The 44227-nt window shown below is 71.1% G+C and carries 39 protein-coding genes, 1 rRNA gene, 1 pseudogene and 1 riboswitch; of the genes and pseudogenes, 27 read left to right on the forward strand and 14 right to left on the reverse strand.

The window, feature by feature from the left end; translation table 11 throughout:
- The first annotated feature begins 160 nt into the window (after positions 1 to 160).
- From rrf to ACFV2J_RS28680, 11 genes are all read left to right on the forward strand, one after another.
- Positions 161 to 277, forward strand: a 5S ribosomal RNA gene (gene rrf, locus ACFV2J_RS28630).
- A 194-nt stretch (positions 278 to 471) separates the two neighbouring features.
- Positions 472 to 1080, forward strand: coding sequence for a CDP-alcohol phosphatidyltransferase family protein (locus ACFV2J_RS28635; RefSeq protein ID WP_385097834.1), 609 nt, complete (start codon positions 472 to 474; stop codon positions 1078 to 1080).
- A gap of 114 nt (positions 1081 to 1194) precedes the next feature.
- On the forward strand, positions 1195 to 3690 hold the full coding sequence (locus ACFV2J_RS28640; protein ID WP_385441329.1) for a sugar phosphate nucleotidyltransferase: 2496 nt from the start codon (positions 1195 to 1197) through the stop codon (positions 3688 to 3690).
- A 90-nt stretch (positions 3691 to 3780) separates the two neighbouring features.
- Entirely contained in the window at positions 3781 to 4686 is a 906-nt protein-coding gene (locus ACFV2J_RS28645; protein ID WP_385441331.1) for a DUF881 domain-containing protein, read from the forward strand.
- Complete coding sequence (locus ACFV2J_RS28650; RefSeq protein ID WP_148007916.1) at positions 4683 to 5015, forward strand: small basic family protein; 333 nt, start codon at positions 4683 to 4685, stop codon at positions 5013 to 5015. The genes ACFV2J_RS28645 and ACFV2J_RS28650 overlap by 4 nt, the downstream gene beginning before the upstream one ends.
- Before the next feature lie 5 nt (positions 5016 to 5020).
- Entirely contained in the window at positions 5021 to 5881 is an 861-nt protein-coding gene (locus ACFV2J_RS28655; RefSeq protein ID WP_385082813.1) for a DUF881 domain-containing protein, read from the forward strand.
- Between the two features lie 61 nt (positions 5882 to 5942).
- Positions 5943 to 6884 carry an FHA domain-containing protein gene (locus tag ACFV2J_RS28660; protein ID WP_385082815.1) on the forward strand — a complete coding sequence of 314 codons (942 nt, stop codon included), beginning with the start codon at positions 5943 to 5945 and terminating at the stop codon, positions 6882 to 6884.
- A gap of 42 nt (positions 6885 to 6926) precedes the next feature.
- On the forward strand, positions 6927 to 7667 hold the full coding sequence (locus tag ACFV2J_RS28665) for a MerR family transcriptional regulator (RefSeq protein WP_385082816.1): 741 nt from the start codon (positions 6927 to 6929) through the stop codon (positions 7665 to 7667).
- Positions 7668 to 7753: 86 nt separating this feature from the next.
- Positions 7754 to 8227 carry a bifunctional nuclease family protein gene (locus ACFV2J_RS28670; RefSeq protein ID WP_006123076.1) on the forward strand — a complete coding sequence of 158 codons (474 nt, stop codon included), beginning with the start codon at positions 7754 to 7756 and terminating at the stop codon, positions 8225 to 8227.
- Between the two features lie 270 nt (positions 8228 to 8497).
- Positions 8498 to 9172 carry a MerR family transcriptional regulator gene (locus tag ACFV2J_RS28675; RefSeq protein WP_385082817.1) on the forward strand — a complete coding sequence of 225 codons (675 nt, stop codon included), beginning with the start codon at positions 8498 to 8500 and terminating at the stop codon, positions 9170 to 9172.
- Between the two features lie 140 nt (positions 9173 to 9312).
- The gene (locus tag ACFV2J_RS28680) at positions 9313 to 10722 is read left to right on the forward strand and encodes a DNA polymerase IV (RefSeq protein WP_385082819.1); all 1410 of its coding nucleotides are present in this window, start codon (positions 9313 to 9315) and stop codon (positions 10720 to 10722) included.
- Between the two features lie 119 nt (positions 10723 to 10841).
- On the opposite strand, the gene ACFV2J_RS28685 is transcribed toward ACFV2J_RS28680, so the two are convergent.
- Complete coding sequence (locus ACFV2J_RS28685; RefSeq protein WP_385082820.1) at positions 10842 to 11213, reverse strand: PRC-barrel domain-containing protein; 372 nt, start codon at positions 11211 to 11213, stop codon at positions 10842 to 10844.
- 114 nt (positions 11214 to 11327) lie between these two features.
- Positions 11328 to 11423, forward strand: a riboswitch (glycine riboswitch).
- A 178-nt stretch (positions 11424 to 11601) separates the two neighbouring features.
- Here ACFV2J_RS28685 and gcvP point away from each other — a divergent pair.
- Complete coding sequence (gene gcvP / locus ACFV2J_RS28690) at positions 11602 to 14487, forward strand: aminomethyl-transferring glycine dehydrogenase (RefSeq protein WP_385082822.1); 2886 nt, start codon at positions 11602 to 11604, stop codon at positions 14485 to 14487.
- Between the two features lie 152 nt (positions 14488 to 14639).
- Here gcvP and ACFV2J_RS28695 read toward each other — a convergent pair whose 3' ends face one another.
- The 3 genes from ACFV2J_RS28695 to ACFV2J_RS28705 form a co-directional block, all read right to left on the reverse strand.
- The gene (locus ACFV2J_RS28695) at positions 14640 to 15929 is read right to left on the reverse strand and encodes a M23 family metallopeptidase (protein ID WP_385082823.1); all 1290 of its coding nucleotides are present in this window, start codon (positions 15927 to 15929) and stop codon (positions 14640 to 14642) included.
- A 346-nt stretch (positions 15930 to 16275) separates the two neighbouring features.
- On the reverse strand, positions 16276 to 16482 hold the full coding sequence (locus ACFV2J_RS28700; RefSeq protein ID WP_385082824.1) for a DUF5999 family protein: 207 nt from the start codon (positions 16480 to 16482) through the stop codon (positions 16276 to 16278).
- A gap of 409 nt (positions 16483 to 16891) precedes the next feature.
- The gene (locus ACFV2J_RS28705; RefSeq protein WP_385082825.1) at positions 16892 to 17476 is read right to left on the reverse strand and encodes a hypothetical protein; all 585 of its coding nucleotides are present in this window, start codon (positions 17474 to 17476) and stop codon (positions 16892 to 16894) included.
- A gap of 538 nt (positions 17477 to 18014) precedes the next feature.
- On the opposite strand from ACFV2J_RS28705, the gene ACFV2J_RS28710 reads away from it, so the two are divergent.
- On the forward strand, positions 18015 to 19532 hold the full coding sequence (locus ACFV2J_RS28710; RefSeq protein ID WP_385082826.1) for a glutamate--cysteine ligase: 1518 nt from the start codon (positions 18015 to 18017) through the stop codon (positions 19530 to 19532).
- A gap of 528 nt (positions 19533 to 20060) precedes the next feature.
- On the opposite strand, the gene ACFV2J_RS28715 is transcribed toward ACFV2J_RS28710, so the two are convergent.
- Positions 20061 to 21830, reverse strand: a complete 1770-nt coding sequence (locus ACFV2J_RS28715; RefSeq protein WP_385082828.1) for a substrate-binding and VWA domain-containing protein — start codon at positions 21828 to 21830, stop codon at positions 20061 to 20063.
- 195 nt (positions 21831 to 22025) lie between these two features.
- Here ACFV2J_RS28715 and ACFV2J_RS28720 point away from each other — a divergent pair, with 195 nt between their 5' ends.
- Positions 22026 to 22826, forward strand: a complete 801-nt coding sequence (locus ACFV2J_RS28720; protein WP_385082829.1) for a CPBP family intramembrane glutamic endopeptidase — start codon at positions 22026 to 22028, stop codon at positions 22824 to 22826.
- A 142-nt stretch (positions 22827 to 22968) separates the two neighbouring features.
- On the opposite strand, the gene ACFV2J_RS28725 is transcribed toward ACFV2J_RS28720, so the two are convergent.
- On the reverse strand, positions 22969 to 23784 hold the full coding sequence (locus tag ACFV2J_RS28725) for a PhzF family phenazine biosynthesis protein (protein WP_385082830.1): 816 nt from the start codon (positions 23782 to 23784) through the stop codon (positions 22969 to 22971).
- 209 nt (positions 23785 to 23993) lie between these two features.
- Between ACFV2J_RS28725 and ACFV2J_RS28730 the strand changes: the two genes are divergently transcribed.
- Complete coding sequence (locus ACFV2J_RS28730; RefSeq protein ID WP_385082832.1) at positions 23994 to 24632, forward strand: PadR family transcriptional regulator; 639 nt, start codon at positions 23994 to 23996, stop codon at positions 24630 to 24632.
- 101 nt (positions 24633 to 24733) lie between these two features.
- Here the strand turns inward: ACFV2J_RS28730 and ACFV2J_RS28735 are convergent, their stop codons facing one another.
- Entirely contained in the window at positions 24734 to 25162 is a 429-nt protein-coding gene (locus ACFV2J_RS28735) for an SRPBCC family protein (protein WP_385082833.1), read from the reverse strand.
- Between the two features lie 275 nt (positions 25163 to 25437).
- On the opposite strand from ACFV2J_RS28735, the pseudogene ACFV2J_RS28740 reads away from it, so the two are divergent.
- Both ACFV2J_RS28740 and ACFV2J_RS28745 read left to right on the forward strand, forming a co-directional pair.
- A pseudogene (locus ACFV2J_RS28740) lies at positions 25438 to 25977 on the forward strand (Clp protease N-terminal domain-containing protein); the annotation flags it as partial.
- A gap of 235 nt (positions 25978 to 26212) precedes the next feature.
- Positions 26213 to 27250: a DMT family transporter gene (locus ACFV2J_RS28745; RefSeq protein ID WP_385082835.1), complete on the forward strand. Its 1038-nt coding sequence runs from the start codon at positions 26213 to 26215 to the stop codon at positions 27248 to 27250.
- Between the two features lie 40 nt (positions 27251 to 27290).
- On the opposite strand, the gene ACFV2J_RS28750 is transcribed toward ACFV2J_RS28745, so the two are convergent.
- Positions 27291 to 27980 (reverse strand): pyridoxamine 5'-phosphate oxidase family protein, encoded by a 690-nt coding sequence (locus tag ACFV2J_RS28750; RefSeq protein ID WP_385082836.1) that lies wholly within the window; start codon positions 27978 to 27980, stop codon positions 27291 to 27293.
- A 35-nt stretch (positions 27981 to 28015) separates the two neighbouring features.
- Here ACFV2J_RS28750 and ACFV2J_RS28755 point away from each other — a divergent pair, with 35 nt between their 5' ends.
- Positions 28016 to 29347, forward strand: coding sequence for an aminotransferase class I/II-fold pyridoxal phosphate-dependent enzyme (locus ACFV2J_RS28755; RefSeq protein WP_385082837.1), 1332 nt, complete (start codon positions 28016 to 28018; stop codon positions 29345 to 29347).
- Between the two features lies 1 nt (position 29348).
- Here ACFV2J_RS28755 and ACFV2J_RS28760 read toward each other — a convergent pair whose 3' ends face one another.
- Complete coding sequence (locus tag ACFV2J_RS28760; protein WP_385082838.1) at positions 29349 to 30416, reverse strand: DMT family transporter; 1068 nt, start codon at positions 30414 to 30416, stop codon at positions 29349 to 29351.
- Between the two features lie 75 nt (positions 30417 to 30491).
- Here ACFV2J_RS28760 and ACFV2J_RS28765 point away from each other — a divergent pair, with 75 nt between their 5' ends.
- Positions 30492 to 31394, forward strand: a complete 903-nt coding sequence (locus ACFV2J_RS28765; protein ID WP_385082840.1) for a LysR family transcriptional regulator — start codon at positions 30492 to 30494, stop codon at positions 31392 to 31394.
- An 85-nt stretch (positions 31395 to 31479) separates the two neighbouring features.
- Here ACFV2J_RS28765 and ACFV2J_RS28770 read toward each other — a convergent pair whose 3' ends face one another.
- Complete coding sequence (locus ACFV2J_RS28770; protein WP_385082841.1) at positions 31480 to 31947, reverse strand: pyridoxamine 5'-phosphate oxidase family protein; 468 nt, start codon at positions 31945 to 31947, stop codon at positions 31480 to 31482.
- A 141-nt stretch (positions 31948 to 32088) separates the two neighbouring features.
- On the opposite strand from ACFV2J_RS28770, the gene ACFV2J_RS28775 reads away from it, so the two are divergent.
- Positions 32089 to 32727, forward strand: a complete 639-nt coding sequence (locus ACFV2J_RS28775; RefSeq protein WP_385082842.1) for an isochorismatase family protein — start codon at positions 32089 to 32091, stop codon at positions 32725 to 32727.
- 12 nt (positions 32728 to 32739) lie between these two features.
- Here ACFV2J_RS28775 and ACFV2J_RS28780 read toward each other — a convergent pair whose 3' ends face one another.
- Positions 32740 to 33216, reverse strand: a complete 477-nt coding sequence (locus ACFV2J_RS28780; RefSeq protein WP_385082844.1) for a Rieske (2Fe-2S) protein — start codon at positions 33214 to 33216, stop codon at positions 32740 to 32742.
- Positions 33217 to 33825: 609 nt separating this feature from the next.
- Between ACFV2J_RS28780 and ACFV2J_RS28785 the strand changes: the two genes are divergently transcribed.
- The 7 genes from ACFV2J_RS28785 to ACFV2J_RS28815 all read left to right on the forward strand — a co-directional run bounded on the left by ACFV2J_RS28785 (position 33826) and on the right by ACFV2J_RS28815 (position 41042).
- Complete coding sequence (locus ACFV2J_RS28785; protein ID WP_385082845.1) at positions 33826 to 34662, forward strand: alpha/beta fold hydrolase; 837 nt, start codon at positions 33826 to 33828, stop codon at positions 34660 to 34662.
- Positions 34663 to 34738: 76 nt separating this feature from the next.
- Positions 34739 to 35536, forward strand: a complete 798-nt coding sequence (locus ACFV2J_RS28790; RefSeq protein WP_385082846.1) for a maleylpyruvate isomerase family mycothiol-dependent enzyme — start codon at positions 34739 to 34741, stop codon at positions 35534 to 35536.
- Between the two features lie 205 nt (positions 35537 to 35741).
- Positions 35742 to 37943, forward strand: a complete 2202-nt coding sequence (locus ACFV2J_RS28795) for an FUSC family protein (RefSeq protein WP_385441349.1) — start codon at positions 35742 to 35744, stop codon at positions 37941 to 37943.
- Positions 37944 to 38189: 246 nt separating this feature from the next.
- Positions 38190 to 38963 (forward strand): HipA family kinase, encoded by a 774-nt coding sequence (locus ACFV2J_RS28800; protein WP_385082849.1) that lies wholly within the window; start codon positions 38190 to 38192, stop codon positions 38961 to 38963.
- Entirely contained in the window at positions 38960 to 39343 is a 384-nt protein-coding gene (locus ACFV2J_RS28805) for a DUF3037 domain-containing protein (RefSeq protein WP_329525816.1), read from the forward strand. The genes ACFV2J_RS28800 and ACFV2J_RS28805 overlap by 4 nt, the downstream gene beginning before the upstream one ends.
- Positions 39344 to 39502: 159 nt before the next feature.
- On the forward strand, positions 39503 to 40264 hold the full coding sequence (fabG, locus tag ACFV2J_RS28810) for a 3-oxoacyl-ACP reductase FabG (RefSeq protein WP_385082851.1): 762 nt from the start codon (positions 39503 to 39505) through the stop codon (positions 40262 to 40264).
- Positions 40265 to 40280: 16 nt separating this feature from the next.
- Complete coding sequence (locus tag ACFV2J_RS28815; protein ID WP_385082852.1) at positions 40281 to 41042, forward strand: SDR family oxidoreductase; 762 nt, start codon at positions 40281 to 40283, stop codon at positions 41040 to 41042.
- 206 nt (positions 41043 to 41248) lie between these two features.
- Here the strand turns inward: ACFV2J_RS28815 and ACFV2J_RS28820 are convergent, their stop codons facing one another.
- The 3 genes from ACFV2J_RS28820 to ACFV2J_RS28830 all read right to left on the reverse strand — a co-directional run bounded on the left by ACFV2J_RS28820 (position 41249) and on the right by ACFV2J_RS28830 (position 44091).
- A complete protein-coding gene (locus ACFV2J_RS28820) occupies positions 41249 to 42046 on the reverse strand; it encodes a crotonase/enoyl-CoA hydratase family protein (RefSeq protein ID WP_385085192.1) in 798 nt (265 codons plus the stop codon).
- A 121-nt stretch (positions 42047 to 42167) separates the two neighbouring features.
- Positions 42168 to 43073 (reverse strand): 3-hydroxyacyl-CoA dehydrogenase, encoded by a 906-nt coding sequence (locus tag ACFV2J_RS28825; RefSeq protein WP_385085194.1) that lies wholly within the window; start codon positions 43071 to 43073, stop codon positions 42168 to 42170.
- Positions 43074 to 43125: 52 nt separating this feature from the next.
- Positions 43126 to 44091 carry a 3-hydroxyacyl-CoA dehydrogenase NAD-binding domain-containing protein gene (locus tag ACFV2J_RS28830; protein ID WP_385085196.1) on the reverse strand — a complete coding sequence of 322 codons (966 nt, stop codon included), beginning with the start codon at positions 44089 to 44091 and terminating at the stop codon, positions 43126 to 43128.
- Between the last annotated feature and the right edge of the window lie 136 nt (positions 44092 to 44227).

Below are 44227 nucleotides of genomic sequence, written 5' to 3' on the forward strand. Positions count from 1 at the left end.
GGTTGATAGGCCGGATCTGGAAGGCGGGTAACCGCTGGAGGTGACCGGTACTAATAGGCCGAGGGCTTGTCCTCAGTTGCTCGCGTCCACTGTGTTGGTTCTGAAACCACGAACAACCGTCGTAGCTTTGCCACGGCTCCGGTTGACAGTTTCATAGTGTTTCGGTGGTCATAGCGTGAGGGAAACGCCCGGTTACATTCCGAACCCGGAAGCTAAGCCTTACAGCGCCGATGGTACTGCAGGGGGGACCCTGTGGGAGAGTAGGACGCCGCCGAACAAATTTTGGAGCTCCGGCTCTCGGGTATATCGCCCGAGGGCCGGAGCTTTTTTGTTTTCCAGGGGGTTTTCCGTGCTTTCCGCGCCGGCCGGCACGGTGTTTTCGACGGGGCGCGGACCCGCCGCGTCGCGATGTCAGGGCTGCGGGTAAGGTCAGGGGGCATCGTCGGCACATTTCCCACAGGAGGCCCCCGGGTGGAGGTCCAGGAGACCCGCGTTCAGACGGACCGGGTCCTCACCATCCCGAACATCCTCAGCATGGCGCGCCTGGTCGGCGTACCCATCTTCCTGTGGCTGATCCTCAGGCCGGAGTTCGGAGGCCCCAAGAGCGACGGCTGGGCGCTGCTCGTGCTGATGCTGAGCGGCATCAGCGACTATCTCGACGGGAAGCTCGCGCGGCGCTGGAACCAGATCAGCAGCCTCGGCCGGCTACTGGATCCCGCGGCCGACCGCCTCTACATCCTGTCGACTCTCGTAGGCCTCACCTGGCGCGAGATTCTGCCGATCTGGCTGACCGCGGCGCTTGTCGCGCGTGAACTGGTCCTGCTGGTCATGGTGGGCATCCTCCGGCGCCACGGCTATCCGCCGCCGCAGGTGAACTTCCTGGGGAAGGCCGCCACCTTCAACCTGATGTACGCCTTCCCGTTGTTGCTGCTCAGCGACGGACACGGATGGCTCGCGTCCCTCGGTGCGATTTTCGGATGGGCGTTCGCCGGGTGGGGTACAACCCTGTACTGGTGGGCAGGAGTCCTGTACGTGGTGCAGGTCCGCCGGGTTGTCCGAGCGGACACCATGGCCGATTGAGCTCGGCCCGCAGGGGCAGTTGAAGCGCCCCGATGGCCCGCGCTCGAAAACTGCGGGACAATCTGGACGGGTGAAGTCGGCTAGTCCGTCGTCTTAAAGGAGGACGCTTCCGACATGAAGGCCGTAGTGATGGCCGGAGGCGAAGGTACTCGCCTTCGTCCCATGACCTCAAGTATGCCCAAGCCGCTCCTGCCCGTGGTGAACCGCCCGATCATGGAGCACGTGCTCAGGCTGCTCAAAAGGCATGGGCTCAACGAGACCGTCGTGACTGTTCAGTTCTTGGCCTCTCTGGTCAAGAACTACTTCGGTGACGGCGAGGAGCTCGGCATGGAGCTCACCTATGCCAATGAGGAGAAGCCACTCGGTACTGCCGGTAGCGTCAAGAACGCCGAGGAGGCGTTGAAGGACGACACCTTCCTGGTGATCTCCGGCGATGCCCTGACCGACTTCGATCTCACCGACCTCATCAATTTCCACAAGGAAAAGGGTGCGCTGGTCACCGTCTGTCTGACGCGTGTCCCGAACCCCCTCGAATTCGGCATCACCATCGTGGACGAAGAGGGCAAGGTCGAGCGCTTTCTGGAGAAGCCGACCTGGGGTCAGGTCTTCTCCGACACGGTCAACACGGGTATCTACGTCATGGAGCCCGAAGTCTTCGACTATGTCGAGGCCGATGCCTCCGTCGACTGGTCGGGCGACGTCTTCCCCCAGCTGATGAAGGAAGGGAAGCCGGTCTTCGGATACATCGCCGAGGGCTACTGGGAGGACGTGGGCACCCACGAGAGCTATGTGAAGGCGCAGGCCGACGTCCTGGAGGGCAAGGTCGACGTCGAGATCGACGGCTTCGAGATCTCCCCGGGCGTATGGGTCGCCGAGGGTGCCGAAGTGCACCCCGACGCCGTGCTGCGCGGCCCGCTCTACATCGGGGACTACGCGAAGGTCGAAGCGGACGCCGAAATCCGCGAACACTCGGTCATCGGCTCCAACGTCGTCGTCAAGAGCGGCGCCTTCCTGCACAGAGCCGTGGTGCACGACAACGTGTACGTCGGCCAGCACAGCAATCTGCGCGGCTGTGTCATCGGCAAGAACACCGACATCATGCGGGCCGCCCGCATCGAGGACGGCGCCGTCATCGGCGACGAATGCCTCGTCGGTGAAGAATCGATCATTCAGGGAAACGTACGCGTCTATCCGTTCAAGACCATCGAGGCCGGCGCCTTCGTCAACACCTCGGTGATCTGGGAGTCGCGCGGCCAGGCACATCTCTTCGGCGCGCGCGGTGTGTCCGGCATCCTGAACGTGGAGATCACTCCGGAGCTGGCGGTACGTCTCGCGGGGGCATACGCGACGACGCTCAAGAAGGGCTCCACGGTCACCACGGCCCGTGACCACTCCCGAGGCGCGCGGGCGCTGAAAAGGGCGGTCATCTCCGCGCTGCAGGCCAGCGCCATCGACGTACGCGACCTGGAGAACGTACCGCTGCCGGTGGCCAGGCAGCAGACGGCGCGGGGCAGTGCCGGCGGCATCATGATCCGCACGACGCCCGGAGTGCCCGACTCCGTCGACATCATGTTCTTCGACGGCGAGGGCGCCGACCTGTCGCAGGGCGGACAGCGGAAGCTCGACCGGGTGTTCGCGCGCCAGGAGTACCGGCGCGCGTTCCCGGGAGAGATCGGGGATCTGTACTTCCCGGCCAGCGTCTTCGACTCGTACACGGGTTCCTTGCTGAGGAACGTGGACACGACGGGTATCGCCGAGTCCGGGCTGAAGGTGGTCGTGGACGCCTCGAACGGCAGCGCCGGTCTGGTGCTTCCCAGCCTGCTGGGCAAGCTCGGTGTCGACTCCCTGACCATCAACCCCGGCCTGGACGAGTCCAGGCCGACGGAGACCGCCGACACCCGGCGGGCCGGACTGGTGCGGCTCGGCGAGATCGTCGCGTCCGCGCGTGCCGCGTTCGGTGTGCGCTTCGACCCGGTGGGCGAGCGGCTCTCGCTGGTCGACGAGAAGGGGCGGATCGTCGAGGACGACCGGGCCCTCCTCGTGATGCTCGACCTGGTGGCCGCGGAGCGGCGCAGCGGGCGGGTGGCGCTGCCGGTGACCACCACGCGGATCGCCGAGCAGGTGGCGGCGTACCACGGGACCCAGGTGGAGTGGACGACCACGTCTCCCGACGACCTGACCAGGGTCGGACGTGACGAGTCGACGATCTTCGGTGGTGACGGCCGCGGTGGCTTCATCATTCCGGAGTTCAGCAGCGTGTTCGACGGCGCGGCCGCCTTCGTACGGCTCATCGGGCTGGTGGCGCGGACACAGCTCACGCTCAGCCAGATCGACGCGCGGATTCCGCGGGCGCACGTCCTCAAGCGGGACCTCGCGACTCCCTGGGCGGTCAAGGGGCTCGTGATGCGCCGGGTCGTGGAGGAAGCCGGGGACCGGTTCGTGGACACCACCGACGGAGTCCGGGTCGTGGAGACCGACGGACGCTGGGTGATGGTGCTGCCCGACCCGGCCGAGGCCGTGACACATCTGTGGGCCGAGGGCCCCGACGTCGCGTCGGCGGAGGCCCTGCTCGACGAGTGGGCGGCCGTCGTGGACAGCGCCGGGCGCTAGTCACACGTGCGTGCCGGACAAGTGTCCCCAAGGGGGCCTGTCCGGCACGCGGGTGGGGCCATTCGGAGGTAGCACCCACGACGTGCGACGATGTGCGGCATGCCGCAGCAGCCCCCCGTTCGGAGCACACCTCCGCGCCCCTCGCGCCCGGACGCCTCCATGTCGCTGCTCACCAACGTCATGGACCACAGTCTCGACGACGGATACGCCGAGGCGGCCGCGCGGAAGAAGGACAAGGGCGCCGGCGGCATGCCGAAGACGGTACGGGCGAAGCTCTCCCTCGCCGCCGGTCTCGTGCTCGCCGCCCTGGTCGTGACCGTGGGAGCGGCCAACGCGCGGATCTCGGCGCCGGTCGTGGCCAAGGAGCGCCAGGAGCTCATCGACCGCATCCAGCGCGAGACCTCGTCCGCGGACAAGCTCGAGAGCAGTGTCGACACCCTGCGCGACGACGTGAGCGCCCGGCAGCGCGAGGCGCTGAGGAAGCAGGGGGGCGGCGACCAGGCCGACCTGGTCGGCATCCTGTCGGGTGCCGTCGCGGTGCACGGCCCCGGCGTGAAGCTGGTCGTGAACGACGCCAAGGAAGCCACCCAGGGGGGTGACGGTGATCCGCGTGAGACCAACGGGTTCTCGGACACCGGCCGGGTCCGTGACCGTGACATGCAGCGGGTCGTCAACGGGCTCTGGGAGTCCGGCGCGGAGGCCGTGGCGATCAACGGACAGCGGCTGACGGCACTCTCGGCGATCCGTGCCGCCGGAGACGCGATACTGGTCGACAACAAGCCGCTGGTGCCGCCCTACACGGTGCTCGCGGTGGGGGACGGCGGGCGGCTCAGCACCAGGTTCCAGAACAGTGCCGACGGGCTGTATCTTCACGCCCTTCAGGAGAACTACGGCATCCGGACCAGCATCTCCGTCGACGACGACGTCCGGTTGTCCGCCGCACCAAGTGTGATCGTACGTACAGCACAGCCGAGCACAGAGAAGGGCACATCGTGATCGCCGTACTGGGCCTCGTCGTGGGAGTCGTGGCTGGATTGTTGGTCCGGCCCGAGGTTCCGGTGATCGTGGAACCCTACCTTCCGATCGCCGTCGTGGCGGCGCTCGACGCCGTCTTCGGAGGCTTGCGCGCGATGCTCGACGGCATCTTCGACGACAAGGTCTTCGTGGTCTCGTTCCTGTCGAACGTGGTCGTCGCCGCGCTGATCGTCTTCCTGGGGGACAAGTTGGGCGTCGGTGCGCAGCTCTCCACCGGTGTCGTGGTCGTCCTCGGTATCCGTATCTTCTCCAACGCCGCGGCGATCCGCCGGCACGTGTTCCGGGCGTGAGGCCGATGAGCAACGAGGACGAGAACCCCGACAACCGGCTGCGCAGGGAACTTCCCGAAGAGGTTCCGGCCGCGGCCGCCGAGAGCTCCGCCGCCCAGCAGCACGGAGCGCCCCCGCCGGACGACGCGCAGGCCGCGCCGACGCTGACCGGCCGTCAGCGCCTGGCGAAGGGCCTGTGGCCGCCGCGGGTGTCCCGTGCGCAACTCATCGTCGCGCTGCTGCTGTTCGGCCTCGGCTTCGGTCTGGCCGTCCAGGTGGCGTCCAACAGCGACAGCGGCAGCGCCCTGCGCGGCGCACGCCAAGAAGATCTCGTACGTATCCTCGATGAACTCGACAGCCGTACGCAGCGTCTTGAAGACGAGAAGCAGGGTCTCGAAGATCAGCGCACCGAGCTGGAGAACAGCTCGAACCAGGCTGCCGAGGCGCGCAAGCAGACGGCCGAGAAGGAGAAGCAACTCGGCATTCTGGCGGGCACGGTGGCGGCGCAGGGACCCGGCATCACGCTGACAATCAACGATACGAAGGGGACGGTCAAGGCGGACATGCTGCTTGACGCGATCCAGGAGCTGCGCGCGGCCGGTGCGGAGGCGATTCAGGTGAACGGTGTGCGAGTCGTCGCCAGCACCTATCTGAGCGACTCCGGCAAGGGCGTGAGCGTGGACGGGAACAAGATCACCCAGCCCTATCGTTTCAAGGTCATCGGCAAGCCGCAGGACCTCGAACCGGCGCTCAACATCCCCGGAGGCGTGGTGCAGACTCTCGAGAAGGAGCAGGCCACCGTCACGGTGGAGCGTGCGACGAAGATCGTTGTGGATGCCTTGCGGGCCGCGAAGCTGCCTGACTACGCTCGGTCCTCCTCCCAGTGAGCCGGGGGCGCATGGGGGTGGTGCGGCGAGGGCATGAGGTTGCGGGGGGTCGGCGCACCGAATGGGTGGTGCGTGGTGGAAACTGTCTGGTGGATACGGACGTTGTGAGGATGTCCGGGTCGACCGGTGTGTGCAATCAGGGTTCGTCCTGCCCCACGGGCGGGTCTGTTTCGGTCAAGGGGAATCGCCCGTGAAGTTGTTTGGGAAGTTGTTCGGCAAGAGCGCACGCGAGGGCGGCGACAACGCCCGGCACCGTGCACCACGCCATGGAGACGTGGAGGGCCAGGGTGGCGAGCGCCCGCTGTTCCGGGACCAGGTCGCTGGTCAGGGCGCGCCGTCTGTTGACCCTGCCCAGTCCGGCCGCATAGGTTTCGGGGAACCGTCAGCCTCAAGTACGGGTGGAGGGTTCGCTGCCGACCCGTACGCGTCTCATGTCCCTGGGGGGCAGCCGCGGCAGGAGGATCCCATGTCGGCCCTGGTGTGTACGAGGTGCGGTAACCGCAACGCGGAAAACAGCCGCTTCTGTTCGAACTGCGGCGCGCCGCTGCGGCCCGGCGCGGTCCCGGAGCGCGCGTCCGAGACGACGTCGACGATCTCCATCTCGGGCCTCGAGGCCTACGATGCCGAGGTCACCGGTCAGACGCAGATGCCCACGCTCTCCCCGGAGGCGCAGGCCGCCGTCGACGCACTGCCGCTCGGCTCGGCGCTCCTGGTGGTCCGCCGCGGTCCGAACTCGGGCAGCCGCTTCCTCCTGGACGGTGAGCTGACCACGGCCGGGCGTCATCCGCAGAGCGACATCTTCCTCGACGACGTGACCGTGTCGCGCCGGCACGTGGAGTTCCGCCGCGCCGCGGACGGTTCGTTCACGGTCGCCGACGTGGGCAGCCTGAACGGCACGTACGTCAACCGGGAGCGGATCGACTCGGTGCCGCTGTCGAACGGCGACGAGGTGCAGATCGGTAAGTACCGGCTGGTCTTCTACGCGAGCCAGCGGGGTATCTGACCCTTCCCCAGACTCCGTCCGGGGGGACCCCCAGGAAGGTCCATGCTTCGAACACCGAGCGGCGGTGCCGGCAGCGGTACCGCCGCAGCGGACAGTGGGCTGATGAGTATCGGCGCGGTGCTGAGCGCGCTGCGTGACGAGTTCCCCGAGGTCACCATCTCCAAGATCCGCTTCCTGGAGTCGGAGGGGCTCATCGAGCCGCGACGGACGCCCTCGGGGTATCGCAAGTTCAGCGCGGACGACGTCGAGCGCCTCGGTCACGTACTGAGGATGCAGCGGGACCACTATCTTCCGCTGAAGGTCATCCGTGAGCATCTCGACGCCCTGGAGCGCGGCGAGCCCGTGCGGCTGCCGTCCTTGGGGCGCCAGCGCGACGGGGGCGACGAGGAGCCGCCGGAGCCCGACGCGCCGACGGCGGTCCGGGTAGGCCGTTCGGAGCTGCTGGCCGCCGCCGAGATCGGCGAGCAGGAACTGCAGGAGTGGGAGTCGTACGGGCTCATCGCCCCACTGGCGGAGGGGACGTACGACGCCGAGGCGGTGACGGTCGCCGCGCTCGTCGTCGAGCTGGGGCGGTTCGGTATCGAGCCGCGCCATCTGCGGGCGATGAAGGCGGCGGCCGAACGGGACGCGGGGCTCGTGGACCAGGTGGTGGCACCGCTGAGGCGCCATCGCAATCCGCAGACCAGGGCGCACGCGGAGGCCCGCACGAAGGAGCTGGCGGGGCTCACCGTGCGGCTGCACGCCGCGCTGGTGCAGACCGCGCTGGGCGTAAGGCTGCCCTGACCTCGGAGCCCTCGTGGCCGTCCGGATCGGCCACCCGTTCTGTGCTCGACTACCCAAACGTCCCGGGCACGGCCTAGGGTTGCTGTGTGAACGAGCTCGATGTCGTAGGTGTCCGGGTCGAAATGCCCTCCAACCAACCGATCGTGCTCCTGCGTGAAGTGGGAGGCGATCGCTACCTCCCCATCTGGATCGGACCGGGGGAGGCGACGGCGATCGCCTTCGCCCAGCAGGGCATGGCCCCCGCACGACCGCTGACCCACGACCTGTTCAAGGACGTGCTGGAAGCCGTCGGCCAGGAGCTCACCGAGGTGCGCATCACCGATCTGCGCGAGGGGGTCTTCTACGCGGAGCTGGTGTTCGCCAGCGGGGTCGAGGTCAGTGCCCGCCCGTCCGACGCCATAGCGCTGGCGCTGCGCACCGGAACGCCGATCTACGGCAGTGACGGGGTGCTCGACGACGCGGGAATCGCGATTCCGGACGAGCAGGAGGACGAGGTGGAGAAGTTCCGGGAGTTCCTCGACCAGATCTCTCCCGAGGACTTCGGGACCAACAGCCAGTGAGGGGACCGGGCGCCCCCGGCCGGCGTCCGGACACCCGTTCCCCCGGCTGTGCCGCGTCACGGGATCGGAGTACTCCCGGCGGCAATTGCCCGTGGCGACTGTGGCGCGCTGCGGCTCTCTCCGAGAGCATTCGGCTAGCCTTTCCCCGCGGTGGGACACGGGAAACCACTCCTAGGGTGATTATCACTCGGCGTGCCGAGTGTGGCGATCGTTGACGCACCCCTGGTGACTGCCTACCGTCGAGAAGGCAGGTCAAGGACGGAGGTCGGCGTGAGAAGCAGCGGCGACGGTACGGCTGGGGGTGCCCCCGGACGCGGTCTGGGGGAGAGCGGCCCGTACCCTCCCCCAAGCTCTCGGCTCGGCTCGAGCAGGGGGTACCCGCATCACGACAGCGCGGCCGACCATGTTCCACAGCGGCCGACAGCGGTGCCGGGCGAGGGAGGGACGGCCGCCGAGGAGATCGGCTACCGGGGGCCCACGGCGTGTGCCGCCGCGGGCATCACCTACCGGCAGCTCGACTACTGGGCGAGGACCGGCCTGGTCGAGCCGAGTGTGCGGCCGGCCTACGGTTCGGGGACGCAGCGGCTGTACAGCTTCCGGGACGTGGTGGTCCTGAAGATCGTGAAGCGGTTCCTCGACACGGGAGTGTCGCTGCAGAACATCCGCACCACGGTCCAGCACCTCAGGGAGCGCGGCTTCCGGGACCTGGAGCGGATGACGCTGATGAGCGACGGCGCGACCGTCTACGAGTGCTCCTCGCCCGACGAGGTCCACGCCCTGCTCCAGGGCGGCCAGGGCGTCTTCGGGATCGCCGTGGGCGTGGTGTGGCGGGACGTCGAGAACGCCCTCTCACAGTTGCACGGGGAGCGGGTGGACACGGGTGAGACGCTCGTCGGACACAACCCCGCGGACGAGCTGGCGCGCCGGCGCAACCGCGCGGTCTGAGGACGTCTGAGGGGCGGCGCGGTCCGGCGGTCCGCGCCAGGGACGAGGGTGGTACGGACCGGCGGTGCGGGGCGGCTCGCGGCTCGGCGCCGCGGCGGAGTCCCCGGGCATTGTCAGTGCCGTAGGGCAGCATCGGGGGTGTGAGAAACGCGCCCACGATCCTGCATCTCGACATGGACGCCTTCTTCGCCTCGGCGGAGCAGGCGTCCAAGCCGAGCCTGCGGGGGAAGGCCGTCGTCGTGGGCGGTCTCGGAGTGCGCGGCGTGGTCGCCACCGCCTCCTACGAGGCGCGGGTCTTCGGGGTGCACTCGGCGATGCCCATGGCGCAGGCGCGCAGACTCGCGCCGAACGCCGCGTATCTCGTGCCGCGCTTCGGGCTCTACCGGGAGATCAGCGACCAGGTGATGGGGCTGCTGCGGACGCTCTCCCCCCTGGTGGAGCCGCTGAGCCTGGACGAGGCGTTCGTCGACCTGGAGGCCGGGGGAACCGCCTGGGACGACGCCTCGGCGCGGCTGGCGGGGGTGAGGCTGCGGGCCGACATCAGGGCCGTCACGGGCCTGACGGGATCCGTGGGGCTCGCGGCCTCCAAGATGCTCGCCAAGATCGCCTCCGAGCAGGCCAAGCCCGACGGCCTGGTGGTGATCGAGCCGGGGACGGAGCGCGCGCTGCTCGGGCCGATGCCGGTGCGGACGCTGCCGGGCGTGGGACCCGCCACCGGGGACCATCTGCGCCGGGGCGGGATCAACACGGTCGACGAGATCGCCGAGGCGGGCGAGGACGAGCTCGTACGGCTGCTGGGCAAGGCCCACGGGCACGCGCTGTACGCGATGGCGCTGGCGCGCGACGAGCGGCCGGTGGTGGCCGAGCGGGAGACGAAGTCCGTGTCGGTCGAGGACACCTACGATGTGGACATCCATGACCGGACGCGGGTCGGGCTCGAGGTGCAGCGGCTCGCCGACCGGTGTGTGCAGCGGCTGCGTGGGGCGGGGCTGTCGGGGCGGACCATCGTGCTGAAGGTGCGCAGGTACGACTTCTCGACGCTGACCCGGTCCGAGACGCTCCGGGGGCCCACGGACGACCCCGCGGTCGTGCGGGAGGCGGCCGGGCGGCTGCTGGAGGCGGTGGACACGACAGGGGGCGTGCGCCTGCTGGGCGTCGGCGTCTCGGGGCTCGCCGACTACACGCAGGAGGACCTCTTCGCCCAGGCCCAGGCGCAGGCACGGGCCGCCGAGGAGGAGACGGCGGCCCAGGAGCACCCCGACGACGTGGCGGCGGCGGAGGAGCCGGCCGCCGAGCAGGTCACGGCGGCCGAGCGGCGCTGGCCGGCGGGTCACGACGTGCACCATGCCGAGTACGGGCACGGATGGGTGCAGGGCAGCGGGCTGGGAAGGGTGACCGTGCGATTCGAGACTCCCGACTCTGAGCCGGGGAGGGTGCGGACGTTCCGTACGGACGACGCGGCCCTGGAGCCGGCGGACCCGCTGCCGCTGGTGCCACGAAGACCCGAGGACTCGTCCGGTGTCTCCGCCGGTGCGCCCGGGAGGGCTTGAGTCCGGCCGCCTGCGCGGGCCGGGTCGAGTCGGGCGTCGCCGGGCTTTCGGCGGCCGGACGGTCTCCTGGCTCGCCGCACCTCGGACACGCGGTCCCACCCGCCTCCGGAAGGGGTCTCTCAGGTCTCGTCCGTGCCCGCCAGACGGCCGAAGTCGTGGTCCGGCGGGAGGGCCGGGGGCGTCACGTCGAGACCGTAGTGGTGGTAGAGCTGGAGCTCCTGCTCCGGAGAGAGGTGACGGCCCACGCCGAAATCGGGGGCGTCCCTGATCAGGGCGCGTTCGAAGGGGACGCGCAGACTGCCCTCGACGAGTTCGCTGGGCTCCAGGGGCACGAAGGCGTCCCTGCTGAACAGACCCGTACGTATGGCGGCCCACTCCGGTATGCCGGTCGCGTCGTCCAGATAGACCTCGTCGACCGTGCCGATCTTGGCGCCATTGCGGTCGAGCGCCTTGCGGCCGATCAGATTGCGCGGATCGATGTCGGTCTGCACGGGCCCTCCACTCGATTGCGACTCTTCCGTAGGCACTACGAAAGAGCACATTCGTGACGGTGGCCACTCGAAAGCCCGTGCGTTGTTCACGCTGGTACCCTGGCAAACGGCTGCTGACCCCGTGCGGGAGAGTCCTCCAGACACCATCGGAGGCGCCGAAGGAGCAACTCCTCCCCGGAATCTCTCAGGCTCACGTACCGCACGGACGAGGTCACTCTGGAAAGCAGGGCGGGGCCGACGGCCTCCGCTCTCACCGACGGTGAAAGCCGGGTCGCAGCGAGCGGGCGGGCCGGTGAAGCTCTCAGGTCAGATGACAGAGGGGGAGGCCGGACGGGCACCCATGCCGTGGTGCCCCTCGAAGGTCGTGTGTGACCAGGAGGCCTCCGTAATGACCGCCCATCGCATTCCGCTCTCCGAGCTCGAGCAGGGAATCCCCTTCGAGCAGCGCCACATCGGGCCCGCCCCGGAAGCACGGGCCAAGATGCTCGCGCAGGTCGGGTACGGCTCGCTGGATGAGCTGACGGCCGCCGCCGTGCCGGACGTGATCAAGAACGCCGAGGCGCTCGAACTCCCGGGCGCCCGCACGGAGGCCGAGGTCCTGGCCGAGCTGCGCTCCCTCGCGGACCGCAACCAGGTCCTCGACTCGATGATCGGCCTCGGTTACTACGGCACCTTCACGCCGCCGGTGATCCTGCGCAACGTCATGGAGAACCCGGCCTGGTACACCGCGTACACGCCCTACCAGCCGGAGATCTCGCAGGGCCGCCTGGAGGCGCTGCTCAACTTCCAGACCGTGGTCGCCGAGCTGACCGGACTGCCCACCTCCGGCGCCTCGCTGCTGGACGAGGGCACCGCGGCCGCCGAGGCGATGGCGCTGTCCCGGCGCATGGGCAAGAACAAGAAGGGCCTCTTCCTGATCGACGCGGACGCCCTGCCGCAGACCGTCGCCGTCATCGAGACGCGCGCCGAGCCCACCGGTGTCGAGGTCGTCGTCGCCGACCTGAGCGAGGGCATCCCGGTCGCGATCGCCGGGCGTGAGATCAACGGTGTGCTCATCCAGTACCCCGGCGCCTCCGGTGCGGTCCGCGACCTCAAGCCCGTCATCGAGCAGGCGCACGAGCTCGGCGCGGTCGTCACCGTGGCCGCCGACCTGCTCGCCCTGACCCTCCTCACCTCGCCCGGCGAGCTCGGCGCCGACATCGCGGTCGGCACGACCCAGCGGTTCGGCGTCCCGATGGGCTTCGGCGGTCCGCACGCCGGATACATGGCGGTGCGCGAGAAGTTCGCGCGCAGCCTGCCCGGCCGGCTGGTCGGCGTCTCCGTCGACGCGGACGGACACAAGGCGTACCGGCTCGCCCTGCAGACCCGCGAGCAGCACATCCGCCGTGAGAAGGCGACCAGCAACATCTGCACCGCGCAGGTGCTGCTCGCCGTGATGGCGGGCATGTACGCCGTCTACCACGGGCCCGACGGACTGAGGACGATCGCTCGTCGCACCCACCGCTACGCCACGCTCCTCGCCGAGGGGCTGAAGGCCGGCGGCGTCGAGGTCGTGCACGGCGCGTACTTCGACACACTGACCGTCCGTGTCCCGGGCCGGGCCGCCGACATCGTGACGGGCGCGCGGGAACAGGGTGTCAACCTCCACCTCGTGGACGCCGACCATGTGTCGATCGCCTGTGACGAGACCACCGCCCGCAGGCAACTGGGCGCCGTGTGGGCCGCGTTCGGCATCGAGGGCGACATCGAGGCGCTGGACGCGAGTGTCGAGGACACGCTTCCCGCGGCGCTGCTGCGCACCGACGACTACCTCACCCACCCGGTGTTCCACCAGTACCGCTCCGAGACCGCGATGCTGCGCTACCTGCGCAGGCTCTCCGACCGCGACTACGCGCTGGACCGCGGCATGATCCCGCTGGGCTCCTGCACCATGAAGCTCAACGCGACCACCGAGATGGAGCCGGTCACCTGGCCCGAGTTCGGCCAGCTGCACCCCTTCGTCCCCGCCGAGCAGGCGCAGGGCTACCTCACGCTCATCGAGGAGCTGGAGACGCGGCTCGCCGAGGTCACCGGATACGACAAGGTGTCGCTCCAGCCCAACGCCGGTTCGCAGGGCGAGCTGGCCGGTCTGCTCGCCGTCCGCGGCTACCACCGGGCCAACGGCGACGAGCAGCGCACCGTGTGCCTGATCCCGTCCTCGGCGCACGGCACGAACGCCGCGAGCGCCGTGATGGCCGGCATGAAGGTCGTCGTCGTGAAGACCGCCGAGGACGGCGAGATCGACATCGCGGACCTGCGTGCCAAGATCGAGCAGCACCGCGACGAGCTGGCCGTGCTGATGATCACGTACCCCTCGACGCACGGTGTGTTCGAGGAGCACGTCGCCGACATCTGCGCGCAGGTGCACGAGGCGGGCGGCCAGGTGTACGTCGACGGCGCCAACCTCAACGCGCTGGTGGGCCTCGCGAAGCCGGGCCACTTCGGCGGTGACGTCTCGCACCTCAACCTGCACAAGACGTTCTGCATCCCGCACGGCGGCGGCGGTCCGGGTGTCGGCCCGGTCGGCGTGCGCGCGCACCTGGCGCCGTACCTGCCGAACCACCCGCTGCAGCCCGCCGCCGGTCCGGAGACCGGTGTCGGCCCGATCTCGGCCGCGCCCTGGGGCTCCGCGGGCATCCTGCCCATCTCGTGGTCCTACGTCCGGCTGATGGGCGGCGAGGGCCTCAAGCGGGCCACGCAGGTCGCCGTGCTGTCGGCGAACTACATCGCCAAGCGTCTGGAGCCGCACTTCCCGGTGCTGTACACGGGCCCCGGCGGGCTCGTCGCCCACGAGTGCATCATCGACCTGCGTCCGCTGACGAAGGCGACCGGCGTGAGCGTCGACGACGTCGCCAAGCGGCTCATCGACTACGGCTTCCACGCGCCCACCATGTCCTTCCCGGTCGCGGGCACGCTGATGATCGAGCCGACCGAGTCCGAGGACCTGATCGAGCTCGACCGGTTCTGCGACGCGATGATCGCCATTCGGGCGGAGATCGAGAAGGTCGGTGCGGGCGACTGGACGGTGGACGACAACCCGCTGCGCAACGCGCCGCACACCGCCGCCGCGCTCGGCGGGGAGTGGAAGCACGCGTACACGCGTGAGGAGGCCGTCTTCCCGGCCGGTGTCGCGGCCGCGGACAAGTACTGGCCGCCGGTGCGCCGGATCGACCAGGCGTACGGCGACCGCAACCTGGTCTGCTCCTGCCCGCCGCTGGACGCCTACGAGGACTGAGACGCGGTGGCCGGCCCGGTGACGTGAGGGCCGGCCTTCCATTGGGGCGTGCTCCCGCTATTGGGGGACGTGCTTCCGGCTCGTGCCGGGGGCACGTCCCTTTTTTTGCGCGTCGCTCGCGTGTCCGTGCCGCGCCCCGTGCCCCCTCGCCGTCAGTGGGCGACGGTGAGCCACGGCATCGGGTCGGTGTACGCGCCGTCGACGAGCACCTCGAAGTGCAGGTGCGGGCCGGTGGACAGGCCCGTGGAGCCGACGAACCCGACCGCGGTTCCGGTCCCGACGCTCTGACCGGCCGTGACCAGCAGGGACGACATATGGCTGTACGTGGTCTCCAGCCGTCGGCCGCCGATCGTGCCGTGATCGATCACGACGCGGTTGCCGTACGCCTTGGTCATGCCCGCGAACACGACCCGGCCCGGCCGTGCGGCGGACACCGGCGCGTTCCGCGGGGCGGCGAAGTCCACGCCCGTGTGCAGCTTGGTGACACCCGTGAGGGGGTGTTTGCGCGATCCGAAGGGCGAGCTGATCACCAGGGTGGTCACCGGTGGGGCCAGTACGCCGCTCGCCTTGCCGCTGCCGGGGTTCGCGTCCTCCTCGCGGTCGAAGGTCCGGTACCGCGCGGACAGTGCCTTGACCTCGGTGAGATACGTCCTTGCCGGTGCCGGCACGCGTCCGGCCCGCGTCACGGAGTCCGTGCCCACGGTGTAGGCGGCCAGGGTGAGGTCGAGAAGGTCCCCCGACACGGTGCCACGGGTTCTGAGTCGGGTGACGTCCCCGGCGAGAGCGCAGTCCTGCCGGGCGAGCGCCATGATGGCGTCCACCGGGTCGCGCGGTGAGGACCTCCCGTTGCCGTCGGCGTCCTTGCCCCAGGTCCGCCACTGGCTCTCGGTGAACCCGGCGATCCCCACGGTGCCCGAGAGCGCGGCCGAGTCGGTGTTCCAGCCGGAACTCCGGTCGATCTGAGCGGCGAGGACGGACGGTTTCAGCAGGGCGCAGGTCCTGGCCGCCTCGCGCAGCCACGGGACGTACGACGCGTCGACACGGTCCGTCGCCGCGCTGCCCGCGGAGTTCGTGTGAGCGTCCGAGTCCTCCGACCAGGCCGAGGGCAGGCGGCCCGTCGCGGCCAGAAAGCCCGCGAAGCCGAGGACGACGGTGAGCCCGGGCAGGGCCAGCAGGGTGAAGGGGCCGGGGCGGCGACGGCGGCGCGTGCGCTCGGGCCGGTCGTCCGACGGCGTCCCGTCCACCGGTTGCCCGTCGCTCGGTTCCACGTCGACCGGTTCCACGTCGACCGGTCGCGCGCCCACCGGCTCCGCGTCCGTCCGGGGCGCGACCGGCCTCGCGTCGCTGCCCGGATCCTCGCGCGCCGCGGGATCGTCCTGGGCCGTGCGGTCACCGGGCGTCGGGTGGTGCTGCCCGCGATCGGGGGAGTGCAGGAGTCCCATGACCGCCTTGCTCGCTTCGGGGGAGGTCCGTAGACGTGAACCGGATGCCGTCGGGGCCGGGTCCGGCGACGGTTCCCCGGACGCCCGGAGGCTCACGAAGGGACGCTAGCGTCTCGTCCTCGGGACTTCAGGAGGTGGAGAGGCAGAGGGGAATGTCCGTTCGGGCAGACCGTAGTAGGCGGGCAGGCACGGGGGAGGCGCGTCGGGTGGCACCCGGCCGGACCGGAGGGTTCCCGCGGGGTCACGCGGAGTGATCGCGTCCGGACATGCGTCGGGGCCGGTGCGGAGAGTGCGTCCCCGGCCGGCCCCTCGTTCTGTCAGGGCTGTCGCCCTTGGTGTGTGCGGCTCAGGCGGCCGTCATCACGTACTCGCTGCCCAGCGGGCGGTGCGGAGCGATGATCTGGCCGTCAGGCAGGAGCTCACCGGTGTCCTCGAAGAGCAGAACGCCGTTGCACAGCAGGCTCCATCCCTGCTCCGGGTGGTGCGCCACGAGACGCGCGGACTCCCGGTCGGCTGATTCGGCTGACGGACAGGGTGGCTGGTGCTGGCACATGGATGGGATCTTTCGCTGGGTTGAGAGGTGTGTGCTGGTCGTGGTGTCTGTTGCGCGGCTCGAACTGCTCATGGCCGCCCCCCGTGGTGTGTGTTTGGAACCCAGTGTTGCCCTACGGGCGTCAATCCGCAGGGATTTGGCAGCAGCGCTCCTCACAGGTTGGAGACGCGTCACCCGCGCGGACGGTTCATCGCGACCGCACGGTCCCTTCGGGGGGTTCGCGGTGGTCGGATGGGGCTAGTCCGGCACGGTCAAGTGGGTGTTTCCCCTCGTACGAGCGGGGAGGGACGCGAACGAGCGCGACGGTCCGGACCCGGTGCGCGCGGGTCCCGTCGGGCCGCGGCGCGGCGCGACGACGTGCCCCGCGGCCGGCGGAACGGCTGCGGGGCACGTGGACGGGCGCGATCGGCTATGCGGGGGAACTGAGCAGTGGGGCGGCGGTCAGCCGATGGGTGAGGACCGGCAGGAACTCGGCGACGCGGTGCGGGCGGTGGGCGGCGATACCGGGCGGTGCGGGCGCCAGTGGCACCAGGAGGTCGGAGGGGGCGGGGTGGCCGGTGGCGCCGTCGGCGGCGCAGTCCCCGTGCAGCCAGAGGGTGAGCATGTACAGCTCGGGCACGGACAGCAGGCGGGCCTGGAAGGACTGCTTCATGTTCTCGGCCTGGCGCAGGGCGCGCTCGGTGGCGGTGATGTAGGGGCCTTCGAAGAAGTGCGAGAAGGCCCAGCCGTCGGGGGTGAGCATGGTGTCGGCGGCGGCCACCGAGCGCTCTCCGCAGCGGATCAGGAAGCGCCAGGCGACGAGTCGGGTGGCGGACGCTCCCGCCGGATCGCTCCGGTCCAGGACGTGTACGGGCAGAGGGAGCTCCGGGGTGACCGGCCCCTCGGCGGTCCGCAGGGTCGGGGTGCGGGCCTCGCGGACTGCGGTGGGGGAACCGAGTGCCGTGAGAACGGTGCGCAGGGCGGGCGCGGGAGCCGGGGGTACGTGCAGCGGCATGGTGGGTCGCCTCTCATTCGACAGGCACAGTGGCGCGAGGGGGCGGGGGCGGACGGCGCTGTCAGCTCTCGGGTCGGAGGGGCGGGGGGTCTGGATCTGCCGACGGGGGTGTCGCCTGCCGCGTGTCACCTCGACGGCAGGACCTGGGACCGCGAGCGCCAACTCTCTGCCTCGTTTGCGGAGTTTATACGACGGGTGTTCAGACGATGTTTCGTCTAGTCGGTCCGAATATGAAGAGCAAGGCGGTATTCGGTCGGCGAAAGGAGAGGTTCATCCCGGTTCCACGGCGATCTGCGGCGATGACCTCGGAATACATCGCGTGAGCGGTCGGCCGATTCTCGTCGGCGTTTTTCACGAGATCGTGTCAGGCTGAAAACAGGCAGTGGTCCATGCCTCGTGAATGTGCCGCTGGACACCCGCCATCAGCGTAGCGGGCGACTGCGCCCTCCAGGGCGTTATCGATCGGCTCGCCTGGGCAGTATCCACCGGGACGGCGGGGGCCCGAGGATCGGCCCGCCCCTCTAGGAGGGACACTTCGATGGGAGAGAAGGTCGTGGCAGGGTCGTTCGACCTGTCCGATCGCCAGCGCTACCGCGGCAAGCTCCGGCAGTGTCTGGCGGGGCTGGCGCGACTGCTGGAGGAGAAGCGGTTCGATCGCCCGAAGAATCTCATGGGTCTGGAGATCGAGCTGAATCTCGCCGGACCCGACGGCATGCCCAGGATGATGAATGCGCAAGTACTCGAAAGGATTGCGAGCCGCGACTTCCAAACAGAACTTGCCATGTTCAATCTGGAAGTCAACATAGCTCCACACCGATTGGGTGGCCGGGTATTCGACCAACTCGCCGAGGAGCTGGGTACTTCACTGGCATATGCGCACCGGAAAGCCGCGGAGGTCGACGCCGGAATCGTGATGATCGGGATTCTGCCGACGATCGACCGTGACGACCTGGTGTCGTCGAACCTCTCGGACGGCGATCGCTACACCTTGCTCAACGACCAGATCGTGGCCGCCCGCGGTGAGGACTTCGCGCTCGACATCGACGGTGTGGAGCACCTGGTGTGCACGTCGAGGTCCATCGCGCCCGAAGCCGCCTGCACCTCCGTGCAGTTGCACCTCCAGGTCACCCCGGCACGCTTCGCCGACGTGTGGAACGCGGCACAGGCGGTGGCCGCCGCGCAGGTGGTGGTCGGCGCCAACTCGCCCTTCCTGTTCGGCCGTGAGCTGTGGCGCGAGTCGCGGCCGCCGCTGTTCCAGCAGTCCACCGACACCCGGCCGCCCGAACTGCAGGCGCAGGGGGTGCGGCCGCGCACCTGGTTCGGCGAGCGGTGGATCTCCTCGGCGTACGACCTCTTCGAGGAGAACCTGCGGTTCTTCCCGCCCCTGCTGCCGATCTGTGACGACGAGGACCCCCTGGAGGTCCTCGACGGCGGAGGCGTTCCCAAGCTCGCCGAACTCGTCCTGCACAACGGCACGGTGTACCGCTGGAACCGGCCCGTGTACGGCATCGCCGACGGTGTCCCGCATCTGCGCGTCGAGAACCGTGTGCTGCCCGCGGGCCCCACCGTCACCGATGTCGTCGCCAACGCGGCGTTCTACTACGGCCTCGTCCGCGCCCTCGCCGAGGAGGCGCGGCCGGTGTGGACACGGCTGCCGTTCGCGTCCGCCGCCGCGAACTTCGACGCCGCCTGCCGCCACGGGATCGACGCGCGCCTGGAGTGGCCGCGACGGGGCCGGTACGGCGGCGTCGCGGAGGTCGACGCGGTCGGTCTGGTCCGTGACGAGCTGCTGCCGCTCGCCGCCGTGGGGCTGGACGCCTGGGGGGTCGAGCCCGTCGACCGGGACTTCTACCTCGGAGTCATCGAGGACCGGTGCCGGCTGCGGGTCAACGGGGCGACCTGGCAGGCGGCCACCTTCCACCAGGCCCTGGAGAAGGGGCTGGGCCGGGACGCCGCGCTGGCCGCGACCACCCGGCGCTACGGTGAGTTGATGCACCTCGGGGAGCCGGTGCACACCTGGCCGGTGGGGCTGCCCGAGACGGTACCTCTCGGCTGAGCGCCGGGCCCGTCCCGGTCCTGGGTGTGTGCGCTGCTTGGGCCCTGTCGGGGGTGGGGTACGGCCCCGGCGGGGGCTGTGGGTGTGAGCGCCTTGGTTCCGGCCGGGGTGTGAGCGTCGCCTTAGCTCCTGTCGGGGGTGGAGGACGGCCCCGGCTGGGTGCGAGCGCCTTGGTTCCGGCCGGGGTGTGAACACGGCTTGGCCCCTGCCGAGGGCGGGGTACGGCCCCGGCGGTGGCCGTGGGTGCGGGCGCCTCGGTTCCGGCCGGGGGTGTGGCCAGCGGGCCGGCCGAGGGTGTGACCACCGCGCCGGTCGGGGTGCGAGTGAGTGCCACTCGGCCCGGCCGCAGGGTGACCACCGCCTGGGCCCCGGCTCGGGTGGACCGCCTCGGCGCCGGCCGCGGGTGTGAGGGCTGCTTGCCCTGGCCAGAGGGGTGTGTACTGCTGGGCTCCCGCAGCCGAGGGTGTCAGTACGGCCCCGGCGCGGGTGCGACCACCGCCTCAGCCCCGCCGCAGGCGCGGCGCTGCCTCAGCCCCGGCTGAGGGCGGCCGCTCGCACGATGGCCTTGAGGATCACCGAGTGGATCTGCGAGGGGTCGCTCACCTCCTGGCCCGAGCCGCCCGTCGCCTTGGCGATCTCCTCGACCTCCGCCTTGTCCGCGTCCGGGCCCACCGCGACGGCGATCAGCGGCACCGGGTGCCTGGGGTCGGCCAGTTGACGCAGCTTGGCGACGAGATCGGCGCGGGAGATGCTTCCCGGGTCCTCGTTGACACCGTCGGTCAGCAGGACCAGGGCGTTGAACCTGCCCTTCGCATAGCCGGAGGTGGCCGCCCGGTACGCGGCGAGGGTGGTGTCGTACAGGCCCGTCGCCCCGTCGGGCACGGGCTTGAGGGCGTTGAAGGCCGCCGCCAGTCTCGCGCGCTGGGCGTTGCCGCCCTCGCGGTCGCCGAGCCGCTGCGTCGGCACGAGCACCCGGTAGTCGCGGTCGCCGTCGAGACGGGTGGAGAACTTCCACAGACCGATCTCGTCCTCCGTGGTGAAGGTGGCGAGCGCCTGGAGCAGAGCGGCCTTGGTGACGTCCATGCGGGTGCGGTCGGTGCCCGGCACCTGCTGCGCCATGGACGCGGACGCGTCGACGACGGCGGTGATCCGGGCGCTCTGCACCGTGATCGTCCACGTGCCGAGCGTCTCTTCGACGGCCTTCTCCGGGAAGGGTTCGGTCGCGGCGTGGTCGAAGGGCTGCGGAACACGGCCGCCGGCCTTGGTGACCAGCGCGCCGGGCACCTCGTCGTCGTCCGTGCGGAACCCGGACCGCTGAAGGACGCGCTTCCCCGCCGGCTCGGCCGAGAACGTCAGGAAGCGCAGCGCGGCACGGCTCTCGTCGGTGTTCAGCCGCGGCCGGTCGACGAGGGCGAAGGGGTAGTCGAGCTGCGGTGAGCCGTCCTTGGGATAGAAGAGGTCGAGCCCGAGCCCGCGGTGGGACGAGGAGTTGTGGACGAACGCCGACTGCTCGGAGAGGAACAGCGCCTGGTTGCGCTTCGGATCGCTCTGTTCGGCATCGGAGGAGTCGCGGGGGAGGGTGTCCAGCACCTGGCGGTCGCTGTCGGAGGTGCGCGGCGAGAGCGTCTTGGCCAGGGCCGCGGCCCGGATGCCGCCGCCCTTGGTCCCGTCCGTGGCACCGCCGAGCCGGGTCAGTGCGAGCAGGCCCGTCGCGCTGCGCGCCGGGTCGGCCGCGCCCAGCCTGAGCCGGTCGTCCCGCATCGAGGCGTCGGCCAGTTCGGTCCAGGTGTACGTCTTGGCGGGCCACCCCAGCGACCTGGCGGCGGACGGGACCATCGCGACACCGACCGGTGAGGACGCGACGTTGCCCGCCTTGGTGACCTGGATCGCCCCGCTCCGGGTGGTGACCCCGTCCACCCACACGTCGGAGTCCGGCACCCACGCCTGGATGCCGGTCCTCCTGCCCGACCCCAGCGAGGCGGCGACCTCGTACGACTCGCGGGCCGTCACGGTGACGTCGATGCAGTGCCCGTCCGACGTGATGTCTCGCGCGCGGGCCTGGTCGGCGAGTGTCTTCAGGGCGGGTGCCACGTCGGGCGACGCGGCGACCGTGACGTGCACAGCGCTGTCCCGACAGGACGTGCCGAAGGAGAACAGACCCCCGCGGACCGCGGCCGTGCCGCCCGCGGCGACCGTCAGAACCAGCGCCGTCGCGAGGGCCACCGTCCGGCGGCGCGGGCGCGGACGGGGGTCGGCCGCGCCCGCCCCGGACGGGTGGGGCAAGCTGTGACGTCCCATGACGGTGGTGCCCTCCGAGGGTGAGCCGGTGCCGCGAGACAGCCGTACGAGAGCCGGGAGAGGGCGAAAGGGGGAGGCACGCCCGCACGGCGTCCGTCCCCCGACGGCCTGTCGCGCACGATCTTCGCAACTTCTTTCGAGACCCTAGCGGGGCGAAGATGGGGATGAGGCGGGATTACTCAACTGGAGGCGGGAGTGCAGGTGGAGGCGGGGTCGCCGGCCGGTTCTGTTCCTGGAGAGCGGCTGACGAAAAGGATTTTCCGGGACGAGACGCTGCTCGTCCTGGGGCTCTCGCTCGGTGCGAGCGGAGTCTCGGCGCTGATCAGCTTTGTCGGATCGGTCACCAAACCGGGTGGCCTCAAGGACCAGGCCGCGACGCTGAACGCCTCGGCCGCGCCGGGCCGGCCCTGGCTGGATCTGGCGTGGCAGCTGTTCGGTATCGCGTCGGCCCTGGTCCCCGTCGCGCTGGTCGCGCACCTCCTGCTGCGGGAGGGCAAGGGACTGCGCGTGATCGGGTTCGACCGCACGCGGCCCTGGCCCGACCTCGGACGCGGGGCGGCCGTCGCGGCGGTGATCGGCAGTACGGGCATCGCCTTCTATCTGCTGGCGCGCGGGTTCGGCGCCAACCTCACCGTCGTGCCCGAGGCGCTGCCCGACGTGTGGTGGAAGTACCCGGTGCTCATCCTGTCGGCCGTGCAGAACGCCGTGCTGGAAGAGGTCATCGTCGTCGGCTATCTGCTGCGCCGGCTGGGCCAGTTGGGCTGGACGCCGGGCACCGCCCTGGTCGCGAGCGCGGTGCTGCGTGGCTCGTACCACCTCTACCAGGGCATCGGCGGCTTCGTCGGCAACATGGTGATGGGCGTCGTCTTCGTCTACCTGTACCGGCGGTGGGGCCGGGTCGGACCCCTCGTGGTCGCGCACTCGCTCCTCGACATCGGGGCGTTCGTCGGGTACGCGCTGCTGGCGGGGAAGGTGGGGTGGCTGCCCACGGCGTGAACGGCGTCACCGGCGTCACCGGCGTCACCGGCGTCACCGGGGTGAGCGGTACGCCGCCGGGCGCCACGGGGACGCCGCGTCGGCTACGCCCGTCCGCCCGTCCGCCCGTATGCCCGCATGCCCGTACGCCGTCCGTCCGCCGTCACACGAGCAGTTCGCCCTCCACGACGGTGACCGCGTTTCCGGTCAGGAGGGTGCGGTCGCCGCGCAGTCCGGTGCGTACGAGCCCGGTGCGCGGGGAGGCCTGCAGACCGGTCAGGTCGGGGCGGCCGAGGCGTTCGGACCAGAAGGGTGCGAGGGCCGTGTGGGCGCTGCCGGTCACCGGGTCCTCGTCGATGCCGATGTTGGGGAAGAAGCACCGCGAGACGAAGTCGTAGCCGCGCGTGGGGTCCGCAGACCGGGCGGTCGCGATGATGCCGCGTTCTGAGTAGCGGCCCAGGGCCCTGAGATCGGGAGCCAGTCCGCGCACCGTCTTCTCGTCGGCGATCTCGATCAGCAGGTCTCCGGTGTTTGGGCCCGTGTCGAAGGCCGTGAGCGGGTCGGCGCCGAGGGCCTCCGCGACACCCTCCGGTACGTCGACCGGGGTCAGCGGCGCGGTCGGGAAGTCGAGTGTGAGAGCGCCGTCCTCCTGGGGCGTGGCGAGCAGTACGCCGCTGCGGGTGGCGAACCGCACCGGCCCCGTGCGGGCGCCCGTCGTCCGCAGGACGTGCGCGGTCGCCAGGGTCGCGTGCCCGCACAACGCGACCTCGCTCGCGGGGGTGAACCAGCGCAGCGCCCAGTCGGCGTCACCGCCCTCGGGCAGCGGGTGGGCGAACGCCGTCTCCGCGTGGTTGACCTCCAGGGCCACGTTCTGCAGCCAGTCGTCCTCGGGGAAGCCGTCGGGTCCGAGGAGAAGGACCCCGGCCGGGTTGCCGGTGAACGGGCGGTCGGTGAAGGCGTCGACGATTCGAATCCGCATGCCCTGACGCTAGCCGCCCCGGGGAGTCCGGGGACAAGGCCAATTCCGGGGTCCTGGACCGGTTCTGTCCGCCTCCGCCTCTCGCGCGTCTCCGCCGTGCCTGTCGTCCGAGGGTTGTCAGGCGAGCAGTTCCGATATATCGTTGACGCATCGCGACCGATCAACGAACAGGTGGATCGATCAACGCACGGATGGATGGAGTGATGGCGATGCGTTCCGAAGGACAGGAATTCGGATTCGAACGTGGACACGGCCGACACGGTGGACCCGGCCCGCGGGGCAGGGGTCTCTTCGACGGTCGGCGCGGGGCTTTCGGGCCCTTCGGTCCCGGCGGTCCCGGTGGTCCCGGCGGCTTCGGCCCGGGCCCCTGGGGTGGCGGGCGCGGTGGCCGGGGCGGACCCAGGGGCCGGGCGCGGCGCGGTGACGTGCGCGCGTCGATCCTGGCGCTGCTCAAGGACCGGCCCATGCACGGCTACGAGATGATCCAGGAGATCGCCGAGCGCAGCGGCGGGGCGTGGAAGCCCAGCCCGGGTTCGGTCTACCCGACCCTCCAGCTGCTGGAGGACGAAGGTCTCATCACGAGCGCGGCCGAGGGCGGCAAGAAGCTGTTCTCGCTCACCGAGGAAGGCCGCGGCGCGGCCGACGAGGGGCCGGACGCTCCCTGGGAAGAGGCCGGGCGCGGGGTCGACTGGGAGACGCTGCACGAGATCCGGCAGGCGGGCTTCGGCCTCATGGAAGCCTTCGGCCAGGTCTGGAAGACCGGCAGCAAGGACCAGCGCGACAAGGCGCTGGCGGTCATCAACGAAGCCCGCAAGAAGCTGTACCTGATCCTCGCCGACGAGGACTGACGGGCGTGCTGTGGTACCTGACGGCGCCCCGTGGAAGTGTCTTCGCGGGGCGCCTTTCCGCCTATGGGGGCTGGGCGCGGGCCTCGGAGCAGGTGCGGGACTCAGGTCACCAGTCCGCCCAGCTTGCGCAACGACTCGTTGAGGGCGGCCGTCGCCGAGTCCTTGAGCTTGCCGGCCATCAGCGAGACGGCGGCGCCGGTGAACTCCCCGTCGATGCGCAGCGAGGTGGCGTCGCCGACGGGGGTCAGGGTGTAGCGGGTGGCCACGGTGACGGCCATCGGTCCCTTTCCGCGGATGGCCAGGACACGCGCGGGTTCCAGTTCCTCGATGGTCCAGCCGACCTCGGCCGGGAACCCCATGAGCTTCATGTTCTCCTCGAACGTCCCGCCCACCTCGAGTGAGGCGGGGCCGCCCTTGGGGAAGCTGGTGTGGGTCGAGTTCCACTCGCCGTACGAGGAGAAGTCCGTGAGCTGCGCCCACACCTTCTCGGCCGGCGCCTCGATGAGTGCTTCCGCGCTGACTTCGGCCATGCGACCACCTCTTCGTGTCGGGCGCTGCGTCCGGCGCAGCTACGGTGTCGCGGAAGGTAGCCGCAGGCCCTGGAAGATTCAAGACTGATGAACCGTCAGGAAATGTGCGCTCCTGCCCCTGAGGGACGGGAACCGTCGTGGCGCGGATGCGCGCGGGGCGGGACGCAAGGCGGCGCGCGCCCGGGGGAGGATTCCGTGCGAAGTCATCCTTGAGTAGGAGAACTCGCACGCGCTTCCCCACCCTGTGCGGGACGGGGAAATGGTGCCCGCCGGGGATGACCCCGGCCCAGGGGGCTGATGGGGTAAGGGATGTGCCACCCCGTATCCCCTCGCAGGCCGCCGACAGCGGCTCCCACCGCACGGAACTCGAGGCCGGGCTCAGCGACGAGCTGGCCTCGGTGGTCTCCGCCGCCCGCAGGCGGGCGCTGCGGGACGGGGACCGGCAGATCGACACGGCCCATCTGCTGCACTCGCTCCTGGAGTCCGACCCGCGGGTGCGGGCCGTCTTCGACGGTGCCCCACAGGTCGCCAGGCTGCTCGGCTACCTCGTCCAGCGCAGCATCGGTTACGGGCTGCGCTGGCAGAGCGCCGTGGAGGACTCGGGCGCCGTGCCGGTGGTGGCCGGAGCGGGGTGGTCCCCGGTTGCGGCCGGTGCCATGGAGGGCGCGTGCGCACGCGCCGGACTGCGTGGTGAGGCGCGGGCCCGCTGTCTCGACCTGCTCGCCGCGATCCTCGCCGATCCGCAGGCGCGGGCCGTCGAGGTGCTCCGGCGCGCGGGCGCGGACGTCCGGGTGCTGCTGCCGCGTATCGAGGGCGCGCTCCGGAACGGATACGCGGACGGATTCGCGGATGAGCGTGGTGAATTCGGCGCATTCGGCGCATTCGGCGCATTCGGCGAGAACCGCAGGTGCGGTGAATCGGATGGATCGGATGAATCCGACGGATCCGGTGGATATACGGACGGGTACCGCGACGGGTCCGGGGGGCGGGAGTCCATGCGTCGAGACAGGTGTCATCGGGGGTGACGCTCATGTCGTCGCCTGTCATCATGTGCCGGTGCATACGTCTCAGGGCAGTCAGGGCAATCGTGGAAAGGGCGTCGGCCTCGGGCTCGCCCTCGCGTCGGCGGTCGCCTTCGGTGGATCGGGTGTCGCGGCGAAACCGCTGATCGAGGCGGGCCTCGACCCGCTCCATGTGGTGTGGCTGCGGGTTACGGGCGCCGCCCTGGTGATGCTGCCGCTGGCCGTACGTCATCGCGCGCTGCTGCGCCGGCGTCCCGCGCTGCTGGCCGGGTTCGGGCTGCTCGCCGTGGCCGGTGTCCAGGCCTGCTACTTCGCGGCGCTCTCCCGTATACCCGTCGGCGTCGCCCTGCTCGTCGAGTACCTCGCGCCCGCGCTGGTGCTCGGCTGGGTGCGGTTCGTGCAGCGCCGGCCCGTGACGCGTGCCGCGGCTCTCGGGGTGGTCCTCGCGGTGGGCGGACTCGCCTGTGTCGTCGAGGTGTGGTCCGGGCTGGGCTTCGACGCCGTCGGGCTGCTGCTCGCGCTGGGCGCCGCCTGCTGCCAGGTCGGCTACTTCGTGCTGTCCGACCAGGGGAGCGACGCGGGGGAGGAGGCGCCGGACCCGCTCGGGGTCATCGCGTACGGGCTGCTCGTCGGCTCGTTCGTGCTGACGGCCGTCGCACGGCCCTGGACGATGGACTGGTCGGTCCTCGGCGGTGGCGCGGACATGAACGGGACGTCCGTTCCGGCCGCTCTGCTCCTGGGCTGGATCGTGCTGATCGCGACCGTCGTCGCGTACGTCACCGGGGTGCTCTCCGTACGCAGGCTCTCCCCGCAGGTCGCGGGTGTCGTGGCCTGTCTGGAGGCGGTCATCGCCACGGTGCTCGCCTGGGTCCTGCTCGGTGAGCATCTGTCCGCCCCGCAGATCGTCGGCGGTGCCGTCGTGCTGGCCGGCGCCTTCATCGCGCAGTCGTCGGCGCCGGTGAAGCCTTCGGACGGGCCGGTCCTGGGCAGTGCGGCCGGTGTCGAAGCGGGCGGTCCCGAAAGGGAGTCGTCCGCCATGGGCGGCGCGGCCCAGGTCCGGAACTGACGGACGTCATGGACGGGTCGGACTCCCGTCCCTAGCCCCGCTATCCGGCGGTCAGGTAGCCGGGGAGTCCGATGCCGGGCGCGAGGTCGGCGGCGGGGATCGGGGTGCCGTGCCCCTTGGTGACGGGAACCACGCCGGTCCAGTGCGGGAGGGCCAGGTCCTCGGGGTCGTCGTTCGGGCCGCCGGTGCGCAGCTTCGCGGAGACCTCGTCCAGGTCGAGGCCGATCACCGCGGTGGCGGCCAGTTCCCTGGCGTTGGCCGCGCGGGAGTCGGACGAGCGGCCGGGGACGACCTGGTCGACCAGTGCGTCCAGGGCCCGCCTCTTCTCGTCCGGGTCCGTCACCTGGTGGGCGGTGCCGTGCACCACCACGGAGCGGTAGTTGATCGAGTGGTGGAAGGCGGACCGGGCGAGGACCAGACCGTCGACATGGGTGACGGTCACGCAGACCGGCAGCCCGGGTTCGGCCCCGCCGGTCATCCGCAGGGGCCGCGAACCCGTGGAGCCGTGCACGTAGAGGCGCCGGCCGACCCGCGCGTAGAGGGTGGGCAGCACGACCGGCGCGCCGTCCCGGACGAAGCCGAGGTGGCAGACGTATCCCTCGTCGAGTATCGCGTGGACCAGTTCGTGGTCGTAGGCGGCGCGCTCCCTGGAACGGGTGGGGACGGTGCGGTCGGTCGGGGTGTAGCCGGCGGGCCGCGCCGTTCCTGGCTGTGTGCTCGTCTCCGACATTGCGCCCTCCATTGCACTAGTGCATAATCTTCTTTGTGCTAGGAGAGTATCGGATCGAAGGTCGCCGCGCAGCCGACATCTCGGCGAGCGTCGAGCGTGCGGTGGGCGCCGGAGCGCTCGAACCAGGACAACCGCTGCCGCCGATGCGGGAGTTGGCCGCGCAGCTCGGGGTGAATCCCAACACCGTGGCAGCCGCGTACCGCGTTCTGCGGGAGCGCGGAGTGATCGAGACGGACGGCCGGCGAGGCAGTCGTGTCCGCTCCAAGCCCGTCACCACGGGCCGCGAGTACATCCGGGTCGAGGTGCCGGACGGGGTGCGGAACCTGGTGGACGGCAATCCGGACCGCGCCCTGCTGCCCGGTCTCGCCGAGGCGTTCGCCGCGGCGGCGGGCCAGGCGGACCGGGACCCGGTGCTGTACGGGGACGCCGCCGTGGAACCGGAGTTGCGGCGGCTCGCGCGCGCCGACCTCGACGCGGACGGGGTGCCGGAGGGGCCCGTCGTCGTCACGTCCGGGTCGCTCGACGGCATCGAGCGCGTCCTGGCGGCCCATCTCAAGCCGGGCGACGCGGTCGCCGTGGAGGACCCGGGGTGGGGCAGCGTGTTCGACCTCGCGCCGGTGCTCGGACTGCGCACGGTCCCGGTGCGGGTCGACGACGAGGGCCCGCTGCCCGACGACGTGCGACGCGCGCTGGAGGGGGGCGCCCGTGCGCTGATCGTCACGGACCGGGCGCAGAACCCGACCGGCGCCGCCGTGACCTCGGCGCGCGCGCGTGCCCTGCGTGCCGTGCTGGCGCAGTACCCGCGCACCCTGCTCGTCGAGGACGACCACGGGCACCGGATCGTCGACCTGCCCCTGCACCCGCTGGCCGGAGTGACGCACCACTGGGCCCTGGTGCGCTCCGTCGCCAAGGCGTATGGACCGGACCTGCGGCTCGCCGTGCTCACCGGGGACGCCGTCACGATGGACCGTGTGCACGGGCGGCAGCGGCTCGGCCCCGGCTGGGTGAGCCGGCTGCTCCAGCGTGCGGTCGTGCATCTGTGGGCGAGTGGTGCGGTGGACGTACCGGAGGTGGCGGCCGCGTACGGGCGGCGCCGGGACGCGCTGATCGCCGCCCTCGCGGAGCGTGGCATCGAGGCCCACGGGCGCAGCGGGATGAACGTCTGGATTCCCGTCCCGGACGAGACCGGAGCGGTCGCGCGGCTGCTGCACGCCGGCTGGGCGGTCGCGCCCGGCGCGCGCTTCCGGATGAGCGCGCCCCCCGGTATCCGGATCACCGTCTCGACGCTCACGGCGGACGACATCGGACCCTTGGCGGACGCCGTGGCCTCCGCCGCGGGTCCCGCGCCCGCCCGCCGTTACGTGTGAGTCAGCGGCGGGCCCTGGTCTGGGTGAGCGCCGCGCCGGCCAGGACGATCACCGCGCCGACCGGAGTCGACCAGGTCAGCGACTCGCCGAGGACGGCGACTCCTGCCGCGGTGGCGATGACCGGGATGAAGTACGTGACCATCTGCGCGGTGGTCGGGCCCACCTCGGCGACCAGGCCGTACTGGACGAGGACGGCGAATCCCGTGCCGAGGGCTCCCAGGGCGGCCGTGGCCAGCAGCGGGACGAGCGGGAAGTGGGTCGGAACCGAGGTGAACAGCGGGGTGACCAGGGCCAGTTGGGCGGTGGCCAGCAGCAGTTGGGCGCCGGTCATGGACAGGTGCGAGTGGTCGGAGCCGGCCAGGGTGCGGCGGACGTAGATCCAGCCGATTGGGTAGCTCAGCGAGGCCAGCAGGGCCATCGCCGTCCCCGTGGCGTCCAGGCCGTGGAAACCCTGCCAGGCGCCGAGGACCGTCAGGACGCCGAGGAAGCCGAGGCCCAGACCCGCGACCCTGCGCCGGGTCGGCCGGTCCTCGGACAGGGCCACCATGGACAGGGCCATGCCCCACAGCGGCGAGGTGGCGTTGCAGATGCCCGCGAGCGTGGAGGGGATCGTCAGCTCCGCGTAGGCGAAGAGGGAGAACGGCAGCGCGTTCAGCAGGAGGGCCGCGACCGCGAGATGTCCCCAGGTGCGCGCCCCGCGCGGCAGCCGCTCCCGCTTCACCGCCATCGCGGCCGCGAGCACCGCCGTTCCGAACACCAGCCGTCCGAGGGTGACCTGGAACGGCGCGTAGCTCTCGGTGCCGACCTTGATGAGCAGGAAGCTGAACCCCCAGATGAGCGAGAGCGCGCCGAAGCGGATCCGCCAGTCGAGCGCGGCGCGACGCCCCTGCCGGCGGCCGGTCGACGCCGGGGCCGCGAGCGCCGGGGCGGCAGGGGCCGGGGCGGCGGACACCGGCTCGGCCGGGATCGGCTGTGCGGGGACCGGCTCCGCGGGGAGCGGCCCGGGGACGGCCGATGCTGGGGTGGTCGGTTCGGGGGAGGCGGTGCCCGGCGTGGCGACGGTGGTCATGGAGGCAACGATGGAGCAGAACGATCTCGTAGCACAAGCGAGATTTCTCGACCGGTATCTCGTAGCATCGCTTACATGTTGAATCTGGAGCGCCTGCGCACCCTCGACGCCCTCGCCCGGCACGGCTCGGTGAGCGGCGCGGCCGAAGGGCTGCACGTGACGACCTCGGCCGTGTCCCAGCAGATGTCCAAGCTGGAACGCGAGGTGGGGCAGCAGCTGCTCGCCAAGAACGGGCGGGGGGTGAGGCTCACGGACGCGGGCCGGCTCCTCGCCGACCACGCGGCGCGCATCCTCTCCCAGGTCGAGCTCGCCCAGTCCGACCTGGAGGCACAGCGCGGCCAGGTCGTCGGCGAGCTGCGGCTCTCGGCGTTCCCGACCGCCGCGCGCGGGCTGTTCCCCACCGCGCTCGCCGCGCTGCGCGCCGACCACCCCGGGCTGCGGGTGCGTTCGTGCGAGCTGGAGCCCGAGGCCGGGGTCGCGGGAGTGGTGCGCGGCGATCTCGACCTGGCGGTGGTGCTCGACTGGTACAACAAGCCGATGCCGCTGCCCGACGGCCTGGTGAAGGCGGCGATCCTCGACGACCCCGCCGACGTGGCGATGCCGGTCGGGCACCGGCTCGCGGACCGCGCGGAGGTCGACCTGGCCGAGTTCGCCGAGGACGACTGGATCACCTGGGGCGAGGGCGAGTTCTGCCACGAGTGGCTGATGTTCACGCTGCGTTCCAAGGGTGTCGAGCCGCACGTCGGCCATCGCGCCGCCGAGACGCACACCCAGCTCAGCATGGTCGCCGCGGGACTCGGCGTCTGTATCGCGCCGGTCCTCGGGCGCCGCCCGATGGCGGAGGGGGTCGTCACGGTGCCCCTGCGCCAGCGCGTACAGCGCCATGTGTACGTCGTCTGGCGGGCGGACGCCGACCGGCGTCCGTCGATCAGGGCGGCGGTGGAGGCGCTGAGGGCGGCCGGGGAAGCGGTCCGCTGACCTGACCGACCCTGCACTGCCCGGCCCGACCGGCCGACGGGTGCGACGCCCGACCGGCCTGCGTGACGTCGGCCCGCTGTTCGTACTACAGCGGCGGCAGCTTGCGGAAGTCCCAGGAGGCGATCGCCGCCGGAGTCAGCCGCGCCCACGCGTGACGGCCGTCGTGCGGCATCTCCTCCAGACCGAAGTTCTTGCGGGCGAACAGGGTCTCCGGGACGTCGAGTTCGGCGCACAGATCCCCGGTGCGGGGGACCTCGCCCACGAACTCCACCGTCCCGGACAGCTCGACGCCCCGCAACTGGTCGTACTCCTCCCCGGAGTCGACCACCACGGCCACCCGCGGGTCACGCCGCAACTGGGCCCAGCGCTTGCTGCGCACCACGGAGTACAGCCACAGCGAGGTGCCGTCCCACGCGAACCAGAGGGCACTCACATGCGGGACGCCGTCCGGCGACACCGTCGCGACGCGGCACGTGCGCTGGGTGGTGAGGAACTCGTCCAGTTCGGCGGGGGTCATCATGATCTTCCGACCCCTGCGCTGAGTGACGGTCATACGGTCACCTCTTCTTCCACGTCGGCCTGTACGTCGACAGAGATCCTCTGACGTTACGTCAGAAAAAGCATGAGGCGTCTTCCGTCCCCACGCAATGGTCGTTACGCTCCCCGCCCCGGCCCTCGACGACAAGGGGCGACCGTGCCGTCGTACGAGCAACTCCGTGAACTCCTCGACCCCGCCACCACCGTGCTGCTCACCGTCGAGTGCCAGCAGGGTGTGGTGGGCCCGGGCAGCGCACTGCCCGAACTCGCCGAAGAGGCCCGCACCTCGGGGGCGTTGGCGCGGGTGGCCCGGCTGGTGGCCGCCGCGCACGAGTGCGGGGTGCAGGTGATCCACGCGGTCGCGGAACGGCGGCCCGACGGGCGCGGCGCCAACCGCAACGCCCGGCTCTTCCGCGCGGCCGAACGGCTTCCCGTGCGCCAGTTGTCGGGGACGGCCGCGGTCCGGGTCGCCGACCCGATCGAGGTCGCCGAGGAGGACCTCGTCGTACGCCGGCTGCACGGGCTGTCGCCGATCGCGGGGACGGACGTCGACGCGCTGCTGCGCAACCTGGGCTGTCGCACCCTCGTGGTGACCGGTGTCTCCGCCAACGTGGCCGTCCCGAATGCCGTCTTCGATGCCGTGAACCGCGGCTACACCGTGGTGGTGCCCGCGGACGCCATCGCGGGAGTGCCTTCCGACTACACCCCCGCGATGGTCCGCAACACGCTCGCCCTGGTCGCCACCGTCACCGCCACCGAGGACGTGGTGGCCTGTCTCGTGCGACCGCGCGACTGAAGCCGGCCGGCGTCACGCCAGCTTGATCGAGTCCCCGTCCACGCTGATGTCGGCGGCCGCCAGGGGCTGCGTAGCCGGCCCCTTCTTCACGCTGCCGTCCGTGGCGGAGAACTGGCTGTTGTGGCACGGACAGGTGATCACGCCGTTCGCGATGTTCTTCACGGCACAGCCCTGGTGGGTGCACTTGGACGAGAAGGCCTTGAAGGTGCCCGCCGTCGGCTGCGTGACCACGACGCCCCGGTCGGCGAAGACCTTGCCGCCGCCCTCCGGGATGTCGGCGGTCTTGGCGAGGACCGTGCCGCCCGCGTTGCCGGCCGCGCCGTTGTCGCCGCCGCCGGACCCTCCGCTGCTCGCGCTGGAGGAGGAGTCGGAGGACTTGTCGCCCGATCCGCACGCGGTCAGCGCGACGGCGAGTCCCGCCGCGCCGACCGCCGCCACGACGGTGCGGCGTGCCGGAGCCGGGGCGGGGTGAAGCGATTCGCTGGTCATGCTGACGGTCCCTCCGACGGACGTGATGGGTTGATCCGTACAGAAGTACGCTCCGCGGCCGTGACCTGTTCAGGAGGTGGCGACTTCTTGCCCCGGTCGACAGCGGGCCGACGGCTCGTCCGCGCCGGCCGACGGCTTGCCGGCCACCGATGTCCCACGGCACCGCACGCCGACAGGCGCGCGCGAGGCGCCTCCCGGTGCGTGCTGGAATTCCCGGTCCAGCGTGAAAGGCCCGTGCCGCTCGCCGTATCGGCGTGCGGGCGGATCGAAAGGGCGCAATTCCGCTCCGACCGGCGACGCGGAATGGGGAGGGCGGAATTCTGCTCTTCGGGTGTTCACCGTTCGCGGGTGTTCACCGTTCGGGGGCGGTCGGAATGTTCTCGGCGGTGATGCCGGACCGGCGGGGACGGGCGCTGACTGCGGTTGCCCCGGATCTCGGTGAGCGGTATTTTTGCATGAGAATGTTCAGGACACTCGCGCGTCAGGCGCGACGTGGCTCGCCGAAACCGTTTTCCGGGTCGTGCGTGAGCCCCTTCGACATTCGAATCCTGAAGGAACGGCAAGCATATGAAAGCCCGTCACTTCATGATGTCCGGTAGGAGGACGGGGTTGGCCGCCGTCGCCGCCCTGGCCGGGCTGGCCGTGGTCCCGCCCCACGCATCCCCCGGCTCCGTCGGTACCACCCCCGGGGTCAAGCCGACCGTGGTGCTGGTGCACGGGGCCTTCGCCGACGGCAGCAGCTGGAGCGGTGTGGTGGAGCGGCTTCAGCGCGACGGCTACCAGGTCATCGCTCCGGCCAACCCGCTGCGCGGAATGCCCCAGGACTCGACCTACCTGAACAGCCTCCTGAAGTCCGTCAAGGGCCCGATCGTTCTCGTGGGCCACTCCTACGGCGGCGAAGTGATATCACAGGCCGCGGAGGGCGTGGACCAGGTCAAGGCGCTCGTCTACGTCAATGCGATCATGCCCGACAAGGGCGAGTCCTTTTCCAGCCTGTCCGCCAAATTCCCGCCGACCAGGATCACGGGTTCGTTCAGACAGGTTCCGTTCCGCAATGGCGACGGCAGTACCGGAACGGACGTGTACATTCGGCCCGACAAGATCCGGTCGGTTTTCGCCCAGGACCTCCCCGAGAAGCAGACCGGCATCATGGCGTCCACGCAGCGCCCTCTCGCGCTGTCGGCGTTCACGGACAAGGTCGGCGCCGTGGCGTGGCGGGAAAAGCCCGTCTACGTACTCGTCGGAAAGCAGGACCGGGCCATCGATCCCCGCCTCGAACGTTTTGAGGCCGAGCGTGCCGACGCGCGCAAGACCCTGGAGATCGATTCCTCCCATGTGTCCCTCATCTCCCACCCGCAGGCCGTCGCCGGTCTGATCGTCGACGCCGCCGGCGACTACATGCGTCAACAGGCGAACAAGAGCTCGACAGAGCCGAAGATCCCCTGAGTCCCCTTCTGTCCGACGTCCGTCCGACCCTGGTCCTCGGGCCGCTCCTGGGACCGGGGCACCGAGGGAGGAACCGATGACCGGTGCCGGACTGGCCTCCGCGCGCCTGAGCAGCGGGCACCTGGCGGACGTCGTGCCCCTGGTGGACGACGAACAGTGGGAGCTGCCGTCCGCCTGCGCGGGGTGGCGCGTCATCGACGTGATCGCCCACCTGGGCGCCCTCGCCCACGAAGCGGTCGAACCCCCCGCCCCGGACCCCACCCTGCCCACGAACCGCGAGCGCTACCACGACCTGCGGGTCGACGAGCGCCGCCCCTGGAGCCACGCCGAAGTCGTGGACGAGTGGCGCGCCTTCACCCCCGGACAGCTGGAGATCCTGGCAGCGGCTCAGGAGCCACCGCGGGCCGGGGAGCCGGTCGAGGTGCCCGGCCTGGGGACCTACCCGCGCCATCTCCTGGCGAACACCATGGCGTTCAACGTCCTGTGCCACCTGCGCCACGACCTGCTCGCCCCGGACGGCCCGCTGCCGTTCACCGTGCCCGCGGAGACCGACGGCCTGGTCGCACCCGCGGTCGAGTTCATGCTCGCCGGCCTGCCCCAGATGCAGGGACCCGAACTCACCGCCACCGTCGCCGAACCGCTCGTCCTCGACCTGACCGGACCGGGCGCCACCACCGTCACCGTCCTCCCCGCCACCCCGCGGGACGGGCGCCTGACCGTGCGACCCGGGGCCGGGGGCACCACCACGATCAGCAGCACGGCGTCCGACTTCGTCGCATGGGGCACCACCCGCAAACCCTGGCGCGACCACTGCCGCATCACCGGGGACCCGTCCGCCGCGACGCCGTTCCTCGACCGCCTCGACATCATCTGAGAGCGCGCACCCGCACGGCCCGCCGATCTCCGGCGGGCCGCCTTTCGCCGATGGGCAAAGGGTGCGGCGTACGGGTCCCGTCACCGGTCCGGTCGGCCGGCGCCTCCGATGTCACCAGGTTCCTGCGCCTGCCTCCGCATTTCCGGGCCACCTCCCAGGCGCCCGCGCGGTGGTCCGCGCACGGCCGGGAGCCTACGGTTGATCAGTGGGAGTGCTGCGCGGGACGGAGTGGCGGCGGGCCCGGGACGCGGTGCGGCGTTCGGCGCGGGTCACCGTGGTGGCGTGCGCCGGGTTCTACGCCGCGAGGTACGGGCTCGGCGACCGGACGGTCGCGATCTACGCCCTGTTCGGCGCCGTCGCGGCGGGCGGCCTGTCGTCGGTGCCGGGGACGCCGCGTCAACGGGCGCGGACGCTGCTGGCGGTGCTGCCGCTCGCGATGGTGCTGGTGACGCTGGGTACCTGGCTGGCGGCGTACGGATGGGCGGCGGCGCTGGGGATGCTCGTCGTGGGGTTCCTGGTGACGTACAGCGGAGTCGGCGGGCCGAAGCTGGTGGGGCTGGCCAACGGTCTCCAGCTGTTCTACATCCTGCCGTGCTTCCCGCCGTACGCCCCGTCGACGCTGGGGCTGCGGCTTGCGGGCCTGGCGGCCGGCGTGCTGCTCATGGCCGCCGCGGAGATGTGGCTCTGGCCCGCGCCGTGCCCTGGCCGCTACGAGGACCGGCTCGCACGGGCCGGACGGGTGGCGGCCCACGCCCTGCGCGGGCTGGCGGGGGATCCGCCGCGGATCCCCGATCCGGAGTCGTTGCCGGAGGCGTCACAGGCGCTGCGCATGAGCCGGGTGCCCCCTGACGAACGTCCGGTGTCGGCGTCGGCGCGGGACCGGGCGTTGTCCGAGGGCGCCGGACACCTGAGGCATCTCCTGGCACAGACACGGCAGTTGGCCGAGTCGCTGGAGAAGGGTGCGGCCCCGCCCGGACCGGCCGCACAGGGGTTGCTGAGAGCCTCGGCCGCCGCCTGCGAGGACGTCGCGCGGGCCCTGACCTGCAACGCGCCGCCGCCGACGCGCTCGTGGTGCCGGGCGGCGCTCCGCGCGTTCGAGTCGAACCGGGTGCGGCCGCGCGAGGCGGGCCCGTACTCCGTGACGACGGTGCGTGACGGTGCGATCGCCCTGGACATCACGCACACGGCGGATCTGGTGGTGGTAGCGGCCCGGATCGTGCTGGGCGCCCCCCTGCGGGCCGGGACGGCGTCGCCCGAAGTGCGCGGTGCGTTCTGGTACGCGGGCAGGCCGACCGCGGAGCTGTACTTCTGGCGGGTGCTCGCCCATCTGACGCCGCGGTCGGTGTACTTCCAGAACGCGGTGCGCACCGCGCTGGCGCTGTCGGCGGTCCGGCTGGTGGTGGGCGAACTGAGTCTGGCACACGGATTCTGGGCGCTGCTGACGACGTTGACCGTGATGCGCACGAGCGCCGCCGACACCCGCACCGCTCTGCGGCCGGCGTTGCGCGGGACGCTCGCGGGGGCGGTCGTGGCCGCGCTGATCCTGCACTTCGCCATGGACGCGCCGGCGGTGTACGCGGTGATGCTTCCGCCCTGCATGTTCCTGGCCTTCGCGGCGGGTTCCGTGCTGGGTCCGGGCTGGGGGCAGGCGTTCTTCACCTTGACGGTGGCGGCGGCCTTCTCGCAGGTGGCCCGCAGCGGGCCCGAGTTGGCGGCCGCGCGGGTACTGGACGTGCTGGCCGGTGCGCTCATCGGTGCCCTCGTCGGGCTGCTCGCGTGGCCGCACGGCGGCACGGGCGAGTTGCGGCGGGCCTGCGCGCGCGTGCTCGATCAGGGCACCCGCGCGGTCACCGACGTCACCGACACCCTCACCGCGGGCGCGCCGACGACCGACGCCCTGCCCCGGGCGAGGCTCGCCCAGCTGATCGCGGAGGCGAGTTACGCCGAGTTCGCCATGGAGCGGCACGCGCCACGGCGGGACGGAACGGCCTCCGACACCGACTTCCAGGTGATCATGCTGGTGGGCAACCGGGTCATCACGATGGGCCAGGTACTGCTGGACAACTGTCCGCCCGGCGCGCTGTCCGCGTGGCCGCGGAGCGCCGCGCATCTGCGCGACGCCGCCCACCGGCTCCGGCTCAGTACTCTGCGGTTCAGCCACGAATTGTGCTCGGGACGGGGCCGACCCCCTCCCGCGGACGGCCCCGCCGGCGGCGAGCCGGCCGACAGCACGGTGATCCGCGACGTCTGTGCCGCCTCGGCCGGCCGGGCCCCCGACCCCCTGCTGTACTACGCGGTGGACGCGGCCATCTGGCTGGCCAGTCTCCAGCGGGCGATCGGCGCGGCACGCACGCCACGAGGGGCGACGGGAACGACGACGTCGCCGTGGAGCGGGGGACCGCCGTGATCGGAGCACGCGCTCCGGACGACGGCATGCCGCCGATCCGCCAGCCTCCGTGACGACCTCCCGGCCGGGGCGACGTGGGACGGCCCCCGCCCTCACGGAGTTCCTCCCGTTCGTCCACGCGATCGCGCGGGCGCCCTTGTCCGGCACCTGCGAGACGAGCGGTGACCGACCGGCGCACTCCGTTTCCCGCGGCACACGCGCCTGACCGTAGATTGGTACGGCCAGAGAACGAGGGAGCCGGGAAAATTGCTCAAAGAAGTCGCCGCCACCCGCTACATCACGCCGTTGCGTGAGGGCGGCTCGCTGCCGGGGCTCGTCGAGGCCGACGATCTCGGGACGTACGTCATGAAGTTCACCGGTGCGGGGCAGGGGCGCAAGACGCTCGTCGCGGAGGTCGTCTGCGGTGAACTCGCCCGTCGGCTGGGCCTGCGCGTGCCCGGTCTGGTGACCGTCGGCCTCGACCCGGTCCTGGGCCTCGGTGAACCCGACCCGGAGGTCCAGGAACTGCTCAAGTCGAGCGGCGGTCTGAATCTCGGCATGGACTTCCTGTCCCGCGCCGTCGGCTTCGACTCCCTCGCCTTCGAGGTGAGCGCGCGGGAGGCCGGACGCGTCGTCTGGTTCGACGCGCTGGTCAACAACGTCGACCGCTCCTGGCGCAACCCCAACCTGCTGATGTGGCAGGGCGACCTGTGGCTCATCGACCACGGCGCCACCATGATCTGGCACCACAACTGGCCCGGCGCACGGGCCTCCGCCGCCAAGCCGTACGACGCCTCCGACCACGCGCTCGCGCCCTTCGCCCCGGACATCGCCTCGGCGGCGGCCGAGCTGGCACCCCTGGTGACCGCGGAACTGCTCGCCGAGGTGACCGCCGCGATCCCTGAGGAGTGGCTGGCCGGCGAGCCGGGCTTCGACTCCACCGAGGCGGTGCGACGGGCCTACGCGGAGCCACTCCTCGCCCGCGCCGCCGACATCCACGAACGGGTCAGGGGCATCGAGGGCACCGAGGGGGACAAGTGAGCGAACGGGACGTCTTCGAGTACGCGCTGCTGCGGGTGGTGCCGCGGGTCGAACGCGGCGAGTGCTTCAACGCGGGTGTACTGGTGTACTGCCGCGCCAAGTCCTTCGTGGCGGCGCGCACCCATCTGGACGAGACGAAACTGCGGGCACTGGACCCCGAGGCCGACGTGGCGGGCGTACGGGCCGCGCTGCGCGCCGTGGAAGGGGTCTGCGCGGGCGGGAAAGCAGCAGGTCAGGCGGCGGGTGACGATGCCGGTCGGCGTTTTCGCTGGCTGATCGCGCCGCGCTCGACGGTGCTTCAGCCCGGCCCCGTGCACACGGGGCTCACCGCCGATCCGGAGGCGGAGACGGAGCGGTTGCTCGCGCTGCTGGTCAGGTAATGGATCACACCCGCGCCGTGTGCCGTTGACACCGGGTGCCAGGGCTTCTAGCGTCACGTCTGCTGAAGGTACTAAGCGGTCGCTCACCGGACGGGCGTACCGTGTGAGCCGCAGGGCATGTCAGGCCGCAGGGCTTTTCAAGGGCGAGGAGAACCAGCAATGTCCACCACTGAGCAGCGCGTCGCCGTAGTCACCGGTGCCGCGCGCGGCATCGGCGCCGCGACCGCCGTACGACTGGCCGCCGAGGGCCGCGCCGTCGCGGTGATCGACCTCGACGAGGCCGCGTGCAAGGACACCGTGGAGAAGATCACCTCCGCCGGCGGCAAGGCCATCGCCGTCGGCTGCGACGTCTCCGACGAGGCCCAGGTCGAGGCCGCGTTCACGCGGATCGCCGAGGAGCTCGGTGCGCCGACGATCCTGGTGAACAACGCGGGCGTGCTCCGCGACAACCTGCTGTTCAAGATGGCCGCGTCCGACTGGGACACGGTCATGAACGTGCACCTGCGCGGTGCCTTCCTGATGGCGAAGGCCTGTCAGAAGTACATGGTGGAAGCGAAGTTCGGCCGGATCGTCAACCTGTCGTCCTCCTCCGCCCTCGGCAACCGCGGCCAGGCCAACTACTCCGCCGCCAAGGCCGGTCTCCAGGGTCTGACCAAGACGCTCGCCATCGAACTCGGCAAGTTCGGCGTCACCGCGAACGCCGTCGCGCCCGGCTTCATCGCCACCGACATGACCGCCGCCACCGCCGCCCGCGTCGGCATGGGCTTCGAGGACTTCCAGGCCGCCGCCGCCACCCAGATCCCCGTGCAGCGCGTCGGCAACCCCGACGACATCGCCAACGCCATCGCCTTCTTCACCGGCGAGGCCGCCGGATTCGTCTCCGGCCAGGTGCTGTACGTGGCCGGCGGACCCCTCAACTAGGGCCGGGGACACGGACATGACCGCACTTCCCGAACTCTCCGGCAAGGTCGCCCTCGTCACCGGCGCGAGCCGCGGCATCGGCTACGGCGTCGCGGAGGCACTCATCGCCCGCGGTGACCGCGTGTGCATCACCGGCCGCAACGAGGACGCTCTCAAGGAGGCCGTCGAGACACTCGGTGCCGACCGCGTCATCGGTGTCGCAGGCAAGGCGCACGACGAGGCCCACCAGGCCGTCGCCGTGGAGCGCACCATGGAGGCCTTCGGCCGCGTCGACTACCTGGTCAACAACGCGGGCACGAACCCGGTGTTCGGCCCCATGGCCAACCTGGACCTCAACGTGGCGCGCAAGGTCTTCGAGACCAACGTCGTCTCGGCGCTCGGCTTCGCCCAGCTGACCTGGAAGGCCTGGCAGAGCGAGAACGGCGGCGCGATCGTCAACATCGCGTCCGTCGCCGGTATCTCTCCCTCGCCGTTCATCGGCGCGTACGGCATGAGCAAGGCCGCCATGATCAACCTGACGGTGCAGCTGGCGCACGAGTTCGCGCCCAAGGTGCGGGTCAACGCGATCGCGCCCGCCGTCGTCAAGACGAAGTTCGCGCAGGCCCTGTACGAGGGCCGTGAGGCGGAGGCGGCCGCCTCCTACCCGCTCGGCCGGCTCGGCGTGCCCTCCGACATCGGAGGCGCCGCCGCGTTCCTCACCTCGGCACAGTCGGACTGGATCACCGGGCAGACGCTCGTGGTCGACGGCGGCATCTTCCTGAACGCCGGAGTCGGCTGACCGACGCCCGGACGGGGGCGCGGGCGGCTCCGGACGTCGTCCGCGTCGCGGCGTCACGGACACCCGCCGTCACGGATACCCGCCGTCATGCACACGCGCCGTCCCAGGCGCTGGTCAAGTGCCCCGCCGGGCCCATGGGTCGCCCGGCGGGGCACCGCCGTACGGTCGGCCGGTCCGCGGCGCGGTGCCCGGGCAGGGGGCCGCGGTCAGCGGCCTTCCCAGTGGGGTGAGCGCTTTTCGGCGAAGGCGTGGGCCCCCTCCTGCGCGTCGTGGGACGCGAGGACCGGTGCGACGAGCCGGTCCTGCTGGCGGAACGCGTCCTGGTCGCCGTACGCGGTCCGCTCGTTGACCGCGCGCTTGACGGCGGCGATGGACAGCGGCGCGTTGCGCGCGACGCGGTGAGCCACCTCGACGGCCTTGGCGAGCGCGCCGCCGGAGGGGGTGAGGTGGTTGACGAGGCCGAGCTGATGAGCCCGTTCGGCCGGCAGGGGATCGCCGGTGAGCAGGACCTCGACGGCGATGTTGCGGGGGATGCGTTCGGGCAGGCGCACGATGCCCCCTTCAGGGGGTACCAGGCCGACCGTCACCTCGGTGAGACCGAAGGTGGCGTCCCGGGCCGCCACTATCATGTCGCAGGCGAGGGCCATCTCGGTGCCGCCGCCCAGCGCCCAGCCCTCGACGGCCGCGACGAGGGGGGTGCGGAGCCGGATCCGGGTGAGTCCCGCGAAGCCCCGCCCGGGGATGATCGGGCTGTCCCCGGCCGCGTACGCCTTGAGGTCCATGCCCGCGCTGAAGGTGCCGCCGGCCCCGGTGAGCACACCGACCAGCAGGTCGTCGCGGGCGTCGAGCCGGTCGAATGCGTCGGCCAGGGCCCGCGCGGTGGCGCCGTCGACGGCGTTGCGTACCTTCGGCCGGTCCATCGTGATCACGAGGACGGCGTCGTGCTCCTCGGTGTGCACGGTGGGGGTGCCGGCCGGGGTGCCGGTGGTGGGTTCGGTGTTCATGTCGGACGTCCCTTGTCTCCCCGCCCGTGCCGGGCGGTCGACCGTTGACGGCCCGGGTGTTCGTGGCGAACCTCCCGGGACTGCGGTGGTGGCGCCGGCCGTCCACGGCCGGACGCGTCACCTACTGGGCCTCCTCGGTGGGAACCAGGGCATGGGCGATCCCGGTGAGGTTGCCCTGTGCGACGAGGATCTCCCGGCGGTTCGACCCGTCGAGATCGGCCGCGTAGACGGTGCCGGCCAGGTCGGTGACGAACATGCGGCCGTCGTCCGGATCGAGCGCGATGCCGATGCCTTCCATCAGGTGCGTCCACAGGATCTCTGGCTCCCGCCGCCCGCCCGGCGCGTCCACCGGGACGCGGTTCACCGAGTTGCCCCGCGGCGGATCCCCGCGGTCGGTCCAGTACAACGTGCGCTCCGCCAGGTCCAGTTGCAGGTCGATCGGCTCCGGCAGCCCTTCGAGCAGCACCTCGACGTCGCTCCGGTCGGCCGCTGACTCGCCGGCGGGCAGGTCGATCCCGGCGCGGAGGATCTTCCCCTGTCCCGCGTCGCTCGGTCCCTTCTGCGACCAGTACAGGTGCCCGCGGTCAGGATCGACGGCCACTCCGACGCACCATCTGGTCGGATCGCCGCGGTCGCCGTCCGTCAGCCCCGTCCGTACGAGGGTCTCGACGTCCGAGCCGTCGAGAGCGCAGCGCATGACGCGCATCCCTTCGCGATCACCCCAGTACAGCTTGCGGCCGACGGCTTCGAGATGCAGCTGCTTCGGCGTGTGCGTGCCGCCGTCGGGAACGATGGTCGTCCGGTTGCCCCCGTCCAGGTCGGCACGTTCGATCGAGCCGTCGTCGGAGGGCGGGAAACCCATGTTCGTCCAGTAGACGTGCCCCGCCTCGGCGTCGACGGCCACGCCGTCGGGGAACCGGCAGCCGGCGACGACGACCCGCTTGTCGGTGCCGTCGGGGTTCACCGAGAACACCCGGCCGCCACCGCTGAGTTCGAGCACGAACAGTCTCTGCCGCCGCTCTGTCACGGTCACTCCTCTCGGGCGCGGACCCGCCGCCGGGGGCGAGCGGGCGCCCCTCTCATGACGGCCGGCCGTCGTGGTCGCCGCCCGGGCCGGAGGTCCGCACTGCCAGCAGACTGAGCAGCATCGCGTCACGCCGGGCGGCCAGTTCGCCGACGGACCGGCCGTCGGCCTCGTCCAGGACCCCGCCGACGATCCTCTCCTTGAGCTCGGGGGTGAGCTCCGGGTCGCCCAGTTCCCGCCACGCCCCCGCCATCCGCGGCATGAGGGTCTCCATGAAGTGCTGGATGCCGCCCTCGCCGCCGCCGAGATGCCACAGCAGATTGGGGCCCATGACACCCCACCGGAGTCCTGGGCCCCAGGACACCGCGTCGTCGGAGTCCGCGACGTCCAGCACCCCCTGATCGATCAGATGGACGACCTCGCGGTACAACGCGGCCTGGAGCCGGTTGGCGACGTGCCCGGGCAGCTCCTTCTTGAGGTGGATCGGCTTCTTGCCGATCGCGGTGTAGAAGGACATGGCCTCCCGGACGGCCTCCGGGGCGGTCCTCGTGCCGCCGACGACCTCGACGAGGGGGATGATGTGCGGCGGGTTGAAGGGATGCCCGATGAGGGTGCGCTGCGGATTCCGGCACTCGGCCTGGATGACGCTCATCGTGATGCCCGACGAGCTCGACGCGATGATCGCTTCCGGCGGCGTCGCGTCGTCGATGTCCGCGAACAGCCTGACCTTCAGCTCCGGGCGCTCCGGCGCGTTCTCCTGGACGAAATCGGCGTCCGCGACGGCCTCGCGCATGTCGGCGGTGAATCCCAGACGGTCCGGTGAGGCGCCGGGCACGGCCCCGAGCGTGGCCGCCGCGTCCCATGCTCCGGCGACGTACGTCCTGAGCGCCTCCTCCGCGCCGGGGGCGGGGTCCGTGGCCGTGACGTCGAAGCCCCGGGCGAGATAGTGCGTCGCCCAGCTCGCGCCGATGGTGCCGGTGCCGACGATCGCTACGCGCTGGACGGGTCCGTGTGCGTTCATGGCTCGTCGTCGCTCCTGGGTGTCGGGCGGACCGTGGGCCGCGCGGGCGGCGGCGGTCCGCGGGTGGAACGGTTGTGCGGGGCCCCCCCCCGGGCGGCCCCCCCGGGCCCGCCCCGGGGGCCGGGGGGGGGGGGGG

This window comes from Streptomyces sp. NPDC059668, from assembly GCF_042734135.1.
Lineage (GTDB): Bacteria > Actinomycetota > Actinomycetes > Streptomycetales > Streptomycetaceae > Streptomyces.

Coding starts and splice junctions, on each gene's coding strand:
- ACFV2J_RS28640 (WP_385441329.1), top strand. CDS start 1,195: ATGAAGGCCGTAGTGATGGCCGGAGGCGAAGGTACTCGCCTTCGTCCC.
- ACFV2J_RS28645 (WP_385441331.1), top strand. CDS start 3,781: ATGTGCGGCATGCCGCAGCAGCCCCCCGTTCGGAGCACACCTCCGCGC.
- ACFV2J_RS28655 (WP_385082813.1), top strand. CDS start 5,021: ATGAGCAACGAGGACGAGAACCCCGACAACCGGCTGCGCAGGGAACTT.
- ACFV2J_RS28660 (WP_385082815.1), top strand. CDS start 5,943: ATGGGTGGTGCGTGGTGGAAACTGTCTGGTGGATACGGACGTTGTGAG.
- ACFV2J_RS28665 (WP_385082816.1), top strand. CDS start 6,927: ATGCTTCGAACACCGAGCGGCGGTGCCGGCAGCGGTACCGCCGCAGCG.
- gcvP (WP_385082822.1), top strand. CDS start 11,602: ATGACCGCCCATCGCATTCCGCTCTCCGAGCTCGAGCAGGGAATCCCC.
- ACFV2J_RS28695 (WP_385082823.1), bottom strand. CDS start 15,929: ATGGGACTCCTGCACTCCCCCGATCGCGGGCAGCACCACCCGACGCCC.
- ACFV2J_RS28700 (WP_385082824.1), bottom strand. CDS start 16,482: ATGTGCCAGCACCAGCCACCCTGTCCGTCAGCCGAATCAGCCGACCGG.
- ACFV2J_RS28705 (WP_385082825.1), bottom strand. CDS start 17,476: ATGCCGCTGCACGTACCCCCGGCTCCCGCGCCCGCCCTGCGCACCGTT.
- ACFV2J_RS28710 (WP_385082826.1), top strand. CDS start 18,015: ATGGGAGAGAAGGTCGTGGCAGGGTCGTTCGACCTGTCCGATCGCCAG.
- ACFV2J_RS28715 (WP_385082828.1), bottom strand. CDS start 21,830: ATGGGACGTCACAGCTTGCCCCACCCGTCCGGGGCGGGCGCGGCCGAC.
- ACFV2J_RS28725 (WP_385082830.1), bottom strand. CDS start 23,784: ATGCGGATTCGAATCGTCGACGCCTTCACCGACCGCCCGTTCACCGGC.
- ACFV2J_RS28730 (WP_385082832.1), top strand. CDS start 23,994: ATGCGTTCCGAAGGACAGGAATTCGGATTCGAACGTGGACACGGCCGA.
- ACFV2J_RS28735 (WP_385082833.1), bottom strand. CDS start 25,162: ATGGCCGAAGTCAGCGCGGAAGCACTCATCGAGGCGCCGGCCGAGAAG.
- ACFV2J_RS28750 (WP_385082836.1), bottom strand. CDS start 27,980: ATGTCGGAGACGAGCACACAGCCAGGAACGGCGCGGCCCGCCGGCTAC.
- ACFV2J_RS28760 (WP_385082838.1), bottom strand. CDS start 30,416: ATGACCACCGTCGCCACGCCGGGCACCGCCTCCCCCGAACCGACCACC.
- ACFV2J_RS28765 (WP_385082840.1), top strand. CDS start 30,492: ATGTTGAATCTGGAGCGCCTGCGCACCCTCGACGCCCTCGCCCGGCAC.
- ACFV2J_RS28770 (WP_385082841.1), bottom strand. CDS start 31,947: ATGACCGTCACTCAGCGCAGGGGTCGGAAGATCATGATGACCCCCGCC.
- ACFV2J_RS28780 (WP_385082844.1), bottom strand. CDS start 33,216: ATGACCAGCGAATCGCTTCACCCCGCCCCGGCTCCGGCACGCCGCACC.
- ACFV2J_RS28790 (WP_385082846.1), top strand. CDS start 34,739: ATGACCGGTGCCGGACTGGCCTCCGCGCGCCTGAGCAGCGGGCACCTG.
- fabG (WP_385082851.1), top strand. CDS start 39,503: ATGTCCACCACTGAGCAGCGCGTCGCCGTAGTCACCGGTGCCGCGCGC.
- ACFV2J_RS28815 (WP_385082852.1), top strand. CDS start 40,281: ATGACCGCACTTCCCGAACTCTCCGGCAAGGTCGCCCTCGTCACCGGC.
- ACFV2J_RS28820 (WP_385085192.1), bottom strand. CDS start 42,046: ATGAACACCGAACCCACCACCGGCACCCCGGCCGGCACCCCCACCGTG.
- ACFV2J_RS28830 (WP_385085196.1), bottom strand. CDS start 44,091: ATGAACGCACACGGACCCGTCCAGCGCGTAGCGATCGTCGGCACCGGC.